Consider the following 55,593-nt stretch of genomic DNA (forward strand, 5'->3'; position numbering starts at 1 on the left):
CAACCTTACCAGATCCGTTTTCCGGTCCGTTTCTGAACCGAATTCCGATTCCGGTGGCCGTTGGAGGGCCTTCCCTTTCGGTGTTCTCGACTTTATCAGAATTCTCTGAGCCGATTTTCCACCTCCGCCTCGGGCTCCTCCGGAGGGCCATGGGCGCTCCGGGTTCCCCCGTTGGCGGAGCCGTAAACGTACTGGAGCGGGGCTCCTCGATGCAAATCGAGGAGCCCCGCTCGCTGTTCAGCGCCGCACAGGTGCTGAGGGTGTGTCAGACCTCGACCACGATGGGGAGAATCATGGGGCGGCGGCGGTAGCTGTCGGACACCCACTTGCCCACCGCGCGGCGTACGAGCTGCTGGAGCTGGTGGGGGTCGACGACGCCGTCGGAGGCGCTCTTGGCCAGGGAGTCTTCGATCTTCGGGATGACGGCCGAGAACGCGGCGTCGTCGATACCGGAGCCACGGGCCTGGATGTGCGGCCCGCCCACGATCTTGCCGGTCGTGCTGTCGACGACGACGAACACCGAGATGATGCCCTCCTCGCCGAGGATGCGGCGGTCCTTCAGCGAGGTTTCGGTGACATCGCCGACCGTGAGGCCGTCCACATAGACGTATCCGGCCTGGACCTTGCCGACGATCTTGGCGGTGCCGTCGACGAGGTCGACCACCACACCGTCCTCGGCGATGACACAACGGTTCTTCGGAACGCCGGTCAGGGCGCCCAGTTCGGCGTTGGCCCGCAGATGGCGCCACTCACCGTGCACCGGCATCAGGTTCCGGGGCTTGCAGATGTTGTAGAAGTACAGCAGTTCCCCGGCCGAGGCATGGCCGGAGACATGGACCTTGGCGTTGCCCTTGTGGACAACGTTGGCACCCCAGCGGGTCAGACCGTTGATGACCCGGTAGACCGCGTTCTCATTGCCCGGGATCAGCGACGACGCGAGGATCACCGTGTCGCCCGGGACAATCCGGATCTGGTGATCGCGGTTGGCCATCCGGGACAGCGCGGCCATCGGCTCGCCCTGGGAGCCGGTGCAGACGAGCACCACCTCGTCGTCCGGGAGGTCGTCGAGCGCCTTCACGTCGACGACAAGGCCGGCCGGGACCCGCAGATAGCCGAGGTCGCGCGCGATGCCCATGTTGCGGACCATCGAACGGCCGACGAAGGCGACCCGGCGTCCGTACTCGTGGGCCGCGTCGAGGATCTGCTGGATGCGGTGCACATGGCTGGCGAAGCTGGCGACGATGATGCGCTTCTGGGCGTTGGCGAACACCTGGCGCAGCACATTCGAGATATCGCGCTCGGGCGGGACGAAGCCGGGGACCTCGGCGTTGGTGGAGTCCACCAGCAGCAGGTCGATGCCCTCCTCGCCCAGCTTGGCGAAGGCGGGCAGATCGGTCAGCCGGCCGTCCAGCGGGAGCTGGTCCATCTTGAAGTCGCCGGTGTGCACGGCCATGCCGGCCGGCGTGCGGATGGCAACCGCGAGGGCGTCCGGGATGGAGTGGTTGACCGCGATGAACTGGCACTCGAAGGGCCCGACGCGCTCGCGGTGCCCTTCCTCGACCTCGAGGGTGTACGGACGGATCCGGTGCTCCTGGAGCTTGGCCTCGATCAGCGCGAGGGTCAGCTTGGAGCCGATCAGCGGGATGTCCGGCTTCTCGCGGAGCAGGAAGGGGACACCGCCGATGTGGTCCTCGTGGCCGTGGGTGAGCACGATGCCGTCGATGTCGTCGAGACGGTCCCGGATGGAGGTGAAGTCCGGCAGGATCAGGTCGACTCCGGGCTGCTCCTCCTCGGGGAAGAGCACTCCGCAGTCGACGATCAGCAGCCGGCCGCCGTACTCGAAGACCGTCATATTGCGGCCGATCTCGCCGAGGCCGCCGAGCGGGGTGACCCGCAGACCGCCCTCGGGGAGCTTCGGCGGGGGGCCGAGCTCAGGATGCGGATGACTCAAAAGACTCTCCTCACCACACACGCCACATGCCCCCAGGGGCACATGGCGCGCATGACATTCGTGCACTTGCTGATGTGTCTGTATGCAGTTGTGAAGTATGAAGGTGTGACTGTCGCGTCTTTGATTAGAGCTGTACCCCGCCGGCGGCAAGATCGCGCCTGAGCTGTTCCGTTTCCTCGGGGGTGAGGTCGACGAGCGGCAGCCGCAGCGGCCCCGCGGGCAGGCCCTGGAGGGCCAGCGCGGCCTTTGTCGTGATGACGCCCTGGGTGCGGAACATCCCGGTGAAGACCGGGAGCAGCTGCTGATGGATCTCCGTTGCCTTCGCGACGTCGCCCGCGAGATGGGCTTCGAGCATCGCGCGCAACTCGGGGCTGACGAGGTGCCCGACGACGGAGACGAAGCCGACCGCGCCGACCGACAGCAGCGGGAGGTTCAGCATGTCGTCGCCCGAGTACCAGGCCAGGCGCGAGCGGGCGATGGCCCAGCTGGCGCGGCCGAGGTCGCCCTTGGCGTCCTTGTTGGCGACGATGCGCGGGTGCTCGGCGAGCCGGACGATGGTCTCGGTGCCGATCGGGACGCCGCTGCGGCCGGGGATGTCATAGAGCATGACCGGCAGCCCGGTGGCGTCGGCGATGGCGGTGAAGTGGCGGAGGAGGCCCTCCTGCGGAGGCTTGCTGTAGTACGGCGTGACCGCCAGCAGGCCATGCGCGCCCGCCTGCTCGGCCGCGCGGGCGAGCTCAAGGCTGTGCGCGGTGTCGTTGGTGCTGGCACCGGCCACGACATGGGCGCGGTCGCCGACCGCCTCCACCACGGCTCGTACGAGCTGGGCTTTCTCCACATCGCTGGTGGTGGGGGACTCGCCGGTGGTGCCGTTGACGATCAGGCCGTCATTGCCGGCGTCCACCAGGTGGGCGGCGAGTCGCTGGGCGCCGTCGAGGTCGAGCGTGCCGTCCGAAGTGAATGGCGTGACCATGGCGGTCAGCACCCGCCCGAAAGGGGTCTGCGATGTGGAAGTCGGTGCCATGGGCCCCACGCTACTCGTAGCGCGCCCCGCAGTGCTCCCTCGGGGCGGTGGACGGAGCGAAGAGATGGGACCCGGCACTGCCTGCTCGGGGGTTCAAGCAGTGCCGGGCCCGTTTGTTCAGCCTAGATGAACTTCTCGAAACGCCGCAATACGGACACTTCGCTCCGGTGACGGGGCGGAGCGGCTAGGGGGCAACCCGGCCGTTGGCGTTGAAGGCCGCATGGGTCAGCGGCATCAGCCGGGCCCAGTGCTCCTCCATCAGCTCCCCGACCATCTCGATCTCGCGCTGCGGGAAGGTCGGCACGGCGGCCTGCTCATGCTGGGTGCGCAGCCCCAGGAAGTGCATCAGCGAGCGGGCGTTGCAGGTGGCGTACATCGAGGAGAACAGGCCGACCGGGAGCACCGAGCGGGCCACCTCACGAGCGACCCCGGCGTTCAGCATCTCCTGGTACGCCTCGTACGCGTGGCGGTACGCGTCCTCCATCACCCGGCCGGTCAGCTCGTGCTGCGCCTGGGTGCCCTCGACGAACTCGTACTTCCCCGGGCGGCCCTGCTGGACCAGCTTGCGGGCCTCCCCCGGAATGTAGAACACCGGCTGGAGCTGGCGGTAGCGACCGGACTCCTCGTTGTACGACCAGCCCACGCGGTGCCGCATGAACTCGCGGAAGACGAAGATCGGGGCGCTGATGAAGAACGTCATCGAGTTGTGCTCGAAGGGGCTGCCGTGGCGGTCCCGCATCAGGAAGTTGATCAGCCCCTTGGACCGCTCGGGGTCCTTGGTGAGCTCCTCGAGGGATTGCTCCCCCGCGGTGGACACCCGCGCGGCCCACAGGACGTCGGAGTCAGCGGCGCTGTGCTTGACCAGCTCAACGGTCACATCGCTGCGGAACTCGGGCTTATCGGTCTCGGTGGGGCTCTCGGTCACCGACGGGTCCTTCCGTATTGCGTCGCTCGGGGCGGGCCCAGCTTACGGGCCGCCGCCGACAGTTCCGTGCCGCGCGGACCCGGCGGACCGAGCGGAAAAATCTTGATTGAAGTTGTCGAAACAGGGCACCTCGGGCCTCGTTCATGCGTCCTATCGGTCAGAAGTACCCAAGCTCGAGGTTCCAAGGAGAGCCCGCACATGTCCCGCCGGCGAGAGCCCGTGCCGTTCGCCTTCGTCGCCGAAGCCGACCGTTTCCGCAGCAATGTCACCCCACCCGCCCGCCCCCGCGCCACACCGTCCCAGATTGCCGGCCGCACCCTGATCGGACTGACGATCGTCGCCGGTTTCATCGGCTCGCTGATGTTCGGCATGCCCGCTCTGGACAGCCAGTCCCATCCCACCAGCCAGACCCAGCGGTCGCAGGCGTCGGACGGCCGCTGAGCCGCTGAGATAGCCTCACCCAGCACAGGCCCATCCGGACGTGTGTGTGAGTGAGGACCTCTCGTGCCCCTGCCCTTCCTGACTGCCGACCGCGCCCTGGACGACGAAACGGGCGGCGCACCGGACGATTCCGCATACGAGGACCTGAACCGGTGGCGCCGCCCGTACCGTCCGGGCCCCTGGCGGGTCGGCGGAGCAGCACTGCTGCTCCTGCTGGCCTCGTACATACTCTTCTCCGCGATGATCATCGCGATGGCGGGATCGCTGCCCGCCGCCGGAATCTGTGTCGCCGTGGCCGCTCTGGTGATCGTGTTCGCCGTCCGGGTGGTGCACTCCGGTGTGCAGGTCAGCGCCCACGGTCTGCGTCAGGTCGGCGTCTTCACATCGACCACGGTGGCCTGGCCGCGGATCGCGGCCCTGCGCACGGCCCAGCAGCCGGTCCGCTGGCTGGGCCTGCCGCGCACCGTGCAGGGCCAGGCCGTGATCGCCGAACCGGCGGACGGCGGTGCGACCCGCACCCTGATCTCCAGCCACAGCGCCGACTTCCTGGCGCGCCCGGAAGGGTTCGACATGGCCGCCGACGCCCTCGAGAGCTGGGCGGCCGCCTACCACCGCTGACCGCACGGGCCCGGTGTCAGCGGGCTCGTACCGGCCTGCCGTCGCGCAGCGCGATGGCACGCTGCATCGCCTTGCGGGCCCGCGCGACATCCCGGGCGTCGTGGTAGGCCACCGCAAGCCGGAACCAGGAGCGCCAGTCGTCCGGGGACTCCTCGGTCTCGGCCCGCCGCTTGGCGAAGACCGCGTCCGCGGAGTCCCGGACGATCCGCCCGCCGGGGGTGCGCTCCAGTTCGTCCACCGGAAGACCGCCCTCGGCCTCCAGCTCACGCGCCAGCCGGTTGGCGTTCCGCGCGAACTGCGTGGTCTGCCACAGGAACCAGCCGCCGATGAACGGCAGCACCAGCACCGCGAGGCCGAAGGCGATGGTGACCGGAGTGCCCTCCTGGATCAGCAGCACTCCGCGGCTGCCGACCAGGACGAAGTACACGACCAGGACGGCCGCGAGGACGAAATACGTGATCTTTGCGCGCACCGGTGGCCCTCAGTCCAGATCGAGGAAGTGTTCCAGGCCGAAGGTCAGGCCGGGGGTGGTCACCACGCGCCGCGCGCCGAGCAGGATGCCCGGCATGAAGCTGCTGTGATGGGTGGAGTCATGGCGGATGGTGAGCGTCTCGCCCTCACCGCCGAGCAGGACCTCCTGATGGGCGAGGAGTCCGCGCAGCCGCACCGAGTGCACCGGTACGCCGTCCACGTCGGCGCCCCGCGCTCCGTCCAGACCGGTGGCCGTGGCGTCCGGCGCGGGAGCGCAGCCCGCCTCCCGGCGTGCCTCGGCGATCAGCTGGGCGGTGCGGGCGGCGGTGCCGGAAGGCGCGTCCACCTTGTTGGGGTGGTGCAGCTCGATGACCTCGACCGACTCGAAGAACCGGGCGGCCTGGCGGGCGAACCGCATGGTGAGCACCGCGCCGATGGAGAAGTTCGGCGCGATGAGCACCCCGGTGCGGGGAGAGGCGTCGAGCCAGCCGCGCAACCGCGCGAGGCGCTCGTCGGTCCAGCCGGTGGTGCCGACGACGCCGTGGATGCCGTGCCGGAGGCAGAACTCGAGGTTGTCCATGACCGAGCCGGGCTCGGTCAGCTCCACCGCGACCTCGGCGCCCGCGTCGGTCAGGGTCTCCAGCGAGTCACCGCGGCCGAGGGCGGCGACCAGCTCCATGTCCTCGGCGGCCTCGACAGCCCGTACGGCCTCGGAGCCGATCCGGCCCTTGGCACCGAGGACGGCCACGCGCAGCTTGCTCATCGTTTCTCTTCCTTCGGTTCCGATGCGGCTAGGCGACGGCGTCGTCGAGGCGGGCCGCCTGCTTGTCCTTCAGCGGGCCGATGACGGACAGCGAAGGACGCCGTCCCAGTACATCGCGCGCCACCTCGCGCACCTCGTCGGGGGTGACCGCGGCCATCCGCGCGAGCATGTCGTCCACCGACATCTGCTCGCCCCAGCACAGCTCGCTCTTGCCGATGCGGTTCATCAGCGCGCCGGTGTCCTCCAGGCCCAGCACCGTGGAGCCGGAGAGCTGGCCGACGGCGCGCCGCAGCTCGTCGTCGGTGAGGCCGTGCTGCGCGACCTGGTCGAGCTCGTCGCGGCAGATCTTCAGCACATCGTGCACCTGGCTGGGGCGGCAGCCCGCGTAGACGCCGAACAGTCCGCAGTCGGCGAAGCCGGAGGTGTAGGAGTAGACGCTGTAGGCGAGTCCGCGCTTCTCCCGGACCTCCTGGAAGAGCCGGGAGCTCATACCGCCGCCGAGCGCCGCGTTGAGCACGCCGAGCGCCCAGCGCCGGTCGTCGGTGCGCGGGATGCCGGGCATGCCGAGGACGATATGCGCCTGCTCGGTCTTGCGGTTCAGCAGCTCCACCCGGCCCGCGGCGCGGATCGTCCGGGAGCCGCCGCGCGGGGCGACCGGGACCGCGTCGCTACGGGTCAGGGCGCCCGCCTTCTCGAAGGCCCCGCGCACTTGGCGGACGACCGTGGCGTGGTCCACATTGCCCGCGGCGGCGACGACCAGATGGGTGGGGTCGTAGTGCTTCTTGTAGAAGCGGGCGATCTGATCGCGGCCGAGGCCGTTGACGGTGTCGACGGTGCCCAGGACCGGGCGGCCGAGGGGGGTGTCACCGAGCATGGTGTGCGCGAAGAGGTCGTGCACACAGTCGCCCGGGTCGTCCTCGGTCATCGCGATCTCTTCGAGGACCACTCCGCGCTCGGCGTCCACGTCCGCGGCGTCGATCACCGAGCCGGTCAGCATGTCGCAGACCACGTCTATGGCCAGCGGCAGATCGGTGTCGAGCACGCGCGCGTAGTAGCAGGTGTACTCCTTGGCGGTGAAGGCGTTCATCTCGCCGCCGACCGCGTCGATCGCGGAGGAGATGTCCAGGGCGCTGCGCCGCCGGGTGCCCTTGAAGAGCAGATGCTCCAGATAGTGGGTGGCGCCGTTGAGCGTGGGGGTCTCATCGCGCGAGCCGACGTGTGCCCAGATGCCGAAGGTGGCCGAGCGGACGGACGGAAGGGTTTCGGTGACGATGCGCAGGCCCCCGGGGAGGGTTGTCCTGCGGACCGTCCCGATGCCGTTCTCGCCGTGGAGAAGCGTTTGGGTACGGGCGACGGCCCGCCCCTCCGAAGAGGGGCGGGCCGTCGTCACGTCTGCGCGGGACGTCACTTGGCGCCCGCGGCGGAGCCGCTGTCGGCCCCCGCGTCCTTCGCCTCGTCCTTGTCGTCTTCGCCCTCGATGACCGGGTGCAGCGAGAGCTTGCCCCGCTGGTCGATCTCGGCGATCTCGACCTGGACCTTGGAGCCGACCGCGAGCACGTCCTCGACATTCTCCACGCGCTTGCCACCGGCCAGCTTGCGGATCTGCGAGATGTGCAGCAGGCCGTCCTTGCCCGGGAGCAAGGAGACGAAGGCACCGAAGGTGGTGGTCTTCACGACCGTGCCCAGGTAGCGCTCGCCGACCTCGGGCATCGTCGGGTTGGCGATGCCGTTGATGGTGGCGCGGGCGGCCTCGGCGGCCGGGCCGTCGGCGGCACCGATGTAGATGGTGCCGTCGTCCTCGATGGTGATCTCGGCGCCGGTGTCCTCCTGGATCTGGTTGATCATCTTGCCCTTGGGGCCGATGACCTCACCGATCTTGTCCACGGGGATCTTCACGGTGATGATCCGCGGGGCGTTGGGGGACATCTCGTCCGGCGTGTCGATGGCCTCCATCATCACGTCGAGGATGTGCAGCCGGGCGTCGCGGGCCTGCTTGAGGGCCGCGGCCAGGACGGAGGCCGGGATGCCGTCCAGCTTGGTGTCCAGCTGGAGGGCGGTCACGAACTGCTTGGTACCGGCGACCTTGAAGTCCATGTCACCGAAGGCGTCCTCCGCACCGAGGATGTCGGTGAGGGTGACGTAGTGGGTCTCGCCGTCGATCTCCTGGGAGATCAGACCCATGGCGATGCCCGCGACCGGGGCCTTCAGCGGCACACCGGCGTTCAGCAGCGACATGGTGGAGGCGCAGACCGAGCCCATGGAGGTCGAGCCGTTGGAGCCGAGCGCCTCGGAGACCTGGCGGATGGCGTACGGGAACTCCTCGCGCGTCGGCAGCACCGGCAGCAGCGCCCGCTCGGCCAGCGCGCCGTGGCCGATCTCGCGGCGCTTGGGGGAGCCGACGCGGCCGGTCTCACCGGTGGAGTACGGCGGGAAGTTGTAGTTGTGCATGTAGCGCTTGCGCGTCTCGGGCGAGAGCGTGTCCAGCTGCTGCTCCATGCGGAGCATGTTCAGCGTGGTGACACCCAGGATCTGGGTCTCGCCGCGCTCGAACAGCGCCGAGCCGTGCACCCGCGGGATCGCCTCGACCTCGGCGGCGAGGGTGCGGATGTCCGTGACGCCACGGCCGTCGATGCGCTTCTTCTCCTTGATGACGCGCTCGCGCACCAGGGACTTGGTCAGCGAGCGGTACGCGGCGGAGATCTCCTTCTCGCGCCCCTCGAACTGCGGCAGCAGCTTCTCGGCGGCCAGACCCTTGACGCGGTCCAGCTCGGCCTCGCGCTCCTGCTTGCCCGCGATGGTCAGCGCCTGAGCCAGCTCGTCGCGGACGGCGGTGGTGAGGGCCTCCAGGACGTCGTCCTGGAAGTCGAGGAAGATCGGGAACTCACCGGTGGGCTTGGCGGCCTTGGCGGCGAGGTCCGACTGGGCCTTGCACAAGACCTTGATGAAGGGCTTGGCGGCCTCGAGGCCGGCGGCCACGATCTCCTCGGTCGGCGCCTCGGCGCCGTCCTTGACCAGCTGGTTGGTCTGCTGGGTGGCCTCGGCCTCGACCATCATGATCGCGACGTCGCCGTCCTCCAGGACGCGGCCGGCGACGACCATGTCGAAGACGGCGTCCTCGAGCTCGCTGTGGGTCGGGAAGGCGACCCACTGGCCCTTGATCAGAGCGACGCGGGTGCCGCCGATCGGGCCCGAGAAGGGCAGGCCGGCGAGCTGGGTGGAGCAGGAAGCGGCGTTGATCGCGACCACGTCGTAGAGGTGGTCGGGGTTGAGCGCCATGATCGTCTCGACGACCTGGATCTCGTTGCGCAGGCCCTTCTTGAAGGACGGACGCAGCGGGCGGTCGATCAGGCGGCAGGTGAGGATCGCGTCCTCGGACGGGCGGCCCTCACGGCGGAAGAACGAGCCGGGGATGCGCCCCGCGGCGTACATCCGCTCCTCGACGTCGACCGTCAGCGGGAAGAAGTCGAGCTGGTCCTTGGGGTTCTTCGATGCGGTGGTGGCCGACAGCACCATGGTGTCGTCGTCCAGGTAGGCCACGGCGGAGCCGGCGGCCTGACGGGCCAGGCGGCCCGTCTCGAAACGGATGGTGCGGGTGCCGAAGGAACCGTTGTCGATGACGGCCTCGGCGTAGTGGGTCTCGTTCTCCACCAGGGAATTCTCCTCTTCTGCGTCCCTCGTCCGTGTGACGGGGGACGGTGGTGGAGCAGCGCCCCGGGCCTGTGATCCGGCGGCCGGGCCGGTCTTCGATCGAAGCCACCGGAATTGCCAGTTCCGGGAGCCACTACCGAGGACCGGCTCCTGTGGCGCCGGTACGGCGGGAATGAGGCGCTCCTCCTCGTTCGATATGGCGTTGTTGGGACCAGACTACAAAGCATCGGCCATCATCACGATGGCTGATCTGACTGGCATATACGGTGCGTAGCGGACAAAATACGCTGCGCACGGGGGTGTCCCGCCATCGGGCGGCACGTACGGCAAAGGGAGCGGCCCCCAGTCCCGGGAACCGCTCCCTCCACGGCGTCTTACTTGGCGCCCGCCGCACCACGGCGGATGCCGAGGCGCTCGACCAGCGCACGGAAGCGCGTGATGTCCTTCTTCGCCAGGTACTGGAGCAGCCGGCGGCGCTGGCCGACCAGCAGCAGCAGACCCCGGCGCGAGTGGTGGTCGTGCTTGTGGGTCTTGAGGTGCTCGGTCAGGTCGGAGATGCGACGCGAGAGCAGCGCGACCTGGACCTCGGGGGAACCGGTGTCGCCCTCCTTGGTGGCGAACTCGGCCATGATCTGCTTCTTCGTAGCGGCGTCGAGCGACACGCGGTACTCCTTGGTTTGTCATTTCAGCCGCCGAGTGCCCCTGGTCGGTGTCTCAGGGGAGCTTCCGTGACTCGGGAGGCGGGGTCCGCTGGGCGCTGTCTCCAGATCCTCTGGGGAGGCTCCGGGGGCGCGTACGCAAACGGCCGTCACACAGCGTACCAGCGTCCCGGCGGGGCCGGGCGCGGGGCCGGTCCGGACACCTGTGCTGTCCGGACCCCGGGCGGGTGGTGGCCGTCTCCCGGACGGCTAGAGGACCGGCATCGCGGTGAGCTGACCGACCTGAAGGAGGAACACCCGGTTGTCGGCTCCCGCCAGCCGCCACGCGCCATCACTGCCCTGACTGTACGGCCAGGCGATCCTTCCCTCACGGGTATCGGCCGCGACGACTCCCCTGCGGCCGGTGGAGTCCACGACTGCCCACACGCTGCGGCCCTCGGCCACCGGGGGATCGAGCGGATGCACCTCGGGGCCGACGGTCACCGTCCACTCCGCCGCCCCGGTGTCCGCACGGCGAGCATGCAGATCGGTGTCGTCCACGGCGTACACGACGCCGTCATGCAGGGCCGGAGCGCCCCAGCCGAGATCGCCGGTAGCGGTGTGCGTCCACTTCCGCTCACCGGTCGCGAGCGTGAGCGCGGTCAGCGCCTTCCCGCCCAGGTAAACGGTGTCGCCATCGACGGCTGGGGCCACGGCGGTGGTTCCGTGCCTCCTGGGGCCCCATGCCGTTCTCCCGCTCCGGGTGTCGAGGGCGACGGCCTGACCGTCGGAGCCGTGGACGACCAGCCGCCCCTTGGCCGCGGCACCCGCCGCGGGACGCCCGCCGCGCAGCCTCACCGGCGACGGGACCGTCCACAGTGTGGAGCGCGTCGCGAGTGAGACGGCCCGCAGTCGTCCCCCGCGGGTGGCGAGGAAGACGGCCTTGTCGTCCACCGCCAGCAGCGTGGCCGCGTCCGCGGGCGCCGCCGCCCAGCGCTCTTTGCCGTCCTCAGCGCTCAGTGCCCGTACGGCGCCATGGGTGTCGGCAATGAGCACGGTGTCGTCGAAAAGGACAAGCGGCCGTCCGGTCAACCCGGCGACGGCGGAGGTCCAGCGCTTGCCCCCGTCGCGGACGCCATAGGCGCGCAGCCGACGGCCCGTGGCCGCGACGACGACGAGGTCATGCACGGGGAGCGGAGTGATCTCGTCGTCGGGGTCCGAGAGGCCCGTGTCCACCGGGCCCCAGAGCGGCGTCGGCGCGCTCCCCTCCTGATGGTGCGCCAGCGGCTTCGCCGCCCATGGCCGTGTCTCCGCCTGTGAGTCGTCATGGTCCAACAGCCACCACGCGCCCGCCCCGCCCCCGGCCGCGAGCACCGCGCCGCCCGCCGCCAGCCCACCGATCAACCGTCGCCGTGAGGGTCCTGGCGCCTCGTCACCCGGCAGGGTGGCCATGCGCCTCGCGTCCGCCTCACGTCGCGCGATGTCCTCGGCCAACGGTCCGGTGCGCCACGCCCGGTCCGCGGCCCGGGGCGGTGCCAATTCCCGGGCGATGGCGTCGAGGGCAGGTCGCTTTCCGGGCTCCTTGTCGAGGCACGGCACGACCAGAGTGCGTATCGCCGGCGGTACCGCGTCCAGTTCCGGCTCGCCGTGTACCACCTGATACTGCACCGCTGCCACGTGACCGCCCTCGTAGAGCGGCCGTCCTCCCGCCGCATAGGCAAGGACCACACCGAGCGAGAACACATCGCCCGCGGGGCCCGTCCGTTGGCCGAGGACCTGCTCGGGCGCGGCGTAGCCCGGGGTGGCGAGCGACTCCCCGGTGGTGGTCAGTGTCAGCCCGTACTCGGGCCGGGCGATGCCGAAGTCGATGATCCGGGGTCCGCGGGACGTCAGCACGATGTTGGACGGCTTGAGGTCGCGGTGCACGAGTCCGGCGCCGTGGATGTCCATGAGCGTGCGCACCAGCGCGGCTCCTACGGCCCGCGCGGTCGGCTCGTCCAGTGGGCCGTACCGCTCGACGGCCTGGTCGAGGGTGGGACCGGCCAGGAACTCCGTGGCGATCCACGGCCGTCCGCCCACCATCTGCGCGGCCAGCACCCGCGCCACGCCGTCGCTCCGCACCGCCTGGGCCGCCTGCGCCTCGCGCAGGAAGCGCCGGGCCATCTCCGGCTCGTGGGCTATCTCTGACCGCAGCACCTTCACCGCCGCGAGCTGTCCCCGCACGTCCCGGCCCAGGTAGACCTGTCCCATGCCGCCCGCCCCGAGCACGCCGGTGAGGCGGTAGGGGCCGAGGCGCAGCGGATCACCGGTGCCGAGGGGGTTCATGGGTGAGGCTCCTGGAGGTCGGGATCGGGTACGAACCGGTCAGGGCAGCGGGAGGGCGCATACGGCGTCACCGCGGCCGATGATCAGCCGCTTGGCCGCGGGGTGCGTCATGATCCTCGGAAAAGCTCCGCCCCGATCGGCAAGGGGGCTCTGGAACGTCCACACCACCCGGTGAGTGCGGCGGTCGACCGCGGCGGCCCACTGACTGTCGTTGTCCGGCGAGACGTAGACATAGGCGTCGTCCGCGGCGGGGATGGCGGCGAAGGCGAGCACCGGGCCGTCACCCTTCTTCAGGTCCCACTTCAGGCGCCCGCTGGCAGCATCGAGCGCGACGAGACCGCGCTCACGCTCCGCGGAGTAGACCACACCGCCCTGGACGACGGGAGGTCCATAGCGCTGGACGCCGGGTTTGTTGTCCCTCGTTCCGAGGTCCCGCCCCGCGCCGAAGGACCACGCGCGTTTGCCGTCGGAGAGCCGCAATGCCATCAGCTCCCAGGTGCCGAGGAACAGGAGCCCCGCAGAGAAGGTGTGCCGGGCCCCCACGGACAGACCGCCCGTCAGCTTCTCGGGCACCTTGGCCGTCCAGCGGGGGGCACCGTTGCGAACGTCGATCAGGGTCACCTGCTCGCCTTGTGTCCGGATGAGTCCCGTCGTCTCCACCGGAGTGGCCACGATCTCGTCGTCCCCCGGCGTGGCGATCCGACGGCGCCACATCTCCTGCCCCGTACCGGGGTCGACGGCCGCCCGCACCCAGCCTCTGCGCGCCTTCCCCTCCACGATCAGCGCGGAATCGGTGGCCGCGAGGAACCTGGCGTCGTCCGCGGCGATTCCGCGCAGTGTGGCGAGGGGGGAGCGCACGGTGCCCGTGGCGAAGTCGACAGGGACGATGCGGAGCGTGGAGGCGCCAGGGTCCAGGGCGAACAGCCGGTGTCCGTCGGAGACCACGGTCGACTCGGTCGAGTCGGTCACCAGCTCATCGTTCACGCCGCGTTGCTTGCCGGTCCGCGCGTCGAAGCAGCGCAGCCCGGACTCGGAGACCATGGCAAGCCCGCCGCCCACCCGCAGCAGCCGGGCATCCCCGATGATGGCGCCCCCGGTTGTCTTCCACGCCAGGCGCGGCGCTCCCGTGTGGTGCGAGCCCGCGCCGCCGTGATGCGGGGAGCCGGTGGCCTTCTCCCCGCCGCCGTCGCGCAGCAGGCCCCAGGCGGCGGCGCCCCCTGCGACGAGCAGACCGCCTCCGGCGGCGAGCAGCCTCCGCCGGGCGGGGCGGGACGTCCTCGACACATCCGACACAGTGGACATGTCCTCGGTTGACGGGGCGGGCAGGCGGGAAGGCCGCACCTCCCACACGGCCGCGCCGCGCCGGGCGATATCCGCGAGCACGGCATCCGGCAGGTGATCCACCACGTCGCCGGTGCCCTCCCGCAGCTGGGACCCCAGCTCCGCCATGTCAGGCCGCTGTGCGGGGTCCTTGGCCAGGCACCGCTCCAGCACGGGGCGCAGCCCATCGGGAACCGCGGACAGCTCGGGCTCGGCATAGCGCACCCGATAGAGCAGGTCCGCGGGCTGCCCCGTCCCGAACGGCGGCCGTCCGGTCGCGGCGAACACGAGCACCCCCGCCAGGGCGAACACCTCACCGGCGGCGGTGTGTTCGCCGCCCGTCGCCTGCTCCGGAGACATATAGGCGGGCGTTCCGGCGGCCGCGCCCGTCCGGGTCAGCCGGTCGTCACCCGCCGCCCGTGCGATGCCGAAGTCGATGACCTTGGGACCGGTCGCGGTCAGCAGGATGTTGGACGGTTTGAGATCACGGTGCACCACATCCGACCGGTGGAGTTGTCCCAGCGCGTCGCACAGGGCGGCTCCGATCGCCCGTACCGCGGGCTCGGGCAGGGTGCCGCACAGGGCCACCGCGTCGTCGAGTGGCGGACCGATGACGTAGGCGGTGGCGAGCCACGGTGTGTCCGCCAGCGGATCGGCGTCCACGACCTGCGCGCCGTACTGGCCACCGATCACGCGCGCGGCGTCGGTCTCCAGCCGGAAGCGGGTACGGAACTCCGGCTGCGAGGCGAACCGGTGGTGCACCGTCTTGAGCGCCACCGTGCGCCCGCCCGGTGAGCGAGCCAGGTACACGGTGCCCATTCCGCCGCTGCCGAGGCGGGCGACGAGCTCGAAGGGCCCGATACGCGGGGGGTCGTCATGGGTGAGGGGATGAGGCATCGATATCAGTCCACGGGCAGGGCGTAGAGGGTCGCGCCGTTCACCACGACGGCCATTCCTGGTGCGCTGGTCAGGTATCCGCTGAACCCACCGGCCCGCTGACCGGTGCCCGCGGGCGCGAAGCGCCAGCGCGGTGAGCCGTCGGCCGCGTCGAACGCCGCGACCTCCGCGTCGTTCTGCTGGAACACGGTGCGCCCCGCATGGCTCAGTACGGTCTCGGCGTAGCTCGTGGCGTTGGGCGTGACGGCGGGGTCGTGCCGCCAGCGTTGCTCACCACGGCGGGTGTCGATCGCATAGGTGACGTTGTGCTCGTCGGTGGCGAAGAGGGTCCGGCCGTGGACCGCGGGGGACGTGTAGAGGTAACCCCCAGCGGTGAACCGCCAGCGCCGCTCGCCGCTGGAGAGGTCGTGCGCCTGCACGGTTTTCCGGTCGTAGGAGATCAAGAGGTCGCCGGGTGCCGTCCCCCTGATGTCCTCGGCGTCGGCGCTCACGCCGTGGTAGCTGCGCTTCCACAGCTTCCGGCCGCTCCGTGCGTCCAGCGCGAGGTAGGACCACGGCTTCTCGGACAGCGTGCCCAGCGTGCCCGGGACGAGCACGGCGCCCCGCCAGGCCACGCCCTGGTCCGAGAACTCGGTTCCACCCACCGACGGGACGGAAGCACGCCACAGTTCCCGGCGCCGCGCGACGTCATAGGCGACGAGCCTCTGCCCCGGATCCTTTCCGTTCTCGACGCTCCCGGCCAGAAACCAGAGCGTGTGCCCGTCAGCCGCCCATACCGAGATGAAGAGTGGGTGGGCGGAGCCGTCGTATCGCCGCTCGGTCCAGACGACCTTCCCTGTGCGGACGGAGACCGCCGAGAACTCGGTGCCCGAGGGCTTCAGGAAGAGTCCGCCGCTCAGCAGGGTGAGGCTGCCGCTCGGCCACAGGTCGTTGCGGCTCCACAGGTGCTTGCCGTCCCGGAGGCGCACCGCCGACAGCGACTCCTCGCCCATGAGGAGAGCGACGCTCCCGCGCCAGATCAGCGGCGGGTGATTCGGGGCCTGGTCGACCGTCAGCCGCCACAGCGGAGCGGGGGCGGTTCCGCGGACCTGGGGAACCGGCCGGCTCCGACGTGGTTCACCTGTGAGCGCTCTGCCAACGCCCGCCCCGGCCGCGCCCAGGGCGAGTCCGGCCGCGCCGGACAGCGCGCCGAGCGTGACGGCGCGCCGGGACGGCCGCGGCCGGCTTCCGGCCGGCTCCGGGGCGGCCGGCGGCGCGAGCGGCGCCGTCACCGGGTGGCGCGCCGCCTGTGCGGCCAAGGCCGCCCGAAGGACATCCGGCAGCGCCGTGCCCCCGGTGGTGAACGCACGGGCCAGGGTGCCCGGTTCCGGCCGCTCAGCGGGGTCCGGGGACAGACAGGCGGCGATTGGTGCACGCAGCCCGGCCGGCAGGTCGTCGGGGTCGGCGTCGACGCGGCCCGTCGCCGCGTAGACCAGCACGGCACCGAGCGCGTAGAGGTCGTCGTGAGGTCTCAGCGGTTGGCCCGCAGGTCGCTCGGGCGGCAGGGTGGACGGGACGGCATCGTGAGGCACCCCGACGCGGCGTCCGGCGTCCGGTGAGGCCGCGCGGGCCAGCCCGTAACCCGTCAGCCGTGGACCATCGGGTGTCAGGAGGACGGATCCCGGCGATATCCCCGCGTGGACCAGCCCGTTGGCGTGTGCGGCCGCGAGGCTCTCGGCGAGTGCCGCCCCCACGGCACGAACGGTGGGCTCCGGGAGCGGGCCGCCGTGCGCGGCGAGTGCGGCGGGCAGCGGCAGCGCGGGGACGCAGTCGTGGGCGATCCAGGGGAGGTCTGCTCCGGCCGGGGCGACGTCGAGGACAGGAGCCACCCAACGTCCTCTCAGCCGACGGGAGTTCTCGGCCTCGGCCCGAAAGCGGACCGCGTACCCGGTGTCCTCGGCGAGCGACGCGTGTGGGAACGTCAGGATCACCACACGGCCGGTCCGGTCGTCGCGCGCGAGGCAGCGCGGGGCGTCCTCGGCGTGGCCCGGCACGTCCAGGGTGTCGAGGACACGGTACGGGCCGAGCCGCGAGGGTCCGTCCTGGTCGGACCGCTCCGTCCGCAGGTCCGGATTCGGGGGTGTCATGCGTCCTTCCCTAGTCCATGGGCAGCGCGTAGACGCCGCGCCCGTCCACCACGACCACGGTGTCGTCCGTGAGTGCCACCGTGCGCCGCCGCGGCCGCGGCCCTCCCCCGGCGATGTCGGTGAAGCGCCACAGCAGCGAGCCATCGGTGGTGTCGAAGGCGTCCACCTCGGTGTCACTGGCCATGAGCAGCCTCCGTCCCGATGGACTGACCAGCGTGTCAGGAGTCGTGGGCGCCGCCTCGGTCTCCAGCGCGAAACCGTAGGCACGTTGCCAGCGGACCTTTCCCGTCCGGGCCTCGACGGCGTGCAGTGCGTAGCCGCCGTCGGCGACGTACGCCGTCTTCCCGTGAACGTACGGCAGACCGAAGTCCGTGAGGTGGCCCTTGGCGTCCTTCCCGAGTGAACGGAGGGACCACCCGCTCCGGCTGCCGTGGAGGGGGTCGAAACCACGCAGGGTGCTGGCGACGGCCGCGATCAGCGTGCTGTTTCCGTCGCTGGTGACGAACCCTTTCGTCCCGATTCCTCGATAGACCCGCTGCCAGAGCCGCTTCCCGCTCTCGCGGGCGAAGGCGATGGCCTGTCCACCGCCTTCGCCGCCACCGTCCATGGCGACCAGCACGTCCTTCAGCAGATGTCCGTCGGTGAATCCGGCGGGAAGGGTGCGGCGCCATGCCTCTCGGCGCGTGTCGACGTCAAAGGCGATCGCGGCATGACGGTCGCCACCGTCTTCTGCCCCGACCGTCACGGTGAACCAGACGGTGGACCGGTCCACCGCCAGTACGTGCCCGAGCAGGGTCTGAGCGCCGCGCCGGTAGTCCTTGCTGCGCCAGCGCACTCGGCCGGTCAGCGCGTCCAGCGCCACCAGTCCGTCGCCCGGGACGAACAGCGTCTCCGCGTCAACGGCCCACGGCGCTCCGGCGGGTCGGAGCCCGTCACGCGTCCACAGCTGCTTGCCAGTGCGCAGATCGATCCCGTGGACCGCCGTCTTCCCCGTCAGGACCACGACCCGGCCCCGCCAGATGAGGGGCGCGTAGGCGGGTGCCGCTCCCGTGACGTCGTGCCGCCAACGCGGCTGGGGCGGCGCTCCTTCGAGACGGCGGTGCGAGCGGTGGGCGGCGGCGAGGCGCTCGGCAGGGGTCGGGGGAGGGGGGTCGTCGGGCGCCGTCGCGGTCCAGGTGACGCCTGCGCCCACCGCGACCCCCGCGGTGCCGCAGACGGCACCGACGAGAAGTCCGCGCCGCGACGGCCCGATGGACTGTGACAGCTCCTCATCGTCTCGACGCGTCGCGCGCCCGTCGGCCGGTTCCGGGGAGGGCTCCCGCGCGCTGTCGACCTCCGCGTCCAGCACCGCCGAGGACTGTTCCGACAGCGCGGCGATCACCCGCCCCGGCAGCCAGCCCCGCCCCAGCAGCGCCGCGGCCGGGCTCACCCCGCCGCTGTCCCGTACGGTGGCGCTCCAGCCCGCGGGAAGCACGCTGACTCCGGGCGAGCTCCCGGGTACGCCGACGTCCGCCGCATCCGGCCCCGAGGACACAGACGGTGTGTTCACCGGCGACCGGAGACCGCGGGCCAATTCGTCCAGCAGCGCCTGAGCCGTCGGCCGGTCCGCCGGGTCAGGAGCGAGACAGGCGCCGAGAGTGTCCCTCAGTTCCTCCGGCAGCGTGTCGACGTCGGGCCCCAGCCGCCCCGTCACCGCGTACGCCAGAACCGCGCCCAGCGAGAAGACATCGCCCAAGGGGCGCGGCCGCCCGCCCGAAAGCTGCTCCGGCGGCAGTACGGCGAGGGACACCCCCGGCAGGTCCGCCCGTATCTCACCGTCCGGCCCAGCCGCTCGCACGGCGCCGAATCCGGCAAGGCGCGGACCGTCCCCCGCCACGAACACGGTGTCCGGCGCGATCCCCGCGTGGGGTGTGCCCGTGGCATGAATCCCTGCCAGCGTCTCGGTCAGGGCGGCACCAAGTGCGCGCACGGTGGCAGCCGGCAACGGACCACCGTGTGCCTCCAGTGCGGCGGGCAGCGGCAGCATGGGCAGGTACGGGGAAGCACTCCACGGTGGCTCGGTGGGGTCGCCCGCGAGTTCCACGACCGGAGCGAGCCAGCCGGGCGGATGGCTGCCGGCCAGCAGACGGGCCCGTTCCGCCTCCGCCAGGAAGCGGCCGCGATGGGCCGGGTCGTCCGCAGCCTCCGACAGCGGTGTGGTGAGCACGACCGTCCTGGCGCCGCCCGCGCTGCGCGCGACGAACTGCCGGGCCGTCACGGTGACCTCGCCCGTCCCTTGGGTCAGCCTCGCAATGAGGTGGTAGGAGCCGAGCCGCCGCGGATCGTCCGTGGTCAGCGGTTCCACACGCGCGCCCCGCCTCGCCCGGGAATGCTGAGTCCTACGTCAGCCACTGGTCAGGCTCCGCGCAGAGGAGTAGACGTCCAGCACCGCGAGGCACAGCGGCACCAGGGAGAGCAGGAAGGCGCTCTCGGCCAGGTCCGACAGACGTCCCCAGAAGGGGGAGACACCGACCCGCGGAACGATCAGGGCGATGGCGACGAGCAGGGCCGCCCCCGCCGTCACGGCCGCGGCCAGCCAGATCGTCCGGACGTCGAGCGGACCGCGGTCGTTCTCGGTGATCAGCTTGAGGACCGCGTCGGCGGGCGGGTTCAGCGACAGCCCGAGCACCAGCAGACCGAGGGAGACCAGACCCGCGCCCAGGACCGAGGCGACCTGTGCGGTGTAGCGGAAGAGCCGCGCGCGCAGCAGCATCGCGAGCCCCCCGGCGAGTGCCAGCAGCTGGCCCCACATGCTGTCGGAGAAGCCGAGGACGGCGGAGGAACCCACGACGACGGCGGAGCAGCCGCCGACCAGGCCGAGCAGCATCTCGTGGCCCCGGCGCGCCTGGGTGGCCACCCGCTCGGCGTCCAGCGGCTCGGCGGGGTGTGGGGTGACGGGGTCCAGGCTCTCGTCGGCCGCCGCATGGGGCGGGGCGTAGCCGATGGGGAGACGGGCGACGCGCGCCGAAAGGCCGGGCAGGAAGGCGATGGCGCCGATCGCCACGACGGAGCAGACCGCGGCGGTGTCGGCGGGGCCGGCCTCGGTGAGGATCGCGCAGAAGGTGGCCAGTGTGCCGACGCTCGAGGCGAACACGGCCGCGACGAACGGGGCGTCACCCCGCGGCATGGCGGCGACCAGGGCGACGGAGGCGATGAGCACGGTGGCACAGCCCAGCAGGAACTGAAGACGGCCGACGCCCTCGCCCTTGTCCAGGGCCAGCAGGCCGGAACCCGCGATCATCAGATGCGGAAGGGCGCCGAGGCCGAGCGCGACGGCGGAGGCGCGGTCGTCGTACACGCGCGCCCGCACGCCCGCGAGGGCGGTCAGCAGCAGGCCCACCGAACCCGCGATGATGCCCGGCAGCCCATGCATGTCGTGCCGCAGCGGGTCGGCGAACCAGAGCACGAAGCCCATGAGGACCAGCAGGAAGGAGCCACCGGCCAGGCCCGCGGCGCGCAGGAAGCCGTCCCGCCACAGGGTGCGGTCACGGGTGACGGCGGAGGCGATGGCGTCGGAGACGTCGTCGTAGACGGCGGGCGGCAGCGACTCGGCGAACGGACGCAGGGACAGCAACTCACCGTCCAGCACCTGCTGGGCGACGAGCGAGCGCGAACCGTCGAGCACCGTGCCATTGCGCCGCACCAGGTGGTATCCGGTGGGCGCGCCCGCGGGCTGGGTCTGACCGGTCAGCCGGAGGATCTCGGGGCAGACATCGGCGACGGGGACGTCCTCGGGGAGCGCGACGTCGATGCGGCTGTCGGGCGCGACAACAGTGACTCTGCAGAAACCGGTTGTAGCGGACGTACTCACCCTCAGGGCCCCCTTGTTCGGTCTTCTGCCTCGCTCGATGATGCGCGCGGCGGCCACCCTACCCGGGTCATCACACGGATACGTCGATAGGATCGCTGTCTCGCGGAGGGAGGCCGTCGCCACGGGGGTGCCGGACGAGAACTGTCCCTGCCGCGTGGAGGGATGAGGGATTCGGTGAGCCAGGTCGTCGTCAAGCGCCAGCCACGGGCTCTGCCGCCCGAGGTGCCGACCGAGGAACTCCGCCTCGAACCGCCCCCGGAACTGCCGCGCGGGCAACAAGAGGGCATCCTGATGCAGCTGTTGCCGACCCTCGGCATGGGCTCGTCGATGGTCTACTTCTTCATGCCGGGCGCCGCTCCCATGATGAAGATCATGGGCGTGATGATGATGTTCTCCACGCTCGGCATGACCGTGGCGATGATCATGCGGTACCGGCGGGGTTCACAGGGCCAGATGGCCGACACCCGGCGCGACTACCTCAAATACCTGGCGCAGACCCGCCGGACCGTGCGGAAGACGGCCCGGTTGCAGCGCAGCGCGCAGTACTACCTCCACCCCTCCCCCGACCAGCTGTGGTCGGTGGTGGCCGAGGGCAGCCGGGTGTGGGAACGGCGGCTGAGCGACGAGGACTTCGGCCAGGTGCGGATCGGGCTCGGGGCGCAGCAGCTCGCCACCCCCCTGATCGCCCCCGACACGGCCACCATCGAGGACCTCGAGCCGCTGACGGCGGGCGCGATGCAGCAGTTCCTGGCGGCCCAGGCCTCGCTGGACGGTATGCCGATGGCGGTGTCACTGCGCGCCTTCTACCACCTCACCGTCTCCGGGGTGCCGGAGCATGTGCACGGGACGGCGCGGGCGCTGGTCGCCCAGCTGGCCACGCTCCACTCGCCGGAGGACCTGGTCATCGCGGTGGTCGCCGCGCGCGGCTCGGCGGAGCAGTGGGAGTGGACCAAGTGGCTGCCGCATGTACAGCTGACGGGCACGGTCGACGGGGCGGGCTCCCGGCGGCTGTTCGGCGATTCGCTGGCCGAGCTGGAGGAGCTGCTCAAGCCGCGGCTCGAGGGCCGTACCCGGTTCAGCCGGGACGCCCAGCCCGCCTTGGACCAGCCGCATCTGGTGATCGTCCTCGACGGCGGCATGGTGCCGCCGGACTCGGCGCTGGCGTCGGCCGAGGGACTTCAGGGCGTGACCGTCATCGAGGTGGTGCCGGGCGAGCTGGAGGAGCTGCGCGGCGGTCTGTCGGTCGTGGTCCGGCCGGGCAAGCTGCAACTGCTCTCGCAGGTCGCGGAGTACGAAGGGGTCCCGGACACACTGTCCAGGGAGGCCGCCGAGGCGCTGGCGCGGCAGCTCGCCCCGCTGCGCATGGGTGTCGGCGACGATGACGAACCCCTGCTGGCCAACCTCGACTTCACCGATCTGCTGGGCCTCGGCGACGCCGGTTCGGTCGATGTGTCGCGGACCTGGCGGCCACGTTCGCTGGCCGAGCGGCTGCGGGTGCCGATCGGAATCTCCGAGGACGGCTCCCCGGTCATGCTGGACCTGAAGGAAGCGGCCCAGGAGGGCATGGGCCCGCACGGTCTGTGCGTGGGCGCCACGGGTTCGGGCAAGTCCGAGCTGATGCGAACCCTGGTGCTCGGTCTGGCGGTCACCCACTCCTCGGAGACCCTGAACTTCGTGCTCGCGGACTTCAAGGGTGGCGCGACCTTCGCCGGGATGTCCGAACTGCCGCATGTGGCCGCGGTCATCACCAACCTGGCCGACGACCTGACGCTGGTCGACCGTATGCGCGACTCGATCACCGGTGAGCTCCAGCGCCGCCAGGAGCTGCTGCGCTCGGCGGGCAACTACGCCAACGTCCACGACTACGAGAAGGCGCGGGCGGCCGGTGCCCCGCTGGAGCCGTTGGCCTCGCTGGTCCTGGTGATCGACGAGTTCAGTGAGCTGCTGACGGCGAAGCCGGACTTCATCGACATGTTCATCCAGATCGGCCGGATCGGCCGTTCGCTGGCTGTGCATCTGCTGCTGGCCTCACAGCGGCTGGAGGAGGGGCGGCTGCGCGGCCTGGAGACCTATCTGTCGTACCGGATCGGTCTGCGGACGTTCTCCGCGGCGGAGTCCCGCACCGTCCTGGGCGTGCCGGACGCGTACCACCTGCCGTCCGTCCCGGGTTCGGGGTATCTGAAGTTCGGCACGGACGAGATGACGCGCTTCAAGGCGGCGTACGTCTCCGGGACGTACCGCACCGGCGCCCCGACCACCGAGGGAACCACGGAGCTGCCCATCGAACGCAAGCCGGTGCTCTTCACCGCCGCGCCGGTGCCGGTCAGCTACGCCACCCCGGACCCGGCGGCCCTGCTGGCCTCGGCCTCGGCCCGGACGGACGAGGACGACGCGCTGGCCGAGACGGTCCTCGATGTCATCGTGGGCCGGCTGGAGGGCCAGGGGCAGCCCGCGCACCAGGTGTGGCTGCCGCCGCTGGACAAGGCCCCCTCGCTGGACGAGCTGCTGCCGTCGCTGGCGCCCTCGGCCGAGCGCGGGCTCCAGTCGGCGGACTACGCCCGGCCCGGCGGTCTGGTCGTACCGCTCGGCCTCATCGACAAGCCCTTCGAGCAGCGGCGTGACATCCTCTACCGCGACTTCTCCGGCGCCGCGGGCCATATGCTCGTCGTCGGCGGTCCGCAGTCCGGCAAGTCGACCCTGATGCGCGCCCTGGTCGCGTCCTTCGCGCTCACCCACACCCCGGCCGAAGTGCAGTTCTACGGGCTCGACTTCGGTGGTGGCGGTATGAGCGCCGTCGCCGATCTGCCGCACGTGGGCGGGGTGGCCTCGCGTCTGGACCCGGAGAAGGTGCGGCGGACGGTCGCGGAGGTGGCTGGGATGCTGGCCCGCCGCGAGGAGTACTTCCGCGCCCAGAACATCGACTCCATCGCCACCTACCGCCGTCAGCGGGCCAACGGGCTCCACGCCGACCAGGGCTGGGGCGATGTCTTCCTGATCGTCGACGGCTGGGCCAACTTCCGCTCCGAGTACGACATCCTGGACGGTGTGGTCACCGATATCGCCGGACGCGGTCTGGGCTACGGCGTCCACGTCATCATCACCGCCTCCCGCAACATGGAGGTGCGCGCGTCCCTGAAGGATCAGCTGCTCAACCGGCTGGAAATGCGGCTCGGTGACACGATGGACTCCGAGTTCGACCGTAAGGTCGCCGCGAACGTGCCGGTGGGCGTCCCCGGCCGCGGTCAGCTCCCGGAGAGGCTCCACTTCATGGGCGCCCAGCCGCGGATCGACGGGGGCGACGACCCGGAGACGATGACGGACGCGACGGCCGAGCTGGTGCGGGCCGCGGGCGCCGCCTGGACCGGTCCGCAGGCCCCCCGGGTCCGGCTGCTGCCGCGCAGGCTGCGCGCGGACGAACTCCCCAAGGGATTCGAGCAGCCGCAGCACGGCATCGCCATCGGTATCGACGAGACCAACCTCGAGCCGGTCTTCGTCGACTTCGAGACCGACCCCTTCTTCCTGGTCTTCGGTGAGAGCGAATCGGGCAAGACCGCGCTGCTGCGCCTGATCGCGAAGCAGATCACCGAGCGGTACAGCTCGGACGAGGCCAAGATCGTGGTCGGCGACTACCGCCGTTCGCTGCTCGGGGCCATCCCGGACTCGCATCTGCTGGAGTACGCGCCGATCGCCTCGGCTCTGGAGCTCCACGCCAACGCGCTGAACGGGCTGATGGAACGGCGGGCCCCGAAGCCGGACATCACCCCGCAGCAGCTGCGCGACCGCAGCTGGTGGAGCGGTCCCCAGTTCTTCGTGATCATCGACGACTACGAGCTGGTCTCCACCAGCAGCGGCAATCCGCTGGCCGTGCTCACGGAGAATCTCCCGTTCGCGCGGGATGTGGGTATGCGGTTCATCATCGCCCGTAACTCCGCCGGTTCCTCGCGCTCGATGTTCGAGTCGTTCATGCAGCGGGTGAAGGAACTCGGCGCCCAAGGTGTGGTGTTGTCCGGCGATCCGGGTGAAGGCGACATTCTGGGTGGAGTCCGGCCCCGGCCCATGCCTCCGGGCCGCGGATTCTTTGTCTCCCGTAAGCGCGGGATTCCGCTGACCCAGTTCGGCTGGCTGCCCGACCAGTAGGCCGCCTCGTCACGAGGGCTGTTCCTCCCCTACCTCCCTGGCAAAGGGAGGTAGGGGAAGCCCGTGTGGGAGTGGGGTGACCGGAACGGGCACCCCACAGGGCACGAAAGGCGAATGGGGTGGACGACCGTGACCGGTCGTCCACCCCATTCGCGGGTGGCGCCATCGTTCAGAACGAGATGTCTTTGAAGAGGTTCGCGTTCCTCTTGTCCGTGGAGTGGTAGTCCATCTTGCCCTTGCGGACCTTGTGCGCGACGTCCTTCAGCGTGGTCTCGATGTGGTTGGCTCGAACGTTGAACTGCTTCTCGGCCGCCAACATCATCTGGTGGGCCTCGCCCTCCCAGCCGGCGGTCACCTTCTTGACCGCGGCCACGATGTCCTCAATCTGCTTGCGCACCGCCGCCGCGCCTCGCTCGATGTCACCAGCGGTGTCCTCGAGTGAAGCGTATGTGACCTTGATGTCCATAGGGTCGCCGGACATTTATGCCCCCATTCCTGGTGAAGTCTTGATCATGTCGAAACCTCGTCCGTGCCGGGCGCCCGTGTCGCGCCCGGCCGGATCAGAACCCGTCGACCTTGCTGTGAGGAGCCAGCCCGTCCGCACCGCTCCCGAGGCCGCCACCCGGCTTGGCGCCATTGAAGTCGATCTTGTTCAGCTCGGCGGCGATCTCACCGTCGTTCGCGCCGCTGGACCGGTGGGTGAGCTCCACCGCCTCGTGAATCTGGACGATCAGCTGACGCAATGCCTCGTGGTCCTCGTTCAGAGCGGTCTGCTTCTCCTTGAATTTCATGCCAGCCTGACCCGTCCAAGCCGCCTCGACTGTGGCGACGGCGTTGATCAGGTTACGCAGGTTCGTGGAGAGGCCTTCGCTGACAAGACCGAGGTCGGCTTCGAACTTCTTGAAAGCTGCGTCGCTTATCCTCTGAGTGCCCGACATGTTCCACCTTCCCCCATGAAGTGTTGGTGAGTTGGGATGGGGTTTTGCTTCAACTCACCACTGAATTCCTACCTACCGTAGGCCGAACTGGCAACCCCTCACCTTTCGCCCACACCGTCATAGTGCACTACGGCGCCTCATTACGGCGAAGGCGACCGCACCGCCGACCACAACGGCGGCTCCGGCCCCCAAAGCGATCCACAGCGTGGTGTTGCCACCGTCGTCGCCGTTGCTTGCCTTGGTCTCCTTATCGGGCTTCTGGGCTTGCTTCTTGCCCGAGTCCGAGCCGGAAGACTCAGGTTGTGATCCAGCATCCGGAGAGTTAGACGCAGAAGAGGAGGGATTTGGTTTCGTCGCGCCCTCGCGAGCGAGCAACGGATTTGTGGTGGCGGAGCCCGGGTCTCCCTCGCCGTCCAGAAGGACCTTACGGGGACGAACGGAGCCGTATCCGATGTAATCACTCGGAATGTCGCCGGACACGGGCTTCGCCGCGGTCTGCATCATGACCCGGAGCACCTGGTTGTTGGTCCAGTTGGGGTGCTTGGCCCAGATGAGAGCGGCGGAGGCGGAGGCGACGGCGGTGGCTTGGCTGGTTCCTCGCCCCTTGCAAACGCCCTCGGACTCTAGGCAGTGCTCAGGGATCTCCTCGCCCATGGCTACTAGTCCCACGGAGTCACCTGTGGTCGAGAACTCGGTAGCCTTACCGTGACGATCGATTGCACCTACACCCACAACGCCGGACAGCGATGCGGGATAGGAAGGAAGATTGTTTGTATCCCGGTCATTCCCAACACTCGCAAAGACAAGACTCCCCTTCTTGAGCGCATAGTTCACGGCAGCCTGGGTCTTGGTGAAGTAGGCACGCTCCCCCGGGACTCCCAGGGAGATATTAAGAACCCGCGCCCCGTGATCGACAGCATAGCGAATTGCCTTCGCCATGACTGATCCAGCAGATTCAGCTGGCTGGTCGAACAACTTCCCCTTAATCGGTAGAATCTTGGCTTCCGGCGCCAAGCCTTGGATGCCACCCCCAGCCCCTGTCCCAGCGATGATTCCCGCCATGTTCGACCCGTGACCGTCGGGGTCCTGATGCGGATTCGTGCCTTTGCGAGAGGCGTCTGTTCCCTTCAGCAACTGACCATGCAGTTCGGGGAGGGAAGCGTTAACTCCGGAGTCGATGACAGCAACCGTGACCCCCTTCCCCTTGCTCACCTTCCACATCTGCTCGGCCTGCATGTCCTCCAGGTACCACTGCCGAGACCTGATGTCCTCCGCGACTGCCACCGGTGCAAGACCGCTCATCGCCATAAGGCTGGCCCCCAACAGCGCGAGAGCCGACAAGGAACGCTGGCGCGCTCCATAGTTCCAAAATGGCATGGGTGAGTGCTCTCCTCGGCCTTGCACCTGCGGCTGACGCGTCAGTCGATGACCGGCGGGACGGTGTCGCGCCGCCCTCCGGTCCAGGTCTCGTCATCTTCTTGAAGGTAGTCGGGCGTGGTTCCGTTCTGGTCCTGCCGGTCACCGGGGCGAGTGGCTTCGCTGCGGGGTGGAATCATTCCCGGGGTCTGGGCATTGCGTACCAGGCCCGCTCCCCCGGGAGTGAACTCGGACCGCCCCTTACCTGTTGCGCGTGGGCTGCCGGTCACCCCACCCGGTTCCGAAGAGACCCGTCGGGCACCTGTGCCCCCGGGACCGTCCGGACCCCCGGTGATCGGATGCGATCCCGTCCCCATGGGGCCACGCACCGGTATTCCGCGCTCCTCGCCTACAACCGTGGTCCGTGGCAAGCGCTGACCGTTCGCCGGCCCCTTCCCGTTCGGGCGGTCGACCATGCCACCGCGCTCGGAGGCCAGTCGTCGGCCGGAGCCGTTGGGGCCCGGGGTGGTCGGGTTGGTGTGTGGCGGGTGGTATCCCCCGCCCATCAGGTTTCGACCCATGAGGGGGCGCTCTTCACCAACCACGGTGGTCTGCGGAAGCCGGGGAACGGGGCCGCGCGGCGGACGGGACAGACTGGTGATGCCGTCCTGGGGGCCGGTACGCGGCGGGATCAGCGGCCGACCCGTCGTCGGTCCCGGGGGCGTTCCGATAGGCCGCCCCACGGGGCCAGGCGGGGGCCCTCCACGCAGAGTCGGGGGAACGTTGGGCATGCGGGACGTCCCCGGGGGAATGACGCGAGTGGTCCCCGGCACCACGGGGCCAGGGACGGGGAACGGGCCCGGGCCCGGGCCGGTGGTGCGCTGCTCCGGCCCGACGGGCGGTGCCGTGGGCAAGGTCGGTCGGTCGACGGGATCGATGGGCGGTGCAGTGGAGTCGATGTTCGTGCCCGTCGCCGGAGGAGCGGTCGCACCGACGCCCGAGCCGACTCCTCCATCAGTACCGACACCCGGGTGGCTGATCGGCGTGGCGCTCCCACCGTCAGATGCGTCGCTCCCACCGTCAGTTGCGTGGGGAGCAACGGCGAAGGACTTCGGGGAAGCGGTCGCCCCGCCTCCACCCGCAGCGGCGGCGTAGGTGTTTCCTCCACCACCGTAGGAGGTCTGATCCTTGCCATAATCGGCGAAGCTATCTTCGCGCGGCAGCTGCGGAAAGTTCGGCTCCTTCAGGTCTTTGAGGATGCCATGGCTGACCTCGTAGAACGAATCCACCAAGTCCATCATCTGAAGAGCTTGTTGGCGCTTTTCCTCGTCCTCCTTCGACAACTTGGGCTTCCAGTCATCGGGAGAGCACTCCTCCCGGCGGGGCATCCCCGAGTAGGCCCCGTACAGCCCCTGGCCGGCAAACCACATCTGCAGACCGACCTGAAAGGTGTAGTCGGCCATGACTCGGGTCTGCTTGACCAGCTTCTCACTGTACCCACGGAAGGCATCCGCGCCCTCGCCTTCCCACTGCGGTCGTTTGGTGTGAGCCACCAGTTCGTCCGCAAGGTCATGGAGGGGAGTGGCAGCCTTGGACAGCGCCGCCCCTACGTTCACCAGCTTGGCAGGATCCGCGCCGGCAAGCATGGCCAACAGCACTGGGAGTTTAAGATGATCGAATTTGCCTGGAGCCATCTACTTCTTCCCCCTCACGACGGGTCGCCTCCGGCTTGGTCACTGTCATTTCCGCCGGGCTTCTGGGTCTTGGGGTGGCCGTGCTGCTCCTCAACCCGCTTCCGGATCTCGTCCAACCGACGGGCCTGTTCTGCGTCCAAGCCGTCGAGGTTCTTCTCCGCCACGATCCCCAACAGCCCGAACGCCTCGATCTGGTCACCGAAGGCCTTGGAGAAGGTCTCCAGCTTGACGTGGATCGTCTTGTACAGCTCGGCCAAGGCGTCGGCCGACTCGAACTTCGTCGAAGTCGTGCCGCCGTAGGCATCCCTGGAGATGGACTGTTCGGAAAGTTGCCTATTCCCGGCGGGAGACTCGTCCAGAGCGATCAGCACCTCGTCGAGGCGCTTCTTGAACTCCTCAAGGGTGTTCGATTGCTTGGCCAGATTCTTGCCGAATAGCGGCTGAGACTCAGACCCAGCCCCGTGGTCATCCTTCTGACCCACGCCGTTCCTCCCCGTGCCCCGTATGACACCGACGATGTCCTACACCACTCTAGCCACTCGGCGTGGACACCCCAACTCCCAAGTAGTGCAGTTCACTCGACAGTTCCGTAACAGCCCCCCGCCCCGGTGCACGTTACCGAGCACACCACACTCTGACCTGAGTACGCATACCTATTTCGCCGCCCGGCGACGCCTCCGCTCGTTGAGCACGGTCGCGAGCCCCGCGGTGACGGTGACGAGGACCACGGCGCCGCCGAGGGCATACGTGGCCAGGCGTTCCCTGCGTTCCTGGGGGGTCTCACCGACCGTCAACGGAGCCGCGTCCGGGGAGTCGACGTCAGCGGCGGAGTCCTTGTCGAGGGTGACGTGGTCGATGGCCTCACCGTCGTCGGTAAGGGCGCGGACCGGGTCGACCACACCCCAACCGACCCGTGAATCATGGCCGTTGATGGAGCGTTCGGCGGTCTGCTCGATCTGGGCGACGACTTGGTTCTGCTCCCAGTCGGGGTGCTTTGCCCGGATCAGTGCGGCAACGCCCGCGACGTAAGGGGCAGAGAAGCTGGTGCCGTTGTCGACGCATTGGCCGCCCTTGGGGACGGTGGAGACCATTTCGACGCCCGGGGCGGCCACATCGACGAAGTCACCGGACTGCGAGAAAGCCGCTCGTTCGTTGTTGCGGTCCGAGGCGCCCACGGCGAGCACGCCGTCGTAGGCCGCGGGATAGGTCTCCCGGAGCTTTCCGTCGACGCCGTCGTTACCGGCGGAGGCGACCACGACGACATTGGCCTTCAGCGCGTTCCGGACGGCCTGCTGAAGCTTGTTGTTGGCCCGGAGTGGTTTGACGGTGTCCTGGGAGATATTGATGACGCGGGCGCCCGCATGGACCGCTTTGTCGATGGAGGTGGCCATGCTGTCGGTCGTACCGGATCCCTTTTCGTCGTTCTGGCGAATCGGAATGATCCTCGCCTCGGGGGCGATACCGACGAAACCGCTGTCGGGGTGAGGACGGGCGGCGATGATGCCCGCGACCTTGGTGCCGTGGCCGACCAGGTCGTCGGTGCCGTTGCCCTTTTTCCCCTTCTGGATCCGGTCTTTCTTTTTCTTGTTCGTGTCCGGGACGTCTGCGCCGAGTTTGGTGTCGACGGCGTCCTTCAGCTGGTCGTTGGTGTTGTCCACGCCCGTGTCGATGACGGCGACCTTCACCGGACGGCCGTTCTTCTCCTTGCCCTTGGTGTCCTGCCACAGTTGGTCGAGCACAACCCGCTGGAGCGACCAGGGGGTGCCCTTGATGGGCTTGGCGGGATAGGTGCACTGGCCGTTGCCGGCCAGGGTCATGACCGCGACCGGGGACGGCGAAAGGGGCCCGCTCGCGGCGGAGAGTGCCGTAAGGGAGGCCGCGGCCGACAGGGCCAGGGATCGGGTGATGCGCGACCCGCGCTGGGGATTCCTCATGGTCCTCATGGCCTCAGGACCCCTGCGGCTGCCGGGCGCTGTTCTTGTCCAGCCGCGGCCCACGGGGGAGGAACTCGGACCAGGTGTCGGGTACCGGCACCGGGTTCACCTCCTTGTAGCCGAGCCGCTGCTTGGCCTCCTCAGGGTTCTGCTGGGCCGCGTTGGCTGTGGACTTGTCGTCCGGTTCAGCGCCGATCTTCGACTTGCGGGCATCGCTGTCGTTGTTGGACTGGACGGCGTAGCGCAGACCTGTGTCGGTCACCAGGAAGACCGAACCGTTCTTGACCTGGTGGCCCTGGACCTGGCGGAAGAGAACGCCGGAGCCGGGGGTGACATAGGCGCTGGTGGCACCGTCCGGAATGGTGGCCGGGAAATCGCGGCCGGCCCACGTGGCCGTCTTGGGGTCGCCCTTCCCGCTGACTCCGCGCAGAACGCTGCAACTGGTGTCGCGCGCGCTGCTGCCCAGTTCCGGGTCGACGGAATTGGCCTGGGCGGGGATTTCGTCGGGCCAGTTGTAGTCATCGCCGTAGAACTCCTCCTCGTCCGAGACGAAGGAGGAGGGGCGCACCTGCTCCGGACGGTTCTTCTGCCCCAGGTCGTCCAAATCCTCGCTGGCGAGCAGCAGTTTGGCGACGAACTGCGAGATGCGTTCCACCTTGCCCTTGAGCACCACATAGTGCTGCTTTGCGTTGCCCGTCGAGGTCTCGAGGACCATGCCGACCCGGTTGGCCTTCTCCCCAAGGCTGGGCACTCCGGCGTCGGCACCGACAGTGCCGGGGATGTCCGGGAAGGTGATGGGCTTGCCGTCCCGGAAGGTGGCCAGCCAGTCGTTCGTCACCCGCTGCGGCTTCGCGCCGTCACGGAAGACGGTGCGCAGCAGGAGGCTGTAGGTCGACGGGGAGGTCTTCTTCAGGTCGGGGCCACCGATGAGGTACTTGGTGCCCTTCGGGTCGACGACATAGCGTGCACCCTGCTTGTCCTCCACATAGAGGGCCTGACCGCTGTGCAGCGCCTGCGAGCCATGCAGCTTCTTCAGCTTCGGGTCGCGGTCGGAGAAGAGGAAGACCGCCTTCTGCGTGGTTTTCCCGTTTCCGCCCGGCTGTTCGCAGACCGCCCACTCCATCTGCTTCTTCGCCTCCTCGGCGGAGGGCAACCGGTCCGGGGCGTAGGGAATGCCGATCGTCGGGCCGCGCGGGATATGCCCGTTGTCGAGTTCCGATTCCTTCACCTTGACGATGCTCGACTTATCGGGGTCGAGCAGCAGTTTGGCGGAGGCGAAGTTGAGGACCGGGTGGAGCTGGACCTTCCCGTCGGTCTTGAGCACGACGTAGCGGGTGGTCGAGTCGCTGCCGACGACAACGTGCGAGGCGACGTCGTCCCAGCCCTTGGGTGCCACCGGCTTGAACATGCCCCAGGCGCCGAATCCCGCGAGGATCAGGGCCCCGACCACCACCCCGGGGAGCACCGCGCGCAGCGGACGCGGAGCGCCCTCCTCGGTGCCGCTCGGTGTGGGTTGCAAGAACGCGGCGACTGTCCGCTTCTTCGCAAAGATATAGGCGTTGAGTTCATCCCGCCGTGATGCCATGTTTAGCCGCTTCTCCCCGCTTTTCGGCCTCGGTAGTCAGGTGGCCTGCCCTCGGACCCGGTCTCGTACCGACCCTCTACTATGCCGGTAGTCAATTGACTCATGGTGCTCGGGGACACTGGTGGGGAAGACCAACGACCGAGCCGTTGGGGCGGGTTTCGGACTGTAAGGGGCTGACGGGGATGGCTGCCGCAACGCGCACACGTACCGCGAGGAGCGCGTCCGGCCGACGCACACCGAGCGGACCCGGTGCGCCGGCCCCCGCTCCGGCTCCCCCGGCCGCGGGGGCCGCGCCGAGTTCGGTGACCCCGCGCCCGCTGCCCCGGCCCGGCAGTCTGGGCCCGCTGCGGCTGCAACAGCTCGTGCTCATCGAGGTGGCCGCGGCGATCACGCTGGTGGCGTGGACCATCGATGAACTGATGCTGGTCCCGGCGGCGGTCATGGCCGTGGTGCTGATCCTGCTGGCCGTGGTGAGGCGCCATCAGCAGGCGATCCCGGAGTGGCTGGGCACGGCCCTGGCGCTGCGCGGGCGCCAGCGGCGGGCGTCGCAGCCGGTCGACGCGGGCATCGACCCGGGCTTCACGCCCGTTGTCGAATGCGAGCCCGCCCTGCGGACGTACACCTACACCGACCGTGAGCGCCGCGCGGTGGGCATGGCCGGGGACGGCACCTTTCTGACCGCCGTCATCCAGGTGGAGGCGGTGGACGCGCCGCTGCGCCCGCAGCGCGCCCAGCGTCCGCTGCCGCTCGCGGTGCTGCGCGACGCCCTGGACGTGGACGGGATCCTGCTGGAGTCGGTGCAGGTCGTCCAGCACGCCATGACCGCGCCCGCGCCCCATCTGCCCGCGCAGGCGGTGGCGGTGCGCAACTACGGGCCGTTGCAGGAGAACACCGGTGCGCCGTCGACCCGGCTGACCTGGGTGGCGCTGAAGTTCGATCCGGAGCTGTGCCCGGAGGCCGTGGAGGCGCGCGGTGGCGGTCTGGAGGGCGCACAGCGGTGTGTGCTGCGTACGGCCGATCAGCTCGCGAGCCGGTTGCAGGGGGCCGGTTTCGGGGTGACGCTGCTGACGGAGGAGGCGCTGACCGCGGCCATCTCCACCGCCGCGAGCGTCAACCCGGTGGCGACCGCCCAGGCCCGGCAGACCAACACCCTGTCCCGGCGCACCGTGGAGACCGCCCGCACCTGGCGCTGCGACGACCGCTGGCACACCACCTACTGGGTGGGCCGCTGGCCGCAGATGGGGCCGAGCGCCGCCCCGCTCCCGCAGTTGGCCGCGCTGCTGACCTCGCTGCCCGCGCTGGCCACGACCCTGAGCCTCACCCTGCGCCGCGGCGGCACCCAGGGCGGGCGGCACGCTCCGACGGTGAGCGGGCATGTGCGGATCACCGGCCGCAGCGCCGATGAACTGGTGGAGATCCGGCGAGAGTTGCAGCGAACCGCGCGGGGGGTACGGGTCGGGCTCGTACGGCTGGATCGCGAGCAGGTGCCCGGAGTCCTCGCCACTCTGCCCCTGGGAGGGACCCACTGATGGCCACGCCGACGACCGCCCCCTACGGAGCCCCGGCCCCCGCTCCCGCCCCCGGCGGAGCGGGCGATCCGGCCGCCGCCCCCGCGCCGCGCAGGATGCGGCGTGGCTTCGGGCTGATCGGGCCCCGGCGGCAGCCGCATGAGCTCTCCCCGGAGCAGTTCGAAGCGCTGGCGCTGCCGATCGGTGACGACGGGGTGGTGATCGGCATCGGCGCCCGGGACCAGCCCGCGGTGCTCGGTCTGCACCGTCCCACGCCGTTCAACATCCTGCTGGTCGGCGGATTGTGGACGGCGCAGGTCATCGGATTGCGCGCGGTGGCCACCGGCGCGCGCGTCACCGTCGAGACGGGCCGCCGTCAGATGTGGACCGCGCTGACCCAGGCGGCCAACGGCGGCCACGAGAGCATCACCCTCCATGACGTGGGCCGGGTGCCGCCGCAGGGCGCGTCGATCGGCAGCCCGGTGCTGGTGATCCGGGACGCGGGAATGCGGCCGCCGCGCGGCCGGGTGTCCTCGGCGCCCTGGCAGTCGGTGCTGACGCTGCTGCCCTATCTGAGCCCGGTCGCGCCGCGGCTGATGGAGAACGCCGATCTGGTCGGCATCCAGCGGGTCTCCCCCGACGAGGCCACTCAGGTCGGAAAGATCATGGGCCTGCCGACCACGGACGTCGAGTCGCTGTCCACGCTGCCGGACGGGGTCACGCTGTGGTGCAACCGCCGCTCACGGCTGTACGTGGCCACGCATCCCACCGATGTGGAGACGGGGCTGCTGGGCGGGCCGCGCCGGATGGACTGATCCCGCGTCGGCTCACCGTGCGTTTCTCCCCGGTGGTTCTCCGTGTTCGATTGCCGCCGCCCGCGGGGTGGATCACACTTGTCCCGTCGGGCGGACGGATGTCCGCGGTATGTGAAGGGAATCTCCACCGATGGCTGACGCCAAAGAAAAGGCCGAGCTGTACGCCCTCGATATCTCCGGTGTCGAATGGCTCAGCGCGCCTGGCAGCACCTCCGAGGACCGGGTGGAGATCGCCTACCTGCCGAACGGGGCGGTGGCGATGAGGAGTTCCGCCGATCCCGAGACGGTGCTGCGCTACACGGAGGCCGAGTGGCGCGCCTTCGTCCTGGGTGCGCGGGACGGCGAGTTCGACCTGCGCTGAGACCTGCGCCGAGCGTACGGCGGAGGGGGCGGACACCGGCCGGTGCCCGCCCCCCTCGTGCCTCCGACGGCGCCCGGGGCGCTCAGGACCCGAAAGCGATCAAGATCTTCTCGTGGGTGCCCGTGGTCCCCGTGACACGGTCCGAGGCGATGAAGAAGATGCCGTTCCGGTAGATCCGGGTGGCGGTGGCGAGGACGGCCTCCGTCTTACGGGTGGCCCGGGGCAGTTGCAGCAGTTTCTCGGGTGTGCCACCACCGGGGCCGACGCTCACGACCGTCCCACCGCCGGAGAGTGTGGGCTGCTCGTAGACGATGAGGTTCTTGCCGTCCATGCTCAGCGGCAGCAGCATCCGGCCGCTCACCTTCAGAGCCCACTTCCTCTTCCCGCTGTCCAGGTCGAAGGCGTGGATCTCGTTGCTGGGGCCCGAGCCGACGGCCGGTTTCACCTCGGTCGGCAGGTAGAAGGTGTCCGCGGTGGCGGCGACGCCCTGGCAGGCGCCCATGTCGGTGCCGAAGAGGTCCATCCGGCACTGCGGCTGGTAGGACTGCTTGCCCAGGGCCAGGGAGGAACGCTCCTTGCCACGGTCCGAAATGGCCAGGATCCCACCGGACTTGCGGTCCTCATTGCTGAGCGCGACAACGGCCGGACTGCTGGAGAAGATCTTGCTGACCTTGAAGCCCTTGCGGACGACATAGGTCCACTTGATCTTTCCGGCCGGGGTGAGCTGCTGGAGTTTGGCGGAGCCGTCGTTACAGGAGTACGCGCGCAGCAGGACCTTGCCGCCCGCGTAGCCGTCCACCGAGCAGGCGGGGCTCATCTCGCCCGGGGAGACCTCCTTGCCGTTGTCGACCCGGACCATGGCCGAGCCGCCGAACCAGGCCAGGCCGACCAGATTGCCGCTCTGGGCCATGCCCATGTTCGAGTGGTCGCCGCCGAAGGGGCCCGACTCCGGGGCCTCGTGGTCCCAGAGCTTGACGCCCTTGTCGAGGTCGATCAGGGCGAGCCGACTGCACGAGTTCTTACGGTGGCCCGCGTAGGCGACCACAGCCTTGCCGTCCGTGGCCGAATTCGGTGCGGCGCACACGGCCTTGGGCAGCGACAGCGACCACTTCTCCTCGCCGTTGTCCTGGTACGCGGTCACCTTGGTGTCAACGGCCTTGACGACATGGCCCTTGCGCACCCAGAAGCCGGGCGCGTCGACACCGCGCCGGGTGAGGTCGGGCGCGGGTGTCTGGTAGAGGACCTTGGCCTCGCCCGGCCGACGGACGTCGTTGGGGTCGCTCTCCTGGGCGTTGTCGTCCTTGTGGTCGCTGTCGCCACCACCGGTGGGCCCGGCCGTCGGCTTCTTCCGGTGAGGTTCGGCCGGGGCGGTGCTCGAGGCGGCGGGCTTCTTCTCGCCGTCGTCATCGCTGAGGACGGCGAGGACCGCGCCGCCCGCCGCGAGCAGCACGGCCAGCGCCGTGCCGATGACGACAAACTTCCGCTTCTTGTCGCGACCGCCGCCGTCGCCGCCGTCGCCGCCGCCACCGCCATCGGCCGGCGCTATGCCGTACGGCGTCGCGGAGTGCGGACCGCCGCTCGCGGTCCGGGTCGGGTCCGCCGCATACGGATTGCCGGGGGCGGGCGTCGGCGGCCCGGGAGGCTGCGGCACATCGGGCGCCGGGGATATGGGAGGTGTGGACTGACTCGCGGGGAGCGCCCCGGTATGCCAGATCTGGGGTGGGGTGTGCCTGTCCGACGAGGGCGGGGCGGCCGAAGCCGGGGTGGCCGACGGCGCCTGAGGCGGGGTAGGTGGCGCCGGTGGCCGCTGCGGAGGGCCGAAGCCGCCCTCGGAAGGCTCGGGTTCCGGTGGCGGACCGAAGCCCCCCGCGGGCGGTCGGCGGGGCGGTTGGGGCGGCCGCGGCATCAGCGCTCCCCTCTTCGGCGGATCCGTCGGCATTCGAGCGGATTTCTTTCTACCACCGTCAGGCCGTGGCTCTCCCCGGGGTTGAGCGGGTACACGGCCATGTAAGGCACGGTGAGGTACCGGACGGCACCTTGAGTACCGACGGGCCTGCCATAGCGGCGCTCATGGTGATTAGTCTTGGTGTACGCGGTGGAGAACCTGATCAGGTATCCCCGGCGTCACCAAAGGGGAAAGCCGAACGGTCGGACGACAGTAACGATCGGCAACAGATCGGCCTCGCCAAGAATTTCAAGGGTGTTCGACCACACCAGGAGGCATTGTGAGCAGCGATCGGGACGAGATCCGCACGGGCGGAACCACACCCGGCGATGATCGGTCCGACGCGGAGACCGAGCACACGGGCGAGTTCACCATCGACTACACCCCGCCCGCCTGGTACACGCAGAACGCTTCGCCGTCACCGGCCCCGCCCGTACCCGGGCCGGCCGGGACGACACCCGGGGGGACCAACGGATCCGGAGTGGACACGGGGGCCGGCGCGGGGGCCGTGCCCTCACCTCCGCCGCCGACCGGAACCCCGGTGCCCGTACCGGGTGTTCCGGATCCGAACGGCTTCGCGGGGTCGTGGCCACCGCCCCCGGCGCCGTCCACCGAGACCGCGCCTCCGGGGCCCGATCCGACGGGCTCCGCCACCACGGCGTCCCCCGCGACCGGTTCCACTTCGAGCGGGTCCGGCGAGCACGAGACGCATCCGCGGGCCGCGAACGATGCCGGGCCGGGCGAGACCGGAGATGAGCGTTCCAGGGAAATGAGCGCTATGCCCTCTGTGCCCGACTTCTCCTCAAACCCGGTGGTTCCCACCACCGCTGACGCCGGGGTGGATGACCTCACCGCGGAGAGCTCGAAGAGCGTCGCGCGGGACGAGCGGCCGGAGCGGGACAACTCGGGCGAACCGGCCCCGGGAACCCCGGAGAAGGCCGACGACGACTACGCGCTGCCGCCGGCCACCGCGCCGACGGACACCGCCGACCAGGACGCCGACGCCGCCGAGAGCGACAGCGGCAACGTCCGCAACGAAGGCACCCTGCGGTTCTCCACCGCCGCCCTGCGTGCGGAGATGGCTCAACTCCGCGCGGCCGAAGCCGCCGAGAGCCCCGGGACCGAGAGCGCCGGAAGCTCCGACAACGACTCGGGTGCGGCAGCCGAGCGGTCCTCCGAGCCGGACAGCTCCGACTCCGGAGCCGCGGACACCACCGCGCCCACCGGCGGCGGCGAGGTGCGCAGCGAGGGCACCCTGCGGTTCTCCGCGGCAGCGCTGCGCCAGGACTTCGCGGAACGGCGCGAGGCCGGGAGCGAGGCGGCGGACGCCGACGAGCCCCAGGACGCGATCCCCGAAGGCGCGGCCTCGCCGGACGCGCCCTCCTCGGACCAGCCGCCGGCCACCCCGTGGGCACCTCCGGCCGCTCCGCAGTCCGGACTGCCGCCGCTGCCGCCGGACTTCCAGCCCGCAGCGCCGCAGAGCGCGGACGGCGGTACGGGCGCTCCGGCCGCGCCGGTGCCCACCACTCCGCCCACCCCGCAGCCCAACGAGGGCGCGCCGTGGGCCTCCGGGAGCGGCACCGCCCCGGCGTCGGTCCCGGAGCAGCGGACGGACGGCCCCGGAGCCGGAAGCGGCACCGGGGGCGATCTGCCGCCGCAGTCCGCCGCCTGGGCGCCGCCGGTGCCCGGTACGCAGGGTCAGGCCGCGCCCGGTATCCCGGCGCCCGCGTCCCCGCAGAGCGGCTACGGCTACCCCCGCCCCGGCGAGGGCGCCCCCGGTCCGGTTCCGGGTGGGCCCGGCCCCGGCGCACAGCCGGTTCCCGGTGCGCAGGGCGGCCCCGGTCAGCCTGGCCCCGCCCCGTTCCCGGGACAGGGCCAGGGGCAGGGCCAGGCACCGGGCCAGGGCGGCGCGCCCGTGTCCGGCGCTCAGCCGCCGGCCGCGCCCGGCCCGCAGCCTCCCCAGATCCCGCAGCCCCCGCAGATGCCCCAGCCCCAGCCCCACTACTGCAATCAGGAGCACCAGGGACAGCACCAGCACGGGCCCGCCGGTCCGGGGCAGCCCCCGGCGCCCGCGCCCGCGCAGGGCGGCTACGGCTTCCCGCGTCCGCAGGCGGAGCCCCAGGACGCCGTTCCGCCGCACCACCCGCAGCCCTCCCCCGCGCCGCAGCCTGCGCAGCAGGGCCGGCAGACACCGCAGCCCGGTCCGCAGGGAACAGCTCCGCAGGGAACGGCTCCGCAAGGACCGGCACAAGGCCAGGGCGGTTACGGCTTCCCACGCCCCGACGCGGCTCCCGCGCCACAGGACGGCTACGGCTACCCGCGCCCCGACAGCGGCGCCGCCGCCGCGAACGCCGGTGCCGGGGCGGACGCACCGGCCGATCCGCGGACCGGCGGCTGGCCCGTCGTCACCCCGGACCAGCGGCGTCAGGCCGCCCATGGCGCTGGTGCGCCGCTCGGTTACACGGCGGCCGTCGAGCTGTCGTCGGACCGGCTCATCCGGGGCAAGCAGAAGCCGAAGAAGAACAACGTCGGCGGCTCGCGCTTCAAGTTCGGCGGCAAGAAGGAGGAGGCGGAGCGGCAGCGCAAGCTGGAGCTGATCCGTACGCCGGTGCTCTCCTGCTACCGCATCGCGGTGATCAGCCTCAAGGGCGGCGTCGGCAAGACCACGACGACCACCGCCCTCGGCGCGACCCTGGCCACCGAGCGCCAGGACAAGGTCATCGCGATCGACGCCAACCCCGACGCGGGCACCCTCGGCCGCCGGGTGCGGCGCGAGACCGGCGCGACCATCCGCGACCTGGTCACCGCGATCCCGTACCTCAACAGCTACATGGACATCCGGCGGTTCACCTCGCAGGCGCCGTCCGGTCTGGAGATCCTGGCCAATGACGTGGACCCGGCCGTCTCCACGACCTTCAACGACGAGGACTACCGCCGCGTCATCGATGTCCTGGGCAAGCAGTACCCGATCATCCTCACCGACTCGGGCACCGGTCTGCTCTACAGCGCGATGCGCGGAGTACTCGATCTCGCCGACCAGTTGATCATCATCTCCACACCCTCGGTGGACGGCGCGAGCAGCGCGAGCACCACACTCGACTGGCTGTCCGCCCACGGCTACTCGGACCTGGTCTCGCGCAGCCTCACCGTGATCTCGGGGGTCCGGGAGACCGGGAAGATGATCAAGGTGGATGACATCGTGTCGCACTTCGAGACACGCTGCCGCGGGGTGGTCGTCGTGCCGTTCGACGAGCATCTGTCGGCGGGCGCCGAAGTGGACCTGGACATGCTGCGGCCGAAGACCCGTGAGGCGTACTTCAACCTCTCGGCCCTCGTCGCCGAGGACTTCGCCCGTGCCCAGCAGGCACAGGGCCTGTGGACGGCGGACGGCGGCAGCGCACCGCCGCCGCAGATGGCCCCGCCGATGCCCGTGCACGGTCAGGGGCAGTACCCGGGCCAGGGGCAGGGGCAGCAGCCGGGTCCGCAGCAGGGCCAGGGACAGCAGCAGCCCTACCCGGGGCCGTACGCGCCCCAGCCGGGCCAGCCGCACCCCCAGGGGCAGCCGCCGCAGCAGGGACAGCCCCAGCCGGGCTACCCGCAGCCCGGCCAACCCCAGGGCTACCCCCAGCAGGGACAGCCGGGTCAGCCCGGCCCCCAGCAGGGTTGGCAGCAGCCACAGCAGCCGCAGCAGGGACAGCCACCCCAGCCGCCTCAACAGGCCCAGGGACAGCCGGGTCAGCCGGGTCAGCCGTGGCCGTCCGGTCAGCCCGCACCGCAGGGCCAGCCGTGGCAGCAGCAGCCCCCGGCGGGGCCGCAGCAGTAACGGCGCGCACCCCGCGAAGCGATCGCCCCGCCGGGCCGGTTGATCCCGGTCCGGCGGGGCGATCGCCGTATGAGCCGTCGTTGAGTGGTGAGGGGCGGGCCTCAGCGGGCGCCGTGCTCCTCGACCAGTTGCCGCGCCCGCTTCACATCGGCCGCCATGCGCTCCAGCAGCGCCTCGATCGAGTCGAACTTCTCCTGGCCCCGCAGATAGGCGAGAAAGTCCACCTGGACATGGAGTCCGTACAGATCCAGTCCGACCCGGTCGATCGCGTACGCCTCGACGGTCCGCTCGGTGCCGTCGAACTGCGGGTTGGTGCCGACCGAGATGGCCGCGGGCATCGCCTCGCCCTCGGCGGTGAGCCAGCCCGCGTAGACGCCGTCGGCGGGGATCGCGGTGTGCGGCAGGGTCTCCAGGTTGGCCGTGGGGAAGCCCAGCTCCCGGCCGCGCTGGGCACCGCGCACCACTACGCCCTCGACGCGGTGCGGACGTCCGAGGACCTCCATGGCGCCCGTGACGTCCCCGTCGGCGACCAGCCTGCGCACCAGTGTGGACGAGAACGCCTCGCCACCGCCCGCCTCACCGCGCTCGTACAGGTCGATGACCTCGACCTCGTAGTCGTAGGTGGCGCCCAGCTCGCGCAGGAACGCCACGTTCCCGGCGGCCTTGTGTCCGAAGCGGAAGTTGGGGCCCTCCACCACCACCCGGGCGTGGAGCTTGTCGACCAGCACCTTCACCACGAAGTCACCCGGGGTGAGCCGGGAGAACTCCGCCGTGAAGGGCAGCACCAGCACCGCGTCCACACCGAGCTCCGCCATCAACTCCGCGCGCCGCTGGTGGGTGGCGAGCAGCGGAGGGTGGCTTCCGGGGCGTACGACCTCGCTGGGGTGCGGGTCGAAGGTGACCACGACCGCCGGTACGCCCAGCTCACGCGCGCGTGCCACCGCACGGCCGATGATCAGCTGGTGTCCTCGGTGCACCCCGTCGTAGGAGCCGATGGTGACGACGCTGCGTCCCCAGTCCTCGGGGATGTCCTCCAAGCCACGCCAGCGCTGCACTTTGCCCGCTCCTCGCCCGAACTTTTGTCTGTCGACTTCGCAGATCTAAGAGTGCCATGCCATCGGCACGTCCTTTGCATCGGTGGCCACTCCTGGCGCCCGGCCCCGGGTTCACCACGGTCGCCAGTGGCCTCGCACGACCTCATGCGCCCCCTTTCACTCCCGTGATGCCTTCCGGGCGCCCGCACGATGGGGTGAATTCACCGGCGGCAGCGGAAAGACACCGGGAGGGGAAGAGATCGGGGGGTCGCAACGCACCGCAGGACGGCACAGGCCGCCCCGCGGTGCGGGACGGCCTTCGACGGCGGCCAGGGGCCTCGGGCTCCGGCCGCAGCCGAGCAGCCGGCTCAGACAAAGACAGCCAGGCTCTTGGCCTTGCCCTTCGACTCCTCCACCAGGGCCAGGAAGCGCCCGTCCGGATCGAAGGCGGCCACCGGACCGCCCGGCCCCTCCCCCGGCGGCACCGGGGGCATCGCGATCCGTACGCCGTTGCCCAGCAGCCGGGCCTGGTCGGCGTCCACGTCCCAGCGCGGGAAGGCGGCCGCGGCGGCCTCCGCGATGGGCATGATCGTCAGGGACTCCTCCAGCCGCTCCAGCGTCTCGGCCGCCGCCAGCCCGTACGGCCCGACCCGGGTGCGCCGCAGCGCCGTCAGATGGCCGCCGACGCCCAGCCCGGCGCCCAGGTCGCGGGCGAGCGCCCGGATATAGGTGCCGGAGGAGCAGACGACCGTGACGTCCAGGTCCAGGACGGCGGTGCCGTCCTCCGCCTTCGTCTCGCGGTGCTCGTGCAGCGCGAAGGACGAGACGGTCACCGGGCGCGCCGGGATATCGAAGTCCTCGCCCTCGCGGGCCCGCGCGTAGGACCGCTTGCCGTCGATCTTGATGGCGCTGACCTTGGACGGCACCTGCTGGATGTCGCCGGTCAGTGCGGCGATCCCGGCCTGGACCGCGCCGAGTTCGACCCCGGCCGCCCCGTGCGCGGCGGTGATCTCCCCCTCCGCGTCATCGGTGACGGTGGTCTGGCCGAGCCGGATGGTGGCCGTGTACTCCTTCTCGGTCAGCGCCAGGTGGCCGAGCAGCCGGGTGGCCTTCTCGACGCCGAGCACCAGGACGCCGGTGGCCATGGGGTCCAGCGTGCCGGCATGGCCGACCCGCCGCGTCCCGGCGAAGCGGCGCATCCTGGCGACGACGTCGTGCGAGGTGTAACCGGCCGGTTTGTCGACGATCACCAGGCCGTCCGGAGCACCGGAGCCGGCCCTGCCCTTGCGCGTCATACGTCCGAGGAGCCCTTGGCGTCGTTCTCGTTCCCGTCCTCGTCCGCGGTCTCGCCGGGCTTGCGGTACGGGTCGGCGTCACCGGCGTACTCGGCGCCCGAGGACGCCTCGCGGACCTGCGCGTCGGCCGCCTTGGCCTTGGTGAGCAGATCGTCGATGGTGCGGGCGTTGTCCGGGAGGGCGTCGGGGACGAACGTCAGGGTGGGGGTGAACCGCACCCCGGTCTGACGGCCGACCTCGGAACGCAGCACGCCCTTGGCGCTCTCCAGGGCCGCGGCGGAGGCGGCGCGCTCCTCGTCGTCGCCGAAGACCGTGTAGAAGACGGTCGCCTCCCGCAGATCGCCGGTGATCCGGGTGTCCGTGATGGTCACATAGCCGAGCCGCGGGTCCTTGATCCGCCGCTGAAGGGTCTCCGCGACCACAACCCGGATGCGGTCCGCCAGCTTGCGTGCCCGCGCGGTGTCGGTCATGCGTCTTCTTCTCTCTTCTTCGCTTCGGTCATCGATGGCCGGGGCGGTCGTCGACGGTGGTCGTCACCGCCGGGTTCCCCGTCCGTCACTCGTCATCGCCGCTGTGGAACCGCCGTCGTACCGACAGCAGCTCCACCTCCGGCCGCCCCGCGACCAGGCGCTCACAGCGGTCCAGAACGTCCGAGAGGTGGCCCGGATCCCCGGAGACCACCGCGAGGGCGATCTGCGCCCTGCGATAGAGGTCCTGGTCGCCGACCTCCGCCACGCTCACCGCGAACTTGCGGTGCAGCTCGGCGACGATCGGCCGGACGACGGAGCGCTTCTCCTTCAGCGACCGTACGTCGCCAAGGAGCAGGTCAAAGGACAACGTCCCTACATACATGCAGTCCGGGTCAAGCCACCCGTGGGGCCTTGAAGGTGCGGGCTTGGTGCAGGCTCCTCGAACCGTACACGCAAGGGCCGGGGCCGATCGACGGAAATTTCCCGCCGACCGGCCCCGGATGAGAGGCAGCGCGTCAGCCGCGCGGCTTCTCGCGCATCTCGTACGTCGCGATGACGTCGTCGATCTTGATGTCGTTGTAGCTGCCGAGGTTGATACCGCCCTCGAAGCCTTCGCGAATCTCGGTGACGTCGTCCTTGAAGCGGCGCAGGCCCTCGATGTTGAGGTTCTCCGCGACCACCTTGCCGTCGCGGATGAGACGGGCCTTGGTGTTCCGCTTGACCTCGCCGGAGCGGATGAGCACACCCGCGATGTTGCCCAGCTTGGACGAGCGGAAGATCTCGCGGATCTCCGCCGTACCGAGCTCGACCTCTTCGTACTCCGGCTTCAGCATGCCCTTCAGGGCCGCCTCGATCTCCTCGATCACCTGGTAGATGACCGAGTAGTAGCGGACGTCCACGCCCTCGCGCTCGGCCATCTGCGTGGCACGCCCGTCGGCGCGCACGTTGAAGCCGATGACGATGGCGTCGGAGCCGGTCGCCAGGTCGATGTCGGTCTCGGTGACCGCACCCACACCGCGGTGCAGGACGCGCAGGTCGACCTCTTCGCCGACGTCGAGCTGGAGCAGGGAGGACTCGAGGGCCTCCACCGAACCGGACGCGTCGCCCTTGATGATGAGGTTGAGCTGCTGCACCTGACCGGCCTTGAGCACCTTGTCCAGGTCCTCCAGGGAGACCCGGCGGGTGCGCTTGGCGAAGGCCGCGTTGCGCTCGCGCGCCGCGCGCTTCTCGGCGATCTGGCGGGCGGTGCGGTCCTCGTCGACAACGAGGAAGTTGTCGCCCGCGCCGGGCACGTTGGTCAGACCGAGCACCAGGACCGGAGTGGCCGGACCGGCCTCTTCCAGGGCGTTGCCGTTGTCGTCGAGCATCGCCCGGACGCGGCCGTAGGCGTCGCCCGCGACCATGGTGTCGCCGACCCGCAGGGTGCCGCGCTGGACCAGCACGGTGGCCACGGCGCCGCGGCCACGGTCGAGGTGGGCCTCGATCGCGATGCCCTGCGCGTCCTGCTCCGCGTTGGCGCGCAGGTCGAGCGAGGCGTCCGCGGTGAGGATCACGGCCTCCAGCAGGCTGTCGATGTGCAGCCCCTGCTTGGCGGAGATGTCGACGAACATGGTCTCGCCGCCGTACTCCTCGGCCACCAGACCGTACTCGGTCAGCTGACCGCGCACCTTGGTCGGGTCCGCGCCCTCGACGTCGATCTTGTTGACCGCGACCACGATCGGCACATCGGCCGCCTTGGCGTGGTTCAGCGCCTCGATCGTCTGGGGCATCACACCGTCGTTGGCCGCCACCACGAGGATCGCGATGTCGGTCGACTTGGCACCACGGGCACGCATGGCGGTGAACGCCTCGTGACCCGGGGTGTCAATGAAGGTGATCTTGCGCTCTTCCTCGTTGACCTCGGTCGAGACCTGGTAGGCACCGATGTGCTGGGTGATGCCACCGGCCTCGCCCGCGACCACGTTGGTCTTGCGGATCGCGTCCAGCAGTCGGGTCTTACCGTGGTCGACGTGACCCATGACGGTCACGACCGGCGGACGGGAGACGAGCATGTCCTCGCCGCCCTCGTTCTCGCCGAACTCGATGTCGAAGGACTCGAGAAGCTCGCGGTCCTCCTCCTCCGGGCTGACGATCTCGACGACGTAGTTCATCTCGTCGGCGAGCAGCTGAAGCGTCTCGTCGGAGACCGACTGGGTCGCGGTGACCATCTCGCCGAGGTTGAGCATCACGGCGACCAGCGACGCCGGGTTGGCGTTGATCTTCTCCGCGAAGTCGGTGAGCGAAGCACCACGCGACAGCCGGACCGTCTGGCCGTTGCCGCGCGGCAGCATCACGCCGCCGACGGACGGGGCCTGCATGGCCTCGTACTCCTGGCGCCTCTGCCGCTTCGACTTGCGGCCGCGGCGCGCGGGACCGCCGGGACGGCCGAACGCGCCCTGCGTGCCACCACGGCCACCGGGACCACCCGGACGACCGCCGAAGCCGGGACGGCCACCGCCGCCACCGAAGCCGCCGCCACCACCGGGACGACCGGCGAAGCCGCCGCCACCACCGGGACGACCGCCGCCGCCACCACCGGGACGACCGGCGAAGCCGCCGCCACCACCGGGACGACCGCCGCCGCCACCACCGGGACGACCGGCACCGCCGGGACCGCGACCGCCGCCGCCACCGGGGCCCGGACGCGGGCCCGCGGCGGGACGCTGCGGCATCATGCCCGGGTTCGGACGCGGACCCCCGGGGCCGCCGCCGGGACGCGGGCCGCCACCCTGGGCGCCCTGCGGACGGGGCATCTGGCCCGGAGTGGGCCGGGGACCGCCGGGGCCGCCCTGACCGCGGCCGGGACCGCCCTGACCGCCCTGCGGGCGCGGGCCGGGGCCACCCTGGCCTCCGGGACGCGGGGCGCCGCCGGGACGGGGCGCCTGCGGGCGCGCCATACCGGTCGAACCACCGGACGTGAAGGGGTTGTTGCCCGGCCGCGGACCGGCCGGACGGCCGCCCGGACGCGGACCGCGCTCGCCACCGGGGCGCGGTGCGCCGGAACGGGCACCCTGGCCGCCCTGGCCCTGACCACCCTGGCCCTGGCCCGGAGCACCCGGACGGGCGGGGCGCGGACCGGGCGTGGCACCCGGCTTCGCGGGCGCGCCCGGCTTGGCCTGGCCCGGCTTGGGACCGGCGGCCGCCGCCGGGGCGGTGAACTCGGGCTGCTGCGGTGCCGCGGGCTGCTGCGGTGCCGCCGGCTGCTGCGGTGCCACGGGCTGCGCCGGACCCGGCTTGGGGCCGGGGGCCGGACGGGCTGCGGGCGTGGGACGCGGGCCCGGGGTGGGCGCCGCGGGTGTGCTGCGGGGGCCCTCGGCGGCGGCCGGCTTGGGGCCGGGCGTCGGGGGCTTGGGGGCAGCCGGACGGGCCGAAGCACCCGGACCGGGTGTCGGCGGCTTGGCGGGCGTCGCCTTGCGCGGCGCCGAGGGCTTGCCTGCGGCGCGGCCGGAACCGTTGCCGCCCTGGAATGCGTCAGTCAACTTGCGCACAACCGGCGCCTCGATGGTCGAGGACGCCGAACGTACAAATTCACCGAGTTCTTGGAGCTTGGCCATGACGACCTTGCTCTCAACTCCGAACTCCTTGGCGAGTTCGTATACCCGGACCTTAGCCACTTCGCTCCTTTGAGGTCCGGGTTACGCCGGACCGTCGCTACTTCATGGGCGTACTCATCGCGTACTCATCGAGTGCTCATCGCAATCTCGACCTACTTCCGACTCGCGAGGTACCTGACCGCACGGTGTCCCGTGCCGTTCTTCCAACTACTTACGGTGATGCCTGCTCACCCTGCTCGACATAGCGGCGCACGTCCGTGGTGTCGAGCGCCCCCGGCCCCCTGAAGGCCCGAGGAAAAGCCCGGCGGCGGACCGCCAGGTCGAGGCAGACCGGTGTGGGGTGCACATACGCACCCCGACCGGGCAGCGTACCGCGCCGATCGGGGACACAAACGCCCTCGACCGCCACGATGCGCAGCAGATCCTTCTTGGCCGCCCGATCCCGGCATCCCACGCAGGTTCTCTCAGGGCAGGCACGAGCACGCGCGCGGCCAGACACTGCTTAAGTCTACCTCCCTGTACCGACCTCACCCCTCGGGGGGAGTGATCGAACGATTACTCGTTTTCGGCTGGATTCCGGGCCACAGCGGCTTGAATCAGCCTTGATCACCGGGCTGTTCGGTGTCGGGCCGGATGTCGATCCGCCACCCGGTCAGCCGCGCCGCGAGCCGGGCGTTCTGCCCTTCCTTCCCGATGGCGAGGGACAGCTGGTAGTCCGGCACGGTGACACGCGCCGAGCGCGCCGCCAGATCCACCACCTCGACCTTGCTCACCCGCGCGGGGGACAGCGCGTTGGCGACCAGCTCGGCGGGGTCGTCCGACCAGTCGACGATGTCGATCTTCTCGCCGTGCAGTTCGGCCATCACACTGCGCACCCGGCCGCCCATCGGGCCGATGCACGCACCCTTGGCGTTCAGACCCGAACGGGTGGATCTGACCGCGATCTTGGTCCGGTGACCGGCCTCGCGGGCGATGGCCGCGATCTCCACCGAGCCGTCCGCGATCTCCGGCACCTCGAGCGCGAAGAGCTTCTTCACCAGATTGGGATGGGTACGCGAAAGGGTCACCGACGGACCGCGCACGCCCTTGACGACGCGGACGACATAGGTCCGCAGCCGGGTGCCGTGGGCGTAGTCCTCACCGGGCACCTGCTCCTGCACCGGCAGGATGGCCTCCAGCCGGCCGATGTCCACCAGCACGTTCTTCGGGTCCTTGCCCTGCTGGACAACACCGGCGACCACATCGCCCTCACGCCCCGCGTACTCGCCGAAGGTGATCTCCTCCTCGGCGTCCCGCAGCCGCTGGAGGATGACCTGCTTGGCGGTCATCGCGGCGATCCGGCCGAAACCGGAGGGGGTGTCATCGAACTCGCGGGGCTCGGCGCCCTCCTCCAGGTCCTCGGCGTCCTCCTGGGCCCACACCGTCACATGGCCGGTGTTGCGGTCCAGCTGCACGCGGGCGCGGCGGCGGCTTCCCTCGGTGCGGTGGTAGGCGATGAGGAGGGCCGATTCGATCGCCTCGACCAGCAGGTCGAAGGAAATCTCCTTCTCTCGCACCAGACCCCGCAGGGCACTCATGTCGATGTCCACGGCTACGCCTCCTCCTTGCTCTCATCGCCCTGACCAGCGGGCTTGCGGTTGAACTCGATCTCCACCCGGGCCTTGGAGATCTCCTTGAAGGCCAGCCGCCTGGCGGTGGGCTTGCGCCCCTTCACGCCGGGCACCTCCACATCGAGCCCCTCGTCGTCCACAGCCGTGATCCGGGCGACCAGCTCGCCGCCGTCGGCCAGCCGGGCCCGCATGAGGCGGCCGGTGGCACGGCGGTAGTGGCGCGGTTCGTTCAGGGGGCGCTCGGCGCCGGGAGAAGTGACCTCGAGAACGTACGGGGTGGTGCCCATCGCGTCCGTCTCGTCGAGCGTGCCGGAGATGTCCCGGCTCAGCTCCGCGCAGGTGTCCAGCTGCACGCCGTCGTCGGAGTCCACGACGATCCGGAGCACACGCCGCCGGCCGGCGGGGGTCACCTCGACCTCTTCCAGATCCAGCTCTCGCGCGCTGACGAGCGGTTCCAGCAGTCCGCGCAGCCTCTCGCTCTGGGTGGTGCTCATCCGGGTGACTCCTCGGCCGCGTGTGCTGTTGTGGGAAGGTCGCGTCTCAGCTCAAAGCCTATCTGTTCCAGCGGCGGGCTGACGATTCGGTGGGCGCTGCCGGGCTTCGGGCCCCCGCGCGGGTACGCTCGCCTGCTGTGATCACTAACGGCGGCCGGGAGCTGCCGCAGCCCGGAAAGAGGAACGTGTCGATCAGCACGCCCCCACCAGGCCCCCCGTCCCCCACCGGCACCTCCCCCACGCCCCTCGCCTCGGGCGCGGGAACGCCCCCGCGGCGCGCGCTGCTGCTCGGCGGCGGAGCGCTGGGGGCCCTCGCGCTGCTGAGCGGCTGCTCCGACGACTCCGAGACCCGGCCCGACACCGGCGGGGGCGCGAGCGTCGCAAAACTCCGCGCCACCGGCGCGCGGGATTCCACCGCACTACTGACGCGCTACGACGCGACCGTGGACGCGCACCCCGCCCTTGCGAAGCGCCTGGCACCGCTGCGGGCGGAGACGGCACGGCACGCCGCCGCGTTCCGCGGCCACGAGCGGTCCGCCTCCCCCACCGGGTCCGGGGCGCCCTCGGCGTCGGCGTCCGCATCGGCGTCCGCGCGGCGGGAGCGGCCGCCCGCGGTGCCCAAGGACGAGAAGCAGGCCCTCGCCGCGCTCGCCCAGGCCGAGCGGCACATCGCCGACGCCCGCACCACCGCCCTCGTCACCGCGCCGCCCGAACTCGCCCGGCTGCTGGCCTCCGTCGCGGCCTGCGGCGCCGCCCATGTGTATCTCCTGGCCCAGGGCGACCCGGGTTCATGACCACCGTGAAGGGGTACTGACATGGCCTCTCGACCAGGTCGTACGGCCGGCGGCAGCCGCGCCGCGGCGCTCAGAGCCGCACAGGCCGCGCTCGCCGCCGAACACGCCGCCGTCTACGGCTACGGCGTCGTCGGCGGCCGGATCGGCGACAACCGTCTCGCGGAGGCCCGCGAGGGGTACGCGGCGCACCGCGCACGCCGGGACGCGCTCGTCCGCACCGTGCGCGACCTCGGCGGCACCCCCGCGGGCGCGGCGCCCGCCTACGCGCTGCCCTTCGCCGTACCGGACGCGGCCGCCGCGGTGCGGCTCGCCGCGGAGCTGGAGAGCCGTATCGCCGCCGTCTACGCCGATCTCGTACGGGCGGGTGACGCCTCGCTGCGCCGTCAGGCGGCGGGCGCGCTGCGTGAGGCGGCGGTCCGGGCGGTGCGCTGGCGCGGCAGCGGCGTAGCCTTCCCTGGACTCACCGAACACGCTGCCTCGGCCGCCCCGTCCTCGTCGGCGAGCGGTCCGGCCGACGCGCTGTGACGGGGCCGTGAAGCGAACGGTGATGGTGATGACATTGATGGAGGGGACGGCTCAGGCATGGCATCGGCACCGCAGCCCGGTGGACGGGATACGGCCCCCTTCCACCCGCCGAAGCGGCTGCTGGACGCGCTGAGCGACGCTCCGGAAGGCCCCGTCCGCAGCTGGCTGGAGGCCCTGCCGGACACCGTGGGCCAGCTGCTCGACGCCTGGGAGCTGACCCCGGAGCGGGTGGTGACGCCCGGCGGCCTGGGCAGCCTGGTCGCCCTGGTACAGCAGGCGGACGGCACCCCGGCGGCGCTGAAACTGCCCGTCCCCGGGCCCGAGGCGGAGCGGGAGCGCGCCGCGCTCGCGCACTGGAACGGATGGGGCGCGGCCCGTCTGCTGCGCGCCGACCCCGGCACCGGTGCGCTGCTGATCGAACGGCTGAGCAGCGCCGTCTCGGTGCGTTCGCTGCCGGAGGCGAAGGCGCTGCTGGAGGCGACGGGCACGGTACGGCGGCTGTGGGTACCGCCGCCCGATGAGCACCCCTTCGGCACGGTCGCGGAGCGCACCGGCGAGGGCCATGAGGTGGAGTTGCTGCTCCCCGCCGGTAGCTGGGCGGCCGACGCGCGCCCGCTGGCCGAGGAGGCGGTGCGACTGCGGGCGGAACTGCTCGCGGAGCCTCCCGAAACGGTCCTGCTGCACGGTGACTTCCGGCAGGGCAAGGTGCTCGCCGGGGAACGGGCGCCCTGGCTCGCGGTGGGCCCCGACCCTCTGGTCGGCGAGCGCGCCTACGACTTGGCGCAGCTGGTGCTCGACCGCTGCGAGGACCTGGCCGCGGGACCCGGCCCGGCCGCGGCGGCCCGCCGCCGGGTGGCCAAGCTGGCCGACTCCCTGGACATGGACCGCGACCGGCTGCGGGGCTGGACCCTCTACCGCGCGGTGGCCACCGCCCTGCACCACGCCGGCACCGGCAACCGCCCCCGCGCCGAGCTCCTGCTGGAGTTCGCGGGCTGGCTCTGAGGCCCGTCTCCACAGGGGCCAGCGTGGCGGCCACGCGTCCCCGCCCCGGTATGACGGCGCCCGGCGCGCCGCGCTGGGCGGCGGGCCGGGCGTCGTTCCGTAGGGGGCGTCAGGCGGTGAGACGGGCGATGGCGTCGTCGAGGGGGAGTTCCTCGCGCTCACCGGTGCGGCGGTCCTTCAGCTCCACCACGCCGTCCTTGGCGCCGCGGCCGACGACCAGGATGGTCGGGACACCGATCAGCTCCGCGTCGGTGAACTTCACGCCCGGGGAGACGCCCGCGCGGTCGTCGACCATGACGCGCACGCCCGCCGTGCCCAGCTTCTCCGCGATGTCGACGGCCAGCTCGGTCTGGAGGGCCTTGCCCGCGGCGACGATGTGGACATCGGCCGGGGCGACCTCGCGCGGCCAGCACAGACCGGACTCGTCGTGGGTCTGCTCGGCGAGGGCGGCCACCGCGCGGGAGACGCCGACGCCGTAGGAGCCCATGGTGACGCGGACCGGCTTGCCGTTCTGGCCGAGCACGTCCAGCTGGAAGGCGTCGGCGTACTTGCGGCCGAGCTGGAAGATGTGGCCGATCTCGATGGCCCGGTCCAGCTCGATGCCCGCGCCGCACTTCGGGCAGGGGTCGCCCGCCTCGACCACGGCAACGTCCAGGTAGTCGTCGACGTCGAAGTCGCGACCGCAGACGACGTTGCGGGCGTGGGTGTCGGCCTTGTTGGCGCCGGTGACCCAGGCGGTGCCGGGGGCGACGCGCGGGTCGGCGATGTAGCGGAAGGACGTGCCCGCCAGGCCCTGCGGGCCGACGTAGCCGCGCACCAGGTCGGGGCGGCCCTCGAAGTCCTCGGCGGTGACCAGCTCGATCTCGGCGGGGGCGAGGTGCTCGCCCAGCTTGCCGAGGTCCACCTCGCGGTCGCCGGGGACGCCCACCGCGGTGATCTCGCCGTCGACCTTGATCAGGAGGTTCTTCAGGGTCGCGGAGGCCGGGATACCCAGGTGCTCGGCGAGGGTCTCGATGGTGGGCGTGTCGGGGGTGTCCAGCTCCTCGACGGGACCGTGGGTACCGCCCTCGACCGGCGGGACGGTCACCGTGTAGGCCTCGGTGTTGGCCGCGTAGTCGCAGTTCGGACAGTCCACGAAGGTGTCCTCTCCGGCCGCCGCCGGGGCGAGGAACTCCTCGGAGGCCGAGCCGCCCATCGCGCCGGAGACCGCGGAGACGATGCGGTAGTCCAGGCCCAGGCGCTCGAAGATCCGGCGGTACGCCTCGCGGTGCAGCCGGTAGGACTCGGCCAGGCCCTCGTCGGTGGTGTCGAAGGAGTAGGAGTCCTTCATCAGGAACTCGCGGCCGCGCAGCACACCGGAGCGGGGGCGGGCCTCGTCCCGGTACTTGGTCTGGATCTGGTAGAGGGTGACCGGCAGGTCCTTGTAGGACGTGCACTGGTCCTTCACCGTCAGGGTGAAGATCTCCTCATGGGTGGGGCCGAGGAGGTAGTCACCGCCCTTGCGGTCCTTGAGGCGGAACAGCAGGTCGCCGTACTCCTCCCAGCGGCCGCTGGCCTCGTACGGCTCCTTGGGCAGCAGCGCGGGCAGCAGGACCTCCTGGGCGCCGATGGCGTCCATCTCCTCGCGGACGATCCGCGAAACGTTCTCCAGGACCTTCTTGCCGACCGGCAGCCAGGTCCAGATGCCCGCCGAGGCGCGGCGGACGTAACCGGCCCGGACGAGCAGCTTGTGGCTGGCGGTCTCGGCGTCCGCCGGGTCTTCGCGCAGCGTCTTCAGCATCATCGTGGACATGCGCTGGACGTTGACGGCGTGGGCCATGAGGTCTCTCCTGCGTGCGGTATGGGATGTGCAGGAGGTTAGCCGCAGGTGTGCACAACCGGGAAATGCGTTGTCCCCGCGCAGTACCCGAGGCGGCTCAGCGGCGCAGCGGAAGGCGCGCCCCCATGACCGCGTACGGGCTCGGCGCGCTCGGGAAGAGCACCGGGCGGGCGAGGTCGGTGTAGCCGAGGGACCGGTACAGACCGCGGGCGGGGCTGTCGGTGTCGATGGCGGACAGCAGGGAGCGCGGCTGGCAGACGCCGTCGGTGATGGCGGTGATCAGCCGGCGTCCGATGCCGCGGTTCTGGTACGCGGGGTGGACGTGCAGTTCGGTGATGACGAAGGAGTCGTCGAGCCAGTCCTCGTGTCCGGCGGCGCGCAGATAGGGCTGGACGACGGTGGACCACCAGTGGGTGCGGTCGTTCGGCATGCCGTAGACGAAGCCCACGAGCCGCCCGGTGGGGCTGGTGGCGCCCAGCGCGCGGGCGCCGGGGCTGGTGAGGTGGCGCAGCACGATATGGCGCCGTACGCCGACCTCCTCGGCCGTGAGCCCGAAGGCCACGGCCTGGACGGCGAGGGCGTCGTCCACGCGCGCGGCGAGGTCGAGCGGCCCGACGGCGACGCCTTCGGGGTCCGGGGACCGCTCCCCGGGCAGATGCACCATGGGCCAGACCCTACTGGGCCGTCGATCAGAACAGCACACTCATGAAGGCGCCGACCTCCTGGAATCCGACACGGCGATAGGCGGCGCGGGCAGCGGTGTTGAAGTCGTTGACGTACAGGCTCACCACAGGGGCGACCTCATGCAGGGCGTAGTTCAGTACGGCGGCCATACCGGTCTCGGAGAGGCCGCGACCGCGGTACTCGGGGGCGACCCAGACGCCCTGGATCTGGCAGGCGTGCGGGGTGGCGGCGCCGATCTCGGCCTTGAAGACCACCCGGCCGTTCTCCACGCGGGCGAACGAGCGCCCGGCGGTGACCAGTTCGGCGACCCGGGCCTGGTAGAGCAGTCCGCCGTCACCGGCGAGCGGTGAGACGCCGACCTCCTCGGTGAACATGGCCACGCACGCGGGCATGATCACGTCCATCTCGTCCTTGCGGATCCGGCGCACCAGCGGGTCGGGCGGGACGCCTGCGGGCATCGAGGTGGTGACCATCAGCGGCTGGTGGGCGCGGACCTCGCGGGCCGGTCCCCAGCTGGGCTGGAGCAGGGACCACAGCTCGGCGGTGGTGTCGGCGGGGCCGACGATGGAGGAGCAGCGGCGTCCGGCCCGGCGGGCGCGCTCGGCGAAGCCGCGGACGGCCTCGGAGGTGGCACAGATGGGGACCAGGTTGGCCCCGGCGTAGCAGAGCGACTCCAGCCGTCCGCCGGTGTACCAGCCCCACATCTCGCCGCCGAGCCGCCACGGATCCAGACCGGCCACCTGGACCCGGGCGGCGACGAAGGCGTTGGACACCGGGTCGCGGTCGAGGACCGCGAGGGCCGCGTCGAGCTCGCCGGGCTCGAGGACCCTGGTGGTGGAGGTGGTCAGCACGTGAGTGTTTGCCTCACCGGTCGCGGGCCTGCGGGCCGGACGCGGGCCTGCGGGCCAAGAGGGAGTCGATTCTCCGCACTGTACCCCGCAGGCGGGACGGGCCACCTACGCCGTGGTCCGCACCCGCGCGGTCCGGCCGGGCCGGATACGGATCGGGACGGCCGGATACGGGCGGTGGGACTCAGCCGCTGATGGAGACCTGGGGCTCGCCGGAGGCGATACCGTCCTTCTCCATCTGCTCGGCGATCTTCATGGCTTCCTCGATCAGGGTCTCCACGATCTTGGACTCGGGCACGGTCTTGATGACCTCGCCCTTGACGAAGATCTGA

Annotated in this window: 42 protein-coding genes and 2 pseudogenes; 11 read left to right on the forward strand and 33 right to left on the reverse strand. The window is 70.7% G+C overall.

What is annotated here, in order from left to right; genetic code table 11:
• Positions 1 to 265: 265 nt before the first annotated feature.
• The 3 genes from JK363_RS38115 to thyX form a co-directional block, all read right to left on the reverse strand.
• A complete protein-coding gene (locus tag JK363_RS38115; protein ID WP_201882646.1) occupies positions 266 to 1,951 on the reverse strand; it encodes a ribonuclease J in 1,686 nt (561 codons plus the stop codon).
• Positions 1,952 to 2,075: 124 nt separating this feature from the next.
• Positions 2,076 to 2,975 carry a 4-hydroxy-tetrahydrodipicolinate synthase gene (gene dapA / locus JK363_RS38120; RefSeq protein ID WP_201882647.1) on the reverse strand — a complete coding sequence of 300 codons (900 nt, stop codon included), beginning with the start codon at positions 2,973 to 2,975 and terminating at the stop codon, positions 2,076 to 2,078.
• A gap of 184 nt (positions 2,976 to 3,159) precedes the next feature.
• Entirely contained in the window at positions 3,160 to 3,900 is a 741-nt protein-coding gene (gene thyX, locus JK363_RS38125; protein ID WP_201882649.1) for an FAD-dependent thymidylate synthase, read from the reverse strand.
• A 198-nt stretch (positions 3,901 to 4,098) separates the two neighbouring features.
• Between thyX and JK363_RS38130 the strand changes: the two genes are divergently transcribed.
• Both JK363_RS38130 and JK363_RS38135 read left to right on the forward strand, forming a co-directional pair.
• Entirely contained in the window at positions 4,099 to 4,341 is a 243-nt protein-coding gene (locus JK363_RS38130; protein WP_201882651.1) for a hypothetical protein, read from the forward strand.
• Positions 4,342 to 4,404: 63 nt separating this feature from the next.
• Positions 4,405 to 4,959 (forward strand): SCO5741 family PH domain-containing membrane protein, encoded by a 555-nt coding sequence (locus tag JK363_RS38135; RefSeq protein ID WP_201882652.1) that lies wholly within the window; start codon positions 4,405 to 4,407, stop codon positions 4,957 to 4,959.
• 16 nt (positions 4,960 to 4,975) lie between these two features.
• On the opposite strand, the gene JK363_RS38140 is transcribed toward JK363_RS38135, so the two are convergent.
• From JK363_RS38140 to eccD, 10 genes are all read right to left on the reverse strand, one after another.
• A complete protein-coding gene (locus tag JK363_RS38140; RefSeq protein ID WP_201882653.1) occupies positions 4,976 to 5,431 on the reverse strand; it encodes a tetratricopeptide repeat protein in 456 nt (151 codons plus the stop codon).
• 9 nt (positions 5,432 to 5,440) lie between these two features.
• Complete coding sequence (gene dapB / locus JK363_RS38145; RefSeq protein ID WP_201882654.1) at positions 5,441 to 6,193, reverse strand: 4-hydroxy-tetrahydrodipicolinate reductase; 753 nt, start codon at positions 6,191 to 6,193, stop codon at positions 5,441 to 5,443.
• Between the two features lie 28 nt (positions 6,194 to 6,221).
• The gene (locus tag JK363_RS38150; protein ID WP_201882655.1) at positions 6,222 to 7,601 is read right to left on the reverse strand and encodes a M16 family metallopeptidase; all 1,380 of its coding nucleotides are present in this window, start codon (positions 7,599 to 7,601) and stop codon (positions 6,222 to 6,224) included.
• Positions 7,598 to 9,841: a polyribonucleotide nucleotidyltransferase gene (locus tag JK363_RS38155; RefSeq protein ID WP_201882656.1), complete on the reverse strand. Its 2,244-nt coding sequence runs from the start codon at positions 9,839 to 9,841 to the stop codon at positions 7,598 to 7,600. Before JK363_RS38155 ends, JK363_RS38150 begins: the two co-directional genes overlap by 4 nt.
• Before the next feature lie 374 nt (positions 9,842 to 10,215).
• On the reverse strand, positions 10,216 to 10,503 hold the full coding sequence (gene rpsO, locus JK363_RS38160) for a 30S ribosomal protein S15 (RefSeq protein WP_030414166.1): 288 nt from the start codon (positions 10,501 to 10,503) through the stop codon (positions 10,216 to 10,218).
• A 246-nt stretch (positions 10,504 to 10,749) separates the two neighbouring features.
• Positions 10,750 to 12,804: a protein kinase domain-containing protein gene (locus JK363_RS38165; RefSeq protein ID WP_201882657.1), complete on the reverse strand. Its 2,055-nt coding sequence runs from the start codon at positions 12,802 to 12,804 to the stop codon at positions 10,750 to 10,752.
• Positions 12,805 to 12,843: 39 nt separating this feature from the next.
• The gene (locus JK363_RS38170) at positions 12,844 to 15,021 is read right to left on the reverse strand and encodes a serine/threonine-protein kinase (RefSeq protein ID WP_201882658.1); all 2,178 of its coding nucleotides are present in this window, start codon (positions 15,019 to 15,021) and stop codon (positions 12,844 to 12,846) included.
• A gap of 5 nt (positions 15,022 to 15,026) precedes the next feature.
• On the reverse strand, positions 15,027 to 17,147 hold the full coding sequence (locus JK363_RS38175; protein WP_201882659.1) for an outer membrane protein assembly factor BamB family protein: 2,121 nt from the start codon (positions 17,145 to 17,147) through the stop codon (positions 15,027 to 15,029).
• A 10-nt stretch (positions 17,148 to 17,157) separates the two neighbouring features.
• Positions 17,158 to 19,491 (reverse strand): outer membrane protein assembly factor BamB family protein, encoded by a 2,334-nt coding sequence (locus JK363_RS38180; RefSeq protein ID WP_201882661.1) that lies wholly within the window; start codon positions 19,489 to 19,491, stop codon positions 17,158 to 17,160.
• A gap of 39 nt (positions 19,492 to 19,530) precedes the next feature.
• A complete protein-coding gene (gene eccD, locus JK363_RS38185; protein ID WP_201882670.1) occupies positions 19,531 to 20,997 on the reverse strand; it encodes a type VII secretion integral membrane protein EccD in 1,467 nt (488 codons plus the stop codon).
• Positions 20,998 to 21,171: 174 nt separating this feature from the next.
• Here eccD and eccCa point away from each other — a divergent pair, with 174 nt between their 5' ends.
• Positions 21,172 to 25,134 carry a type VII secretion protein EccCa gene (gene eccCa / locus JK363_RS38190; RefSeq protein ID WP_201882678.1) on the forward strand — a complete coding sequence of 1,321 codons (3,963 nt, stop codon included), beginning with the start codon at positions 21,172 to 21,174 and terminating at the stop codon, positions 25,132 to 25,134.
• Positions 25,135 to 25,303: 169 nt separating this feature from the next.
• Here the strand turns inward: eccCa and JK363_RS38195 are convergent, their stop codons facing one another.
• The 7 genes from JK363_RS38195 to eccB all read right to left on the reverse strand — a co-directional run bounded on the left by JK363_RS38195 (position 25,304) and on the right by eccB (position 32,641).
• Entirely contained in the window at positions 25,304 to 25,615 is a 312-nt protein-coding gene (locus JK363_RS38195) for a WXG100 family type VII secretion target (protein ID WP_201882680.1), read from the reverse strand.
• Positions 25,616 to 25,694: 79 nt separating this feature from the next.
• A complete protein-coding gene (locus JK363_RS38200; protein ID WP_201882682.1) occupies positions 25,695 to 26,072 on the reverse strand; it encodes a WXG100 family type VII secretion target in 378 nt (125 codons plus the stop codon).
• A 117-nt stretch (positions 26,073 to 26,189) separates the two neighbouring features.
• The gene (gene mycP, locus JK363_RS38205) at positions 26,190 to 27,374 is read right to left on the reverse strand and encodes a type VII secretion-associated serine protease mycosin (RefSeq protein ID WP_236076467.1); all 1,185 of its coding nucleotides are present in this window, start codon (positions 27,372 to 27,374) and stop codon (positions 26,190 to 26,192) included.
• Between the two features lie 116 nt (positions 27,375 to 27,490).
• Positions 27,491 to 29,122 (reverse strand): WXG100 family type VII secretion target, encoded by a 1,632-nt coding sequence (locus tag JK363_RS38210; protein WP_201882691.1) that lies wholly within the window; start codon positions 29,120 to 29,122, stop codon positions 27,491 to 27,493.
• A 14-nt stretch (positions 29,123 to 29,136) separates the two neighbouring features.
• The gene (locus tag JK363_RS38215; RefSeq protein WP_201882692.1) at positions 29,137 to 29,604 is read right to left on the reverse strand and encodes a DUF2563 family protein; all 468 of its coding nucleotides are present in this window, start codon (positions 29,602 to 29,604) and stop codon (positions 29,137 to 29,139) included.
• Between the two features lie 171 nt (positions 29,605 to 29,775).
• Positions 29,776 to 31,056 carry a type VII secretion-associated serine protease mycosin gene (mycP, locus tag JK363_RS38220; protein ID WP_201882699.1) on the reverse strand — a complete coding sequence of 427 codons (1,281 nt, stop codon included), beginning with the start codon at positions 31,054 to 31,056 and terminating at the stop codon, positions 29,776 to 29,778.
• A 13-nt stretch (positions 31,057 to 31,069) separates the two neighbouring features.
• The gene (gene eccB / locus JK363_RS38225; RefSeq protein WP_201882702.1) at positions 31,070 to 32,641 is read right to left on the reverse strand and encodes a type VII secretion protein EccB; all 1,572 of its coding nucleotides are present in this window, start codon (positions 32,639 to 32,641) and stop codon (positions 31,070 to 31,072) included.
• Between the two features lie 182 nt (positions 32,642 to 32,823).
• On the opposite strand from eccB, the gene eccE reads away from it, so the two are divergent.
• From eccE to JK363_RS38240, 3 genes are all read left to right on the forward strand, one after another.
• Positions 32,824 to 34,170 carry a type VII secretion protein EccE gene (gene eccE / locus JK363_RS38230; protein ID WP_201882711.1) on the forward strand — a complete coding sequence of 449 codons (1,347 nt, stop codon included), beginning with the start codon at positions 32,824 to 32,826 and terminating at the stop codon, positions 34,168 to 34,170.
• Positions 34,170 to 34,964 (forward strand): hypothetical protein, encoded by a 795-nt coding sequence (locus JK363_RS38235; protein WP_201882712.1) that lies wholly within the window; start codon positions 34,170 to 34,172, stop codon positions 34,962 to 34,964. The genes eccE and JK363_RS38235 overlap by 1 nt, the downstream gene beginning before the upstream one ends.
• Positions 34,965 to 35,094: 130 nt before the next feature.
• Positions 35,095 to 35,325 (forward strand): DUF397 domain-containing protein, encoded by a 231-nt coding sequence (locus JK363_RS38240; protein ID WP_201882713.1) that lies wholly within the window; start codon positions 35,095 to 35,097, stop codon positions 35,323 to 35,325.
• An 82-nt stretch (positions 35,326 to 35,407) separates the two neighbouring features.
• Here JK363_RS38240 and JK363_RS38245 read toward each other — a convergent pair whose 3' ends face one another.
• Positions 35,408 to 36,976: a flagellar basal body-associated FliL family protein gene (locus tag JK363_RS38245; protein ID WP_307822034.1), complete on the reverse strand. Its 1,569-nt coding sequence runs from the start codon at positions 36,974 to 36,976 to the stop codon at positions 35,408 to 35,410.
• Between the two features lie 574 nt (positions 36,977 to 37,550).
• On the opposite strand from JK363_RS38245, the pseudogene JK363_RS45120 reads away from it, so the two are divergent.
• Together JK363_RS45120 and JK363_RS38250 are read left to right on the forward strand one after the other, a co-directional pair.
• A pseudogene (locus tag JK363_RS45120) lies at positions 37,551 to 37,673 on the forward strand (SCO5717 family growth-regulating ATPase); the annotation flags it as partial.
• Between the two features lie 375 nt (positions 37,674 to 38,048).
• Positions 38,049 to 41,093, forward strand: coding sequence for a MinD/ParA family ATP-binding protein (locus JK363_RS38250; RefSeq protein WP_236076468.1), 3,045 nt, complete (start codon positions 38,049 to 38,051; stop codon positions 41,091 to 41,093).
• 101 nt (positions 41,094 to 41,194) lie between these two features.
• Here JK363_RS38250 and JK363_RS38255 read toward each other — a convergent pair whose 3' ends face one another.
• The 8 genes from JK363_RS38255 to rimP all read right to left on the reverse strand — a co-directional run bounded on the left by JK363_RS38255 (position 41,195) and on the right by rimP (position 49,589).
• A complete protein-coding gene (locus JK363_RS38255; RefSeq protein ID WP_201882716.1) occupies positions 41,195 to 42,148 on the reverse strand; it encodes a bifunctional riboflavin kinase/FAD synthetase in 954 nt (317 codons plus the stop codon).
• A 347-nt stretch (positions 42,149 to 42,495) separates the two neighbouring features.
• A complete protein-coding gene (gene truB / locus JK363_RS38260) occupies positions 42,496 to 43,422 on the reverse strand; it encodes a tRNA pseudouridine(55) synthase TruB (RefSeq protein WP_201882717.1) in 927 nt (308 codons plus the stop codon).
• A complete protein-coding gene (gene rbfA / locus JK363_RS38265) occupies positions 43,419 to 43,892 on the reverse strand; it encodes a 30S ribosome-binding factor RbfA (RefSeq protein WP_201882718.1) in 474 nt (157 codons plus the stop codon). The genes truB and rbfA overlap by 4 nt, the downstream gene beginning before the upstream one ends.
• A gap of 85 nt (positions 43,893 to 43,977) precedes the next feature.
• Positions 43,978 to 44,274, reverse strand: a complete 297-nt coding sequence (locus tag JK363_RS38270; RefSeq protein WP_201882721.1) for a DUF503 domain-containing protein — start codon at positions 44,272 to 44,274, stop codon at positions 43,978 to 43,980.
• Positions 44,275 to 44,407: 133 nt separating this feature from the next.
• On the reverse strand, positions 44,408 to 47,545 hold the full coding sequence (gene infB / locus JK363_RS38275) for a translation initiation factor IF-2 (protein WP_201882723.1): 3,138 nt from the start codon (positions 47,543 to 47,545) through the stop codon (positions 44,408 to 44,410).
• Between the two features lie 151 nt (positions 47,546 to 47,696).
• The gene (locus JK363_RS38280) at positions 47,697 to 47,984 is read right to left on the reverse strand and encodes a YlxR family protein (protein ID WP_201882725.1); all 288 of its coding nucleotides are present in this window, start codon (positions 47,982 to 47,984) and stop codon (positions 47,697 to 47,699) included.
• Between the two features lie 97 nt (positions 47,985 to 48,081).
• Positions 48,082 to 49,074, reverse strand: coding sequence for a transcription termination factor NusA (gene nusA, locus JK363_RS38285; RefSeq protein ID WP_201882727.1), 993 nt, complete (start codon positions 49,072 to 49,074; stop codon positions 48,082 to 48,084).
• 2 nt (positions 49,075 to 49,076) lie between these two features.
• Positions 49,077 to 49,589: a ribosome maturation factor RimP gene (gene rimP, locus JK363_RS38290; protein ID WP_201882728.1), complete on the reverse strand. Its 513-nt coding sequence runs from the start codon at positions 49,587 to 49,589 to the stop codon at positions 49,077 to 49,079.
• 137 nt (positions 49,590 to 49,726) lie between these two features.
• On the opposite strand from rimP, the gene JK363_RS38295 reads away from it, so the two are divergent.
• Genes JK363_RS38295 through JK363_RS38305 form a run of 3 tightly spaced genes read left to right on the forward strand, consistent with a single transcriptional unit; the run spans position 49,727 to position 51,910 of the window.
• On the forward strand, positions 49,727 to 50,383 hold the full coding sequence (locus JK363_RS38295) for a hypothetical protein (protein ID WP_307822035.1): 657 nt from the start codon (positions 49,727 to 49,729) through the stop codon (positions 50,381 to 50,383).
• 21 nt (positions 50,384 to 50,404) lie between these two features.
• Positions 50,405 to 50,908 carry a ferritin-like domain-containing protein gene (locus JK363_RS38300; protein WP_201882729.1) on the forward strand — a complete coding sequence of 168 codons (504 nt, stop codon included), beginning with the start codon at positions 50,405 to 50,407 and terminating at the stop codon, positions 50,906 to 50,908.
• Between the two features lie 57 nt (positions 50,909 to 50,965).
• Positions 50,966 to 51,910, forward strand: a complete 945-nt coding sequence (locus JK363_RS38305; protein ID WP_201882731.1) for an aminoglycoside phosphotransferase family protein — start codon at positions 50,966 to 50,968, stop codon at positions 51,908 to 51,910.
• 109 nt (positions 51,911 to 52,019) lie between these two features.
• Here JK363_RS38305 and JK363_RS38310 read toward each other — a convergent pair whose 3' ends face one another.
• From JK363_RS38310 to JK363_RS38325, 4 genes and pseudogenes are all read right to left on the reverse strand, one after another.
• Entirely contained in the window at positions 52,020 to 53,729 is a 1,710-nt protein-coding gene (locus JK363_RS38310) for a proline--tRNA ligase (RefSeq protein WP_201882732.1), read from the reverse strand.
• A 97-nt stretch (positions 53,730 to 53,826) separates the two neighbouring features.
• The gene (locus JK363_RS38315; RefSeq protein WP_201882733.1) at positions 53,827 to 54,393 is read right to left on the reverse strand and encodes a GNAT family N-acetyltransferase; all 567 of its coding nucleotides are present in this window, start codon (positions 54,391 to 54,393) and stop codon (positions 53,827 to 53,829) included.
• 25 nt (positions 54,394 to 54,418) lie between these two features.
• Positions 54,419 to 55,264 carry a GNAT family N-acetyltransferase gene (locus JK363_RS38320; RefSeq protein ID WP_201882734.1) on the reverse strand — a complete coding sequence of 282 codons (846 nt, stop codon included), beginning with the start codon at positions 55,262 to 55,264 and terminating at the stop codon, positions 54,419 to 54,421.
• A gap of 181 nt (positions 55,265 to 55,445) precedes the next feature.
• Positions 55,446 to 55,593: pseudogene (locus JK363_RS38325) on the reverse strand (flavodoxin-dependent (E)-4-hydroxy-3-methylbut-2-enyl-diphosphate synthase); the annotation flags it as partial.

The organism is Streptomyces coffeae (genome assembly GCF_016741875.1).
GTDB lineage: Bacteria > Actinomycetota > Actinomycetes > Streptomycetales > Streptomycetaceae > Streptomyces > Streptomyces coffeae.

Excerpts from the sequence above, each read along its gene's own strand:
- eccB (WP_201882702.1), bottom strand. The coding sequence starts at position 32,641 with ATGGCATCACGGCGGGATGAACTCAACGCCTATATCTTTGCGAAGAAG.
- JK363_RS38210 (WP_201882691.1), bottom strand. The coding sequence starts at position 29,122 with ATGGCTCCAGGCAAATTCGATCATCTTAAACTCCCAGTGCTGTTGGCC.
- mycP (WP_236076467.1), bottom strand. The coding sequence starts at position 27,374 with ATGAGCGGTCTTGCACCGGTGGCAGTCGCGGAGGACATCAGGTCTCGG.
- JK363_RS38170 (WP_201882658.1), bottom strand. The coding sequence starts at position 15,021 with ATGCCTCATCCCCTCACCCATGACGACCCCCCGCGTATCGGGCCCTTC.
- JK363_RS38305 (WP_201882731.1), top strand. The coding sequence starts at position 50,966 with ATGGCATCGGCACCGCAGCCCGGTGGACGGGATACGGCCCCCTTCCAC.
- JK363_RS38250 (WP_236076468.1), top strand. The coding sequence starts at position 38,049 with ATGCCCTCTGTGCCCGACTTCTCCTCAAACCCGGTGGTTCCCACCACC.
- JK363_RS38300 (WP_201882729.1), top strand. The coding sequence starts at position 50,405 with ATGGCCTCTCGACCAGGTCGTACGGCCGGCGGCAGCCGCGCCGCGGCG.
- dapA (WP_201882647.1), bottom strand. The coding sequence starts at position 2,975 with ATGGCACCGACTTCCACATCGCAGACCCCTTTCGGGCGGGTGCTGACC.
- JK363_RS38130 (WP_201882651.1), top strand. The coding sequence starts at position 4,099 with ATGTCCCGCCGGCGAGAGCCCGTGCCGTTCGCCTTCGTCGCCGAAGCC.
- JK363_RS38200 (WP_201882682.1), bottom strand. The coding sequence starts at position 26,072 with ATGTCGGGCACTCAGAGGATAAGCGACGCAGCTTTCAAGAAGTTCGAA.
- JK363_RS38195 (WP_201882680.1), bottom strand. The coding sequence starts at position 25,615 with ATGTCCGGCGACCCTATGGACATCAAGGTCACATACGCTTCACTCGAG.
- truB (WP_201882717.1), bottom strand. The coding sequence starts at position 43,422 with ATGACGCGCAAGGGCAGGGCCGGCTCCGGTGCTCCGGACGGCCTGGTG.
- dapB (WP_201882654.1), bottom strand. The coding sequence starts at position 6,193 with ATGAGCAAGCTGCGCGTGGCCGTCCTCGGTGCCAAGGGCCGGATCGGC.
- JK363_RS38235 (WP_201882712.1), top strand. The coding sequence starts at position 34,170 with ATGGCCACGCCGACGACCGCCCCCTACGGAGCCCCGGCCCCCGCTCCC.
- JK363_RS38270 (WP_201882721.1), bottom strand. The coding sequence starts at position 44,274 with ATGTATGTAGGGACGTTGTCCTTTGACCTGCTCCTTGGCGACGTACGG.
- mycP (WP_201882699.1), bottom strand. The coding sequence starts at position 31,056 with ATGAGGAATCCCCAGCGCGGGTCGCGCATCACCCGATCCCTGGCCCTG.
- JK363_RS38240 (WP_201882713.1), top strand. The coding sequence starts at position 35,095 with ATGGCTGACGCCAAAGAAAAGGCCGAGCTGTACGCCCTCGATATCTCC.
- rimP (WP_201882728.1), bottom strand. The coding sequence starts at position 49,589 with ATGAGCACCACCCAGAGCGAGAGGCTGCGCGGACTGCTGGAACCGCTC.
- JK363_RS38310 (WP_201882732.1), bottom strand. The coding sequence starts at position 53,729 with ATGGCCCACGCCGTCAACGTCCAGCGCATGTCCACGATGATGCTGAAG.
- JK363_RS38315 (WP_201882733.1), bottom strand. The coding sequence starts at position 54,393 with ATGGTGCATCTGCCCGGGGAGCGGTCCCCGGACCCCGAAGGCGTCGCC.
- rbfA (WP_201882718.1), bottom strand. The coding sequence starts at position 43,892 with ATGACCGACACCGCGCGGGCACGCAAGCTGGCGGACCGCATCCGGGTT.
- JK363_RS38175 (WP_201882659.1), bottom strand. The coding sequence starts at position 17,147 with ATGACACCCCCGAATCCGGACCTGCGGACGGAGCGGTCCGACCAGGAC.
- eccE (WP_201882711.1), top strand. The coding sequence starts at position 32,824 with ATGGCTGCCGCAACGCGCACACGTACCGCGAGGAGCGCGTCCGGCCGA.
- JK363_RS38165 (WP_201882657.1), bottom strand. The coding sequence starts at position 12,804 with ATGAACCCCCTCGGCACCGGTGATCCGCTGCGCCTCGGCCCCTACCGC.